Raw genomic sequence first — 54,257 nt, forward strand, 5'->3', positions numbered from 1 at the left:
CATCCGCCACCTGGTCGATGAAGGGGTCATCACCCAGCAAGGCAGCCGGGTTTGCGTGCTGAATGTCCAGCGCCTGGAACAATTCGAATAGCCACCACCATGCCCGATTGCTTGTACTGCTTACACACCATGCCGGCTGGCCACGCCCACTGCGGGCACTGCGGCATGCCGCTGCCCGCGGCCACCGAGCGCGCCCGCAAGCGGCGCTTGCGGCGTTTCCAGTGGTTCTGCCTGGCGCTGGCCCTGTTTTGCGCGGCCATGATCTACTGGCTGCCGCGCAGCCTGGCCTAGGGCAGGCCCGCCCTGAAACCAACCTGCCCCGCGATGGCGGGGTCAAGGCTGCGTAAGCTGGCGGTACAGCTGGGGCAGGCGCAGCGGCAACTGCCGTGGCTGGCGGATTAGTGTGTACCCATGCGCCCCGAACATATACGGCAAATAGCTGCCCGCCTCGCGGTCTATGGTGATGCAGAACGGCAGCAAGCCCTGCCGGCGCGCCTCGATCACCGCCTGGCGTGTATCTTCGACGCCATAACGGCCTTCGTAGCGGTCTAGATCATTCGGCTTGCCGTCGGTAACCAGCAGCAGCAGCTTGCGGCGGCATGGCTGGCCGTCCAGCATCCGCGCGGCCTGGCGGATCGCCGCCCCCATGCGCGTGTAATAGCCGGGGCGCAGGGCCTGCAGGCTTCCACGCACCTCGTCTGTGTAGCGCTGCCGGAAGCTCTTGATTTCCAGCACGCGCACCTGCTGTCGGCGCAGCGACGAAAACCCGTACAACGCAAAAGGATCGCCCACGGCCGACAACGCCTCGGCGAACAGCATCAGGCTATCGCCAATGACGTCTATCACCCGGTACTGGTCGTCCAGATGCGCCTCGGTGGACATGGACAAGTCGGCCAGCAGCAGGCAGGCAAGGTCGCGGCGGGCGGGCCGGCGTTCCATGAACCAGCCCTGCTCGGCGCAAGGGCCATGGCGCCGCTCGGCCTGGAAATCTATCCAGGCCTGCATGTCCAGTTCGCTGCCCACCGGTTGCTGCCGCAGCCACTGGCGTTCGCTGCGCAGATGCTCGAACTGGCGGCGCAGGCGCGTGGCCAGCGGCGCCAGGCGCGAGGGCAGGCCCTGAGCGGCCGAGGGTCGAGGGGCCAGCATCTGTACCCACACGAAATGGTTCTGCAACCGTTGTTGGCGGTAATCCCATTCGGGCAAGGCCTGGGTTTCACCCAAGGGCAGGTCGTCGGCTTCGGCGGGCGGCAGGTCCAGGTCCAGCTTCAGCCCGCCGCCCTGGCGCATGCGCTTGCGCGAAATGGCCAGTTCGTCCAGGTCGTCCGCCGCCCGCGCGGCATCGGCGTTCTCGCCATCGTCGCCCTGCCGGTCCAGGTCGATGTGCTCGGACCAACTGAACAGGTTCTCCAGGCGGATCAACAACAGCCCGCCCTTGCTGGTGGAATCGGCCACCCGCGAGGCCCGCTTGCGCCCCGCCTTCCGTTGCTGCGGGGCGGCAGGGACGACACCGGCGTCATCTTCCGGTTCGGCGCATTGCGCGGCCCCCAAACGCCGGGCCGGATACAGCCACAAGGGGACAGGACACGGCGCGTATTCGCAACGTGGGAACTCGGCGACACTGCCTGGTTCGCGCAGCGCTTGCCGCAGAGCGCGCTCCAGCTCGGCTTCGGCGGGCCGCAGCCTGGCCGGATCGGGCCGCCACGGCAGGTGAGCGTCGACCAGCCGGCGATACCTGCCGCGCAATGCCGGATAGCGCCGCAACAAGACGCCGACCCAGCGTTGGTTGTCGCGTCCCCAATGCAGCATGGGGCCCGCATGGGCGGCCAGCAGGGCCAGCCAGCGATACAGTTCCGCATTCAGCGCCGGTTGGGGATACGCTGCCAGCCGTTCGGGCAAGCGCAGGGTATCGGTGTCACGCCAGGCAACCGGGCTATACCGCCCCGCGCCCGCAACCTGCTGCAACAACTTGCGGCGCAATACCAGGCGTCGGCTGTCGGTTGTTTCCAGGGCGATGCCGCCATCGCCACCCATGGCGCGAAACAGGATACCTAGCGATTGCCGCAAGTCTTCCAGCGCCGCACCCGCATCCGGAAAATCCAGGCGAGCCCGGCGCATGATGAACCGGTGCCACCAGCCCCCGACCCACTCTTCTACCTCGAATCCCAAGTCGATACCCTTGTAAGGCCGCGCAAACGGCAGCGGCCCGCAGTACATGCCGGGCCGCTACAGGCGCGGATTGCCGCCCGCTTCAGGCCGAATGGGCTGCGGCGTGCGGGCCCGTAGAATGGCCACGCTGCCGGAAGCTCAACAGATAGCAGACCAGGCCTATCAGGAAGAACACGCCAGCCCCCAGGCGCAGCCAGAAGAACACCGACAGTTGTTCCATGGTGTTCATGAACGACATGGCGGCGGCATCCGCCGGCAGGCGTTGCAGCCATACCTGCACCATGCCGGCCGCAGTCAGCAGCAAGGTAATGGCCAGCATGGAGATGGTCATCAGCCAGAAGGCCCAGAGTTCCATGCGTTGCGCCGCCGCGCCGGGGGCTTCGCCCAGGCCGCGCAGGCGCGGCATGGCATACGAGATGATGGTCAGCACGATCATGACGTAGGCGCCGTAGAACGCCAGGTGGCCGTGCGCGGCGGTCAGTTGGGTGCCGTGGGTATAGTAGTTGACAGGAGCCAGGGTATGGATGAAACCCCACACCCCCGCGCCCAGGAACGCGGTTACCGTGGTGCCGATGGCCCAGTACGAAGCGGCGCGGTTCGGGTGCTGCCTGCGGCGCTTGCCCACCATGTTCCAGGCGAACAGCACCATGGCTAAGAACGGCAACGGTTCCAGCGCCGAGAATATCGACCCCAACCACAGCCAGACCCCTGGCGCGCCTATCCAGAAATAGTGGTGCCCCGTGCCGATGATACCGGTGATCAGCGCCATGCCGATGATGACGTACAGCCACTTCTCGACGACTTCGCGGTCGACGCCGGTGATCTTGATGAGCACGAAAGCCAGGATGGACCCCATGATGAGTTCCCACACGCCTTCGACCCACAGGTGAACCACCCACCACCAGTAATACTTGTCGCGAGCAAGGTTTTCGGGGTTGTAGAACGAGAACAGGAACAGCACCGCCAGGCCGATGAGGCCTGTCATCATCACCATGCTGACCGCGGTTTTACGACCCTTGAGCAGGGTCATGCCGATGTTATACAGGAAGCCCAGTGCCACCACGACAATACCGGCCTTGGTGATGGTGGGCTGTTCCAGGAATTCGCGTCCCATGGTGGGCAGGACATCGTTGTGCGTCAGGGCCGCCAACCCGGCGTAAGGCACCAGCAGGTAGCCCAGGATGGTCAGTACGCCGGCTATGGCGAACACCCAGAACAAGACCAATGCCAGCCTGGGGCTGTGCAGTTCGCGTTCGGCCTCTTCGGGTATCAGGTAGTACGCGGCGCCCATGAACCCGAACAACAGCCAGACGATGAGCAGGTTGGTATGGACCATGCGGGCCACGTTGAACGGGATCAGGGGGAACAGGAAGTCTCCCACCACGTACTGCAAGCCCATGATGAGCCCGAACAGCACCTGCCCCACGAAAAGAATCAAGGCAAACACGAAGTACGGCTTCGCAACGGCCTGGGAAGCAAACTTCAAATGCGGATTGGGGGTAGTCATGGATCAGCCCTCGCGGTTGGGAGGCCAGTTGTAGTTGTTGATCTTGGAAGTCCATTCCAGGAACTCGGCCATGTCGTCCACTTCCTGGTCGGAAAGGTGGAATTGAGGCATGGTGCGGCGACCCGGCACCCCGAGGGGTTGGGCGCTCATCCAGGCGCGCAGGAACGACTTGAAATCTTGTTCGCCGCCGCGGCGCTCGTACACGTTGCCCAGCTCGGGCGCAAAATAAGCCCCCTCGCCCAGCAGGGTGTGGCAGCCCACGCAGTTGTTCTGTTCCCAGACCAGCTTGCCGCGCACGACGGCCTGGGTCATTTCGGATTCGTTGGTACTTTCCGGGAAGTGTTTTTCGGTGTGGAAGGTAAGAGCCAGGAATATCAGGATGAAGAAAACACTTCCCCCGAAATAGATGTTCCTGGCCATGCCTTTGGTAAAGGTTTCCGGCATGATCGCCCCTGTGGCTATAGGTGGGCACCATTCTAGGAACCGACTTCGCCAGACCAGCTTGACTGCAATCAATTCAGGAAAAATGTTGGCCCGGACATGCCGCCGCGCAAACTCGCTAGGGCCCAAGCGCGGCCGCCAACCCTATCCCCAGGGCTATCGCAACAGGCCAGGCCAGCAGCAACAGGTACCACCCGCGTGGCGCGTGCCGCAACTCCATGAACCCGTCGATGATCAGCCACGCTTTCACCACGGCCAGCACGGCGATGACCGCACGCGCCGGTTCACCCCCGGCGCCGCCCGCCACCGCCACGGTAGCCGCCGTCAGCAGAACCAGGCCCACCCAGCACCAGAACAATCGTGTCATGGCAGCAGCCTCAGTCCAGCAAATACACCAGAGGGAACAGCACCACCCACACCAGGTCCACCATGTGCCAGTACAAAGTGCCGGACTCCATGCCCGCATGCTGTGCAGGCCCGTAGCAGCCCTGCCGGCTGCGCCAGGCCATCCAGCCCAGTATCACCATGCCCAGCAGCACGTGCAGGAAGTGGAAGCCCGTCAGGATCCAGTAAAGCGTGAAGAACGTGTCGCGCTCCAGGCCCAGGCCCGATCGCGCCAGGTGGGCATATTCGCCAAACTTCAACACCACATAGCCGCCGGCGGCCGCCAGCGCCGCACCCAATAGCCTGGCCGTGCCGGAACGCCCCTGACGGGTGCGCGCCAATGCCAGCGCGGCGAACAGGCCAGCCGTCAGCAGGCTTAGTGTCAGCGTCCAACCCAATGATGTGTCCAGCAGCCGGCGGCCCGCGCGGAACACGGCTGGCTGCATGGCCTGGGCCACGGCGAAGGCCAGGATCAGGATGCCGAACACGGTGAGCTCGGCCAGGATAAAGAACCACATCGCCAAGTCGCCTGGCAGGCGCCGGCTGGCAGGTATCGCCGCCTTACCCGAAATGGACATCCACCACGTCCATCAGGGCACCCACGGTTTGCGGGTCATCGGTAAGGGGCTCGGCCAGGCAGGCCAGGCACGCCTGCCGCGGCGACATGCCGCCAGCCATCATGCGTGCCGCGAAGATCAGCAGCCGTGTGGATGCCACCTCTTCGAGATCGTGATTCTCCAGGCGCCGCAATCCCTGGCCCAGCGCCACCACGCGGGCCGCGAGGCCGGCGTCGACTTTCGCCTCGGCGGCTACGATGCGGCACTCTTGTTCGGTGGACGGGTACGCAAAGCGTAATGCCACGAAACGTTGGCGCGTGCTGGGTTTCATCCCCTTGAGCAGGTTCTGGTAGCCCGGGTTGTATGACACCACCAGCATGAAACCCGGCGGCGCGCGCAGGGTTTCGCCGGTGCGTTCGATATAAAGTTCGCGCCTGTCGTCCGCCAGCGGGTGCAATACCACGGCGGTGTCCTGCCTTGCCTCGACAATCTCATCCAGGTAGCAAATGCCGCCTTCGCGCACCGCCCGCGTCAGCGGCCCGTCCTGCCACCATGTGCCCGCCTCGCCTAACAAGTGCCGTCCCACCAAGTCGGTGGCGCTGAGGTCGTCATGGCAGGCCACGGTGTACAGCGGCAGGCCCAGCCTGTGGGCCATGTACTGCACGAAACGGGTCTTGCCGCAGCCGGTAGGCCCCTTGATAAGCACCGGCATCCCGTACCGCCAAGCCTGTTCGAACAGCGGCACTTCGTTGTCCGATGGGTGGTAATAGGGCGCATTCGAGGCATCGACCGGTGCCTTGATCGCCGCGCCTGCAGTCATGACGGTTCCTTTTCATCGAGAAGACCCGGGCACGTTACCTGCAAGCATCCGGGCTCCTCAAGGCGATCCGCCCCTTACGCTTGACCGCGATCAACGTTGCAACATCGCGATTGACCGCAGTCAAGCACAACCGCAGGGGCCTTTCAGTAGCATCCGGCCACAGAGTGCAGTTGCGCAATCGTCCCAGTGCCTTGAACCGGAATCGCGGCATGCGATACCTAAGGAGAAGTCCATGAGCAGTCTTCAAAAAACCCTGCTGGCAAGCCTGACGGCCAGCCTATGGCTGGCCGGCGTGGCAAGCGCCCAGCCCGGCGCGCCCGCCATGACCGACGCCGAAAGAGACACGGCCAAGCAGATCTACTTCGAACGCTGCGCCGGCTGTCACGGCGTGCTGCGCAAGGGGGCCACAGGCAAGAACCTCGAGCCGCACTGGACGCGCACCCAGGCCGACGGCGCCAAGCTCGAAGGCGGCACGCTGCAGTTGGGTACCAAGCGGCTGGAAAACATCATCGCCTACGGTACCGAGGGCGGCATGGTCAACTACGACGACATCCTCAGCGACGCCGAAATCAACCTGATGGCGCGCTATATCCAGCAAACCCCCGACGTGCCGCCCGAGTTCTCGCTGCAAGACATGAAAGACAGCTGGAAACTCATCGTTCCGGTTGCCGATCGGCCAACCAAGCAACTAAACAAAATCAACCTGAAGAATGTGTTCGCCATCACGCTGCGCGACGCAGGCAAGCTGGCCCTGGTAGACGGCGACACCCACAAGATCTGGAAAATCCTCGACACCGGCTATGCGGTGCATATCTCGCGCCTGTCGGCCTCGGGCCGGTATGTATACACCGTGGGGCGCGACGGCCTGACCACTGTCATCGACATGTGGTTCGAAGAACCCACCACCGTAGCCACCGTGCGCCTGGGCTCAGACGCCCGCTCGGTGGACGTGTCCAAGTTCAAGGGCTACGAAGACAAATACCTGGTCGGCGGCACCTACTGGCCTCCTCAGTATTCCATCATGGACGGCGAAACCCTGGAACCGATCAAGATCGTCTCCACGCGGGGCCAGACAGTCGATGGCGAATACCATCCGGAACCGCGCGTGGCCTCCATCGTGGCCTCGCTGCAGAAACCCGAATGGGTGGTCAACGTGAAGGAAACCGGCCAAATCCTGCTGGTGGACTACTCCGACCTTAAAAACCTGAAAACGACCACCATCGAATCCGCCAAGTTCCTGCACGATGGCGGCTGGGATGCCTCGGGACGCTATTTCATGGTTGCCGCCAACGCGTCCAACAAGGTCGCCGCGGTGGACACCAAGACGGGCAAGCTGGCCGCGCTGGTCGACACCGCCAAGATTCCCCATCCGGGGCGCGGCGCCAACTTCCAGCACAAGCAGTTCGGCCCGGTCTGGGCAACCGGCCACTTGGGCGACGACGTGGTTTCCCTGATTTCCACCGCATCCGACAAACCCGGAAACGCCCAGTACAAGCAACACAACTGGAAGGTGGTTCAAGAACTCAAGATGCCGGGCGCGGGCAACCTGTTCGTCAAAACTCACCCCAAGTCCAAACACTTCTGGGCCGACGCCCCCATGAACCCCGAGCGTGAAATCGCCGAGTCGGTTTACGTGTTCCAGCTGGACGACCTGGCCAAGCCTCCAACCCGGCTCGACGTCGCCAAAGACTCCGGCCTGCCGCAAGGCAAAGCCATACGCCGGGCCGTGCAGCCGGAATACAACCACGCTGGCGATGAGGTCTGGATCTCGTTGTGGGGCGGCAAGACAGACCAATCCGCCATCGTGATCTACGACGACAAGACCCTGAAGCTCAAGCGCGTCATTACCGATCCGGCTGTGGTCACACCCACCGGCAAGTTCAACGTCTACAACACCATGCACGACGTTTACTGAGCCCTACTCCTCATCACCGGAAGGCGGTTCCCACGGGAACCGCCCATTTGAATCATGACACTACACCATGGCAAGAAGGGTATCTGGGCCTGGTTGCGCCGCCCCAGCGCAAGCATCTCGCTGGGCGGGTTGCTGCTTGCCGGCATCGCCCTGGGCATATTCTTCTGGGGTGGTTTCAATACCGCGCTTGAGGCCACCAACACCGAGGCTTTCTGTATTTCGTGCCATGAAATGCGCGACAACGTCTATCCCGAATACAAGGAAACCGTTCATTACAGCAACCGCACCGGTGTCAGGGCCACCTGCCCCGACTGCCACGTTCCCAAAGACTGGACTTACAAAATGATCCGCAAGGTCCAGGCGTCGAAAGAGCTCTGGGGAAAACTGGCAGGAACCATCGATACCCGCGAGAAGTTCGAGGCCAAGCGCCTGGAGCTGGCCCGCCATGAATGGCAGCGCATGAAGGCGTCCGATTCCCGCGAATGCCGCAACTGCCATGGCCTGGAAAGCATGAATCCGGAACTGCAGAAACAACGAGCCCGCAAGCAGCACCAAATGGCAACCGAAGACGGCATGACCTGCATCGATTGCCACAAGGGCATTGCCCACCACAAGCCCGAAGGCATGACCGACGACGACGAATAGCCGCCCCGCCGCTCGCACCATCCCAAAGAAAGGAATCCGGCATGAAGAAAACCCAGTTGGCTGGCGTCGCCAGTATCTTATTCACCCTGTCGGCCGCTGCCGTCCATGCGGCGCCACCCGCCGACTGGAACAAGGTCAAGGCTGTCGACCTGGTTCTGTTCTACCCCGGAGTTTCTCCCGTTGAATGGATCACCAAGGGCACCGAGCATGGCGGCGCCCGGGCCTTGAAAAAGGGCGAAACCTGCGCCGATTGCCACTCTGAAGAAGTCGCCAACATGGGCCAGTTGATCGCCAGCGGAAAGAAGCTCGAGCCGGCGCCCATATCGGGAAAGGCCCCGGCCATCACCGTCAAAGTACAGGCGGCGCACGACACAGAAAACCTGTACCTGCGCTTCAGTTGGACACAACCCAAGGCCTCGGGGGCGCCAAAAATGGACGCCGACAACCCCGTCAAGATCGCCTACATGCTGGAAGCCGGAGGCAAGGTTGAACTGGCCCAGCCGGGCGGCTGCTGGGGAGCCTGCCATGGCGACGCACGCACCATGCCGGGTGCCGACGCCAACAAAACCAAGTACGTCAAGAACGGCTCGCTGGATCAAGGCGTCTTCTACGACTTGAACCAGTGGCGCAGCGGTAGCGGCAACGCCTATGACGGCTACGTGGCCGACCAGCGCGTCATGGAGGGCGGTACGGCACTGCTGGGCGCAAGCGGCAAGCGCGACGGCGACACCTGGACAGTCGATTTCACCCGCAAGCTGCAAGGTGGCAGCGGAGACGTCACCCTGGAATCCGGCCACACCTACCCCTTTGGCCTGGCTATCCACGATGACCACGCTACAGGCCGCTACCACCATGTTTCGCTGGGCTACCAGTTGGGCATAGACACGGTTGCCGACATTACCGCGGCCCGCCAGTAGGCCCGGCCAGAGCACACCGGGGCAAACATGGCAGGCATCTGGCAAGGCATCGTACTGGCCGGGCTGTTGGCGGCGGGCCCAGGCGCGCCGTCCGCGCAGGCCGACCCTACCCCCAGGCGGCAGGCTCAGCTCGACCACCTGCTGCGGCAAGACTGCGGCTCTTGCCACGGTCTGCGCATGACGGGCGGCCTGGGGCCGCCCCTGACACGCCAGGCCCTGGCCACCCGGCCGCGCGAACTGCTGATATCCACCATTGCGCTGGGGCGGCCGGGCACAGCCATGCCCGGCTGGGAAGCATTGCTCAGCCCGCAAGACATCGCCTGGCTGGCCGACCGGCTACTGCAAGGATTCCCTCCATGATGCGTACCCTGCTGGCCTGCCTGACTTGCCTGGCGCTGCTCGGCTGCACTCCGTTGCCCATGCGCGGCACCGGAGACCTCGGCCTCGTGATCGAACGCGATGCCGGCAGCATACAGATCATTGAAAGCACTGGCCGCACCAGCCTGGGCCGTGTGCATGGGCTGGGCGATTTGTCGCACGCATCGGTGGTGTTCTCGCGCGACCAGCGCCATGCCTATGTCTTCGGGCGCGACGGGGGCCTGACCAAAGTCGATCTACTGGCGCGCCGCGTAGCCAAGCGCATCATGCAGGGCGGCAACAGCATCGGCGGCGCCATCAGCCAGGACGGCACGTTGATCGCAGTGGGCAACTATGATCCCGGTGGCATCAAGGTGTTCGATGCCGCCACCCTGGAGCAAGTGGCCGACATTCCCGCCACGCCGCTGCCCACCGGCCGCCGCTCGCGCGTCGTCGGAGTGGTCGATGCACCGGGCCGGCGCTTCGTATACAGCCTGTTCGACACCGGCGAAATCTGGGTGGCCGACTTCAGCCAGGGCAACACCCCCTTTGTCAGCCGCCATACGGACATAGGCATTCAGCCCTACGATGCCCTGCTTACCCCCGACGGGCGCTACTACCTGGCCGGTCTGTTCGGCGAAGACGGCATGGCGCGCCTCGACCTTTGGCACCCCGAACGCGGTGTGCAACGGGTGTTGCAACATTATGGCCGGGGTGAGCGCAAACTGCCGGTGTACAAGATGCCGCATCTGGAAGGCTGGGCCGTTGCCGGCACCCAGACTTTCGTGCCCGCGGTAGGCCGCCACCAGGTGCTTGTGATGTCCACCGGAACCTGGCAACAGACAGGGGCCATCAATGTCGCCGGGCAGCCGGTGTTCGTCATGGCACGCCCCGATGGCCGACAGGTGTGGGTGAACTTCGCCTACCCCGACAACCAGTTGGTACAGGTCATCGACACCGAAACCCTGCAAGTCGTCGCCACCCTTGAACCGGGGCCCGCGGTGCTGCACATGGAATTCACCTCGCGCGGCGACCAATTGTGGCTGTCGGTACGCGACGGCGGCGAAATCCAGGTCTGGAATCCCTATCGCCTGCAACGCATCGGCAGCCTGCCCGCCAGCAGCCCCAGCGGCATATTCTTCAGCAGCAGGGCCCATGCCACCGGACTCTGACCTGAATCCCCTGGCCTTGCGGGTGGCGAATACCTATCAGCACGGCATGCCCATCTGCGCACGGCCTTACCAGGTCATGGCGCGCACGCTGGGCTGCCAAGAGCACGAACTGCTGGACTGCCTGCGGCACATGCATGAAACCGGCATATTGGGGCGCATCGGCCCCGTGTTCGAGCACCGCCTCGCGGGTGCCAGCACCCTGGCGGCCCTGTCGGTGCCCGCGCACCGGATCGATTCGGTTGCGCTGCACATCAGCCAGTACCCCGAGGTCAATCACAATTATCTGCGTGATCACCCCTACAACCTGTGGTTTGTGCTGACGGCCGCGCATCGCAGCCGCATCGACGACATCCTGGCCGAGATCGTCGCCCATACGGGCCTGGATCCCCTGGATCTTCCCATGGTGCGCGGCTATCGCATCGACCTGGGCTTTCCCCTGGAGTCAACATGAGCACAAGCCGCGGGCTGTCGCCATCCCAGGCGCTGCACCTGCGCCGCCTGCTCGAAAGCGGCCTGCCTCTGGCCGAACAGCCCTACGCGCTACTGGCACGGCAAATCGGCGTCCACCAGGAAGTCGTGCTGGCGCAGATGCAGCGCTGGAATCGCGAAAACCTGTTCCGCCGCATTGGGTTGGTGCTCAATCATCGGGCCTTGGGGTACCAGGCCAATGCCATGCTGGTGCTGGACGTGCCCGATGTCCAGGTGGACCTGGCCGGCCGGCAGCTGGGGCAGTCGCAAGGGATCAGCCTCTGCTACCAGCGGCCGCGGCGCCCCCCGCATTGGCCTTACAACCTGTTCTGCATGATGCACGGCCGCCAGCGCGACGCGGTGCGCCTGCGGGCGGAAACGCTGCTGCGCGAACTTGAACTCGCGCATCTGCCCCACCAATTGCTGTTCAGCACGCATGCATTCAAGCAATGCGGCGGCCGCTATACCCAGGGAAGCCCACATGGATGAGCTCGACCGTCGCTTGCTGAACTTGCTGCAGCATGGCCTGCCGCTGGAGCCCCGGCCATGGGAAACCCTGGCGGCGCAACTGCACGCCTCGCCACGCGAGCTGCGCAGGCGGGTTCGGGCATGGCTGGAAGACGGCACCCTGACGCGCTTCGGCCCCATGTTCGACGTAGAGCCACTGGGCGGATCCTTTACCCTGGCGGCGCTGTGCGTACCGCACGCGCGTATCGAGCAGGTGGCCGGCATACTCGCCGCCATGCCCGAAGTGGCTCACAACTACGAACGCAATCACACCTGGAACATGTGGTTCGTGCTGGCATGCACGTCACCACGCAAAGTAGCCGTGGCCATCGAACACATCGAACAGCTCACCGGGCTGGCTGTCCTCAACCTGCCCAGAGAACGGACTTACCATGTCGGACTCCATTTCGCCGTCTGACGCGCTGTTGGCCGACAGGCTGATCCGCCTGACCGAAGCCGGCCTTCCCCTGGTGGCCGACCCCTGGGCCTGGGTGGGCGACCAGCTCGGCCTGAGCCCGGGCGCCGCCCTGGCCTTGTTGCAACGCCTGCAGAGCCAAGGCGTTATCCGCCGCGTGGCGGCCGTGCCCAATCATTATCGGCTAGGCTATCAGCACAACGGCATGACGGTATGGGATGTCGATGACGACAAGATCGATGCGCTCGGCCCGCTGGTGGGCGCGCTGCCGTTCGTCAGCCATTGCTACCGCCGGCCCCGCAGGCGGCGCTGGCGCTACAACCTGTTTGCCATGATCCACGGCCGCCACGCCGAAGAAATCGAACGCTACCGCGCACAGATTCGCCTTGTACTGGGACGTTGGTCGTTGGCCGACGACATGCTCATCAGCACGCGCATCCTGAAGAAAACCGGCCTGCGCTTGCCGCCATCCCGGTAACACTGCGCTTCATCAAATCTTATTGTTTGCCGTCAAGGCGTGCGCGGCCAGCCTCGGGAATGCTGGCGGTCATGCTCCCGCCGGGCCGATTGCCGGCGGGTTACGCCGAGAGAACCCCATGTTGAGAATCAGCCATTACCTGCGCGCCCTGGTCCAATCGGATAGCGCACCAGTTCCCAGGGCCCGCGGCACTTCAAGTCAGCGCCCGCCCGTGGTGATCTGGAACCTGCTGCGGCGCTGCAACCTCACCTGCAAGCATTGCTATGCCACCTCGGCCGACAGCACCTTCCGCGACGAACTCAGCACTACCGAAGCCTTGCGCGTCATCGACGACCTGCACGCCGCCGGTGTACGCGTACTGATCCTGTCGGGCGGCGAACCGCTGCTGCGGCCCGACATCTTCCAACTGGCGGGCTACGCGCGGCAACAAGGCTTCTACGTCGCGCTTTCCACCAACGGCACCCTCATTACCGAACACAATATCGACCACATCGCCGCCGCCGAATTCGATTATGTGGGCATCAGTATCGACGGCATGCGGGAAGTGCACGATACCTGGCGCCAGAAACCGGGCAGCTACGCGGCTGCGCTGCACGCGGTCGACCTGTGCCAACGGCAGGGCATCCGCGTGGGGTTGCGCACCACGCTCACGCAGCAGAATGCCTCGCAGCTGCCGGCCATTCTGGCCTTGATGCGTCATCACGGGGTGCAGAAGTTCTACCTTTCCCACCTGAACTACAGCGGCCGCGGCAAGCGCAGCAGCAGGTTCGATGCGCACCACTCCATGACGCGTGATGCCGTGCTTCAGCTGTTCGAGCGCGCCTGGGCCGATATCGGCGCCGGGCTGGACACCGATTTCGTCACGGGCAACAACGATGCCGACGCCATTCTGCTGCTGCAATGGGTGCGCCGCCACATGCCGCAGCATGGAAAAAAGCTCGAATACCTGTTGCGCGACTGGGGCGGAAATTCGTCGGGCGACGGCATCGCCAATGTCGACAACACAGGCGACGTGCATCCCGACACCTATTGGTGGCAGCACCAGGTCGGAAATGTGCGACGCCAGGCATTTCGCGACATCTGGTTCGACCAGCCCCAACCCTTGCTGGCGCAATTGCGCCACCACCCTCGAGCCATTGGCGGGCGCTGCGCCTCCTGTCGGTGGCTGTCCATCTGCAACGGCAACACGCGCACACGCGCCTGGGCACGGGGCGATCTTTGGGGCGAAGATCCAGGCTGCTATCTGACTGACGAAGAAATCAGCCGGCCGCCGCGGCAGTTCTCTACCCCCGCGCTGCCCCTGCGCAGCCTCCCCGAAGCAGGAGCCGAATGCTCCCCCGACCATGAACCTGCCTGATCACTCTCTAAACCAACCCATCACACTGCCCGCCAGGCTGCGGCGCCTTTTCCGGCCAGGCGAAGTCGCCCTGATCGGCGCGGGGCCGGGCGACCCCGGCCTGCTTACCGTGGCAGCCTGGAGCCTGTTGCTGCAAGCCGACGCGTTGGTCTACGACAGGCTCGTCAGCCCGTCTCTACTGGACCTTCTCCCCACTGCGTGCCGCCAGTATTACGTTGGCAAGTCCAGCGGACGCCACAGCCTGCCGCAGGACGAAATCAATCAGCTGCTATTACTGCTGGCCCGGCAAGGCATGCGCGTGGCCCGCCTGAAAGGTGGCGACCCGTTCATTTTCGGGCGCGGCGGCGAAGAGCTCGAGTTCCTGCTTCACCATGGTGTCGACTGCCAGGTGGCGCCGGGCATCACGGCGGCGTCCGGCTGCACCGCCTACGCCGGCATCCCCCTCACCCACCGCGACCTGGCTCACTCATGCCGGTTCATTACCGGTCATCTGCAGCACAATGGCGCGCTCGACCTGCCTTGGCACACCATGGCCGACCCCGGCTGTACCCTGGTGTTCTACATGGGGCAGGCCAGCCTGGAGGAAATATCCAGCAACCTGATATCTGCCGGACTGCCCCCCGACACCCCGGCCATGCTGGTGGGCAACGGCACGCGACACGACCAATACATTGTCCGATCAACACTTTCCGGTCTGGAAGGCCTGGTCCGCCAGCACCATCAGGGCGTCCCCACGCTGATCGTCATCGGCAGGGTGGTCGGCCTGCTGGACGACCGCGTAGCCGAGCATCCCGCCAGGTTCCACGCCGGCCGCATACCCATGGCCGAGCCTGCGCCCCGGGAGCAATTATGCGGCTGACGGCCTGGTGGTGCGCTCTGGCCCTGTTGCTGTCCGCCGGGGCCTCCGCCGCGAACTCCACGCAGCAGCTGTACGAACAGCATTGCCAAAGCTGCCATGGTGCAGGCCGCCTGGGTGGAACCGGCCCTGCCCTGTTGCCGGAAAGCCTGGCCCGCATCAAGCGCGCGGAGGTCCGTGAAGCCATCAGCCAGGGCCGCCCCGCCACCCAGATGGCGGGCTTTTCCGGCACACTGGACGAACCACAGATCGACGCGCTGCTCGATTTCCTGTATCAGCCACCAACCGTTCCACCAACATGGGCCGAAGACGACATCCGCGCCAGTCACCGGCAACTGGCGAACCTGACCCGCTTGCCGGCCACCCCCCAGCACGGCGCCGATCCGCTCAACCTGTTCGTGGTGGTCGAGGCGGGCAATCATCACGTCGTCATCCTGGACGGTGACAGGTTCACCCAGCTGGCACGCTTTCCCTCGCATTTCGCCCTGCATGGCGGGCCGAAGTTCTCGCCCGACGGGCGGTTCGTATACTTTGCATCGCGCGATGGCTGGGTAAGCCTTTACGACCTGCACAACCTGACCATGGTGGCCGAGATCCGCGCGGGCCTGAACACCCGCAACCTCGCGGTCAGCGGCGATGGCCGGTGGGTCATGGTGGGCAACTACTTGCCCGGTGGGCTGGTGCTGCTGAACGCGCGCGACCTTACGCTGGTGGGCACCATCCGCACGCCCAGGGCACAGGGGTCGCCTTCGCGCGTCAGCGCAGTCTATACCGCGCCATCCCGCCACAGCTTCATCGTGGCGTTGAAAGACGTACCCGAAGTCTGGGAATTTTCCTACCAAGGCCAGCCCGATTTCGTACCCCGGGTCATCCCGGCCACCGACCTGCTCGACGATTTCTCCTTCACGCCAGACCACCGCTATTTGCTGGCCACATCCCGCAAGGCGCAGGGCGGCCAGGTCATCGATCTGGACCAGGGTGTGTCTATCCGTGATATTGCCCTGCCGGGCATGCCGCACCTGGGGTCAGGTATTTACTGGAAACGCGGACGCCATTGGGTATTCGCTACACCCAACATCAGCCAGGGGTTGATATCCGTGCTGGACGTGCACACTTGGCGCCCCATCAAAGAAATCGCCACCGAAGGCCCGGGGTTCTTCATGCGCAGCCATCGGCATTCCCGCTATGCCTGGACAGATGTGTTCTTCGGGCCGAACAACGACGCCGTACACCTGATCGACAAGCAGACACTGGAAATTGCCCATACGCTGCGCCCCATGCCAGGCAAGAACGCGGCCCATGTCGAGTTCACGCGCGACGGCCGACACCTGCTGCTGAGCGTCTGGGACACCGACGGCGCGCTGATCGTCTACGACAGCAACACGCTGCAAGAGATCAAGCGCATTCCCATGAACAAGCCCTCAGGCAAGTACAACGTGGGCAACAAGATCGAGTACGCCGAGGGTACCTCGCACTGATCCGGCACCATGACTGACACTTCCTGCGCGCTGCTGGCGCATGGCTTCCCAGCCCCGCCGCTGCTGCGGACGGTGGCGCTGGGGTGCGAGCGCGACGAACGCACACTGTTCCGCCAGTTGTATTTTTCGTTGGGCGCCGGCGGCATGCTGCATGTCAAGGGGCCCAATGGTTGCGGCAAGACCAGCCTGCTGCGCCTGCTGGCGGGGTTGGCGCAACCCACGCAGGGGCGCGTCGAGCGGTATCCCCCGCCCTCGCCCGGCGCATCCCGGCCTCCCCTATGGATAGGCCATGCGCCCGGCATCAAAAACCTGCTGACTCCCTTCGAGAACCTGTCCTGGCTGGGTACCCTGCACACGCCGGTATCCGACGCCTGCGTGCGGCGGGCGCTGGCGGCGGTTGGCCTGCGCGGCACCGAAGATGTGCCCTGCCATGCACTGTCGGCCGGCCAGCAGCGGCGGGTGGCGCTGGCCCGCCTGCACCTGCCGGGCACGCCCCTGTTGTGGATACTGGACGAACCCTATACGGCACTGGACCAGCAGGGCATCAACGATCTGGAACACCATCTGGCCCGCCATTGCGCGCACGGGGGGGCCGTGGTGCTAACGAGCCATCACAAGATACTGCTCCGTGCATCAGAGTATCGCGAACTTGATCTGGGACAGTGCTTGCCATGATCAAGGTGCTTATCCTGTTGCTCATTCGTGAGTTGAAATTGCTATGCCGCCGTCCTGCGGAACTTGCCACCCCCCTGCTGTTCTTCTGCCTGGTCATTGCCTTGTTTCCGCTGGCTGTGGGCCCGCAGTCGCAATTGCTGCAAAGCGTCGCGCCGGGCCTGGTCTGGGTGGCAGCCCTGCTGGCGGTGCTGCTCTCCCTCGACGGCCTGTTCCGCAGCGACCTGGAAGATGGGTCCCTGGAACAATGGCTGCTTTCCCCCCACCCCCTTGCAGTGCTGGCCTTGGCCAAAGTGCTGGCACACTGGGCATGCAGCGGGCTGGCGCTAGTTGCCATGGCACCCGTGCTGGCGCTGGTGCTGGGCCTGCCGGCGCATTGCGTTCCGGTACTGATGCTGTCGCTGCTGTTGGGCACCCCGGTGCTGAGCCTGCTGGGCGCGGTAGGCGCTTCGCTGACTGTCGGCCTGCGGCGCAGCGGCCTGTTGCTGGCCCTGCTGATCCTGCCGCTGTACATCCCTGTGCTCATACTGGGCGGCGGCGCCGTGCAGGCCGCCCAGCAAGGCTTGCCCGCCGCTGCTCATTTGCTGTGGCTGGCGTCGCTGGCGGTGCTGGCGCTTACGCTGGCCCCATTTTCCATCGCGGCAGGGGTATCCCTCAGTGTGGGCGACTGACTACCGGTGCCCCCTTGGCCCCAGGCGAGCGTACGGCATGAACTGGACCCGGCTGCACCGATGGGCATCCCCCAGGTGGTTCTATGAAATGAGCGGCCGCTGCCTGCCCTGGCTGGCAGCGGCCAGCTTGTTGCTCATCGCCGCGGGCCTGGGCTGGGGCCTGGCGTTCGCGCCGGCCGATTACCAGCAAGGCCACAGCTTCCGCATCATTTACGTTCACGTGCCGGCGGCCATGCTGGCCCAGTCCATCTACATCATGCTGGCCGTGGCGGGCGCCATTGGCCTGGTCTGGAAAATAAAGCTGGCCGACGTAGCCCTGCAGCAGGCCGCGCCCATCGGGGCCTGGATGACGCTTATCGCGCTGGTCTCCGGCGCGCTGTGGGGCAAGCCCACCTGGGGCACGTACTGGATATGGGACGCACGCCTGACATCCATGCTTATCCTGCTGTTCCTGTACCTGGGCATCATCGCGCTGGGCCAGGCCATTGCGCGGCGCCAGGCAGCGGCCAAGGCCTGCGCGGTGCTGGCCATCGTGGGAGTGGTGAACATTCCCATCATCAAATACTCGGTCGACTGGTGGAACACGCTACACCAGCCCGCCACCTTCTCCCTGGCCCAGAAGCCGGCCATGCCTGCGCAAATGTGGCTGCCCCTGCTGCTGGCGGCGGCAGGTTTCTACGCCTTCTTCGGCGCCGTGCTGCTTGCGCGCATGCGGCTGGAAGTACTGAAGCGGGAAGCCGCCACTCGCTGGGCCAGCAACGAAATCGCCAGGCTGCTCAAGATCCCCTCATGAACCGCTTTTCCTCGTTTGCCGAATTCCTGGCCATGGGCAGCCATGGTGTCTATGTCTGGACCGCCTACGCATTCAGCCTGGCGCTGCTGTGCTGGATGGCTCTGGCGCCGCTGCTGGCCCGCCGCCTGTGCCTGAAGGCGATGGCGCGCCGTACGGGCCGCCAGGTGCGGCCATGACCCCGCAGCGCAAGAAGCGCCTGGCCGTGGTCCTGGCCCTGGCCTGCGGCGCCAGCCTGGCCGCGGCGCTGGCATTGGCCGCCCTGCGGCAGAACATCAACCTTTTCTACACGCCCAGCCAGATCGCCGCTGGCGAGGCACCCGCGCACACGCGTATCCGCGCGGGAGGCTTGGTACAAGAAGGTTCGCTGCAGCGTTCTCCAGACAGCCTGGTCGTGCAGTTCTCGGTTACCGATGGGGCGCGGCGCGTGGCCGTGCAGTACCGGGGCATCCTGCCCGACCTGTTCCGCGAAGGCCAGGGCATCGTCGCCCTGGGCAAGCTCGATTCCCAGGGCATATTGCAGGCCGACGAAGTATTGGCCAAGCACGACCAGAACTACATGCCGCCGGAGGCCATGCACGCGTTGGAGCAAGCCGGCGCCTCGCCCCCGCGCACGGCTGGGCCTGGGGCCGCCCCATGATTCCCGAACTGGGCCTGCTGTCGTTGATCCTGGCCTTGTGCCTGGCCATGGTGCAAGCCAGTCTGCCGCTGGCGGGCGCCCGGCACGGCAACGTTACCTGGATGCGGCTGGCCAGGCCCGCGGCCTGGGGGCAGCTGGGCTTTCTGGCCCTGGCATTCACATGCCTGGCGCACGCGTTCCTGGCCGATGATTTCTCGGTGGCATACGTGGCGCACCACTCCAACAGCGCCCTGCCCTGGTACTACAAGCTCAGCGCCGTCTGGGGGGCGCATGAAGGCTCTCTGCTGCTGTGGGCATTGATGCTGGCGGGTTGGACGTGCGCCGTCTCGCTCGCCTCCAGGCAATTGCCCGCCCCCATGATGGCCCGCGTACTGGCAGTCATGGGCCTGGTCAGTATCGGATTCCTGCTCTTCCTGATATCCACCTCGAACCCCTTTGACCGCCTGCTGCTGGATACGCCCGCCGACGGCCGCGATCTGAATCCCCTGCTGCAAGACCTGGGCCTGATTCTGCACCCCCCCTTGCTTTATATGGGCTACGTGGGGTTCTCGGTGGTGTTTGCCTTCGCCATTGCCGCGTTGCTCGAGGGCAGGCTCGATGCCGCCTGGGCACGGTGGGCCCGGCCCTGGACGGCAGCAGCCTGGGGGTTCTTGGGCCTGGGAATTGCCTTGGGGTCGTGGTGGGCCTACTACGAACTGGGCTGGGGCGGCTGGTGGTTCTGGGATCCGGTGGAAAACGCGTCGCTCATGCCGTGGCTGGTGGGCACCGCCCTGATGCACACGCTGGCGGCCACCGAAAAACGCGGGGTATTCAAAAGCTGGACCTTGCTGCTGGCGATCGCGGCATTCTCGCTCAGCCTGCTGGGCACGTTCCTGGTGCGCTCGGGCGTGCTCACTTCCGTGCACGCGTTTGCCACTGACCCGGCACGCGGCATATTCATCCTGTGCTTCCTGCTGCTGGTGGTGGGCGGGTCGCTGACGCTGTTCGCCTTGCGCGCACCCGGATCCGCGCCGCCCGTGCGGTTCGGCGCCTGGTCGCGCGAGGCCCTGCTGCTGGTGAACAACCTGCTGCTTTCCGTGGCTGCAGCCACCATACTGCTGGGCACGCTATACCCCTTGGTCCTGGATGCCCTGACGGGCGCCAAGCTGTCGGTGGGGCCGCCTTATTTCAATGCCCTGTTCGCTCCCTTGATGGCGCTGCTGATGGCGGCCACCGCGCTGGGCGTGGCGGCGCGCTGGAAAAACTCGCCATGGCGCTGGCTGTTGCGCATGCTGGGCCCGGTGCTGGCGGCCAGCATCACCCTGGCATTGCTGGCCGCCGCATGGCGCGGCGAACTGCGCTGGCAACAAATGGCAGTGTGGCTGCTGGCCGGCTGGATCATACTGGGCGGCCTGCGCGACATACTCGACAAAACCCGCCACCGGGGCATGGCGCAAGGGCTGGCGGCCATGGGGCGCAGCTACTGGGGCATGCATCTGGGACACCTGGGCTTCGCGCTGTGCGCGCTGGGCGCGGTGTTGACCAGCACCGGCAGCCTGGAACGCGACCTGCGCATGGCCCCCGGCGATGCGGTCGAACTGGGCGGATACCGCCTGGTCTTCGAAGGCACGATACCTTACCAAGGGCCCAACTTTGCGTCGGAACGCGGCACCGTCCGGATACTGCGCAATGGCCGCCCGGCCGGCACCCTTTACCCGGAAAAGCGCTACTACCCTGTGCAGCAGGCCAGCATGACCGAAGCGGGCATCGACGCGGGCCTGACGCGCGACCTGTTCGTGGCCCTGGGCGAACCCCTGGAAGGGGGGGCGTGGGCGCTGCGGGTGCATATCAAGCCCTTCGTGCGCTGGATCTGGCTGGGCGCGTTGCTGATGGCGCTGGGGGCTTTCCTGGCCGCGTCCGACCGCCGCTATCGCACCTGGGCGAAGCTGCCATCGCGCGTGCGCCCAAGGCCGCCAGTCAAGGAACCCGCATGAGACGCTTGCTGTTGCTGTTGCCGCTGGCCTTGTTCCTGGGAATTGCCGGCTTTCTGTACCGCGGGCTGTTCCTGGACCCCGCCCGCCTGCCATCGGCCCTGGTAGGCCAGCCGTTCCCCGCTTTTGCGCTGCCGGCACTGGACGACCCGCAGCGCAACCTGACACAGCGGGACATCCTGGGCCGGCCCGCGCTGGTGAATGTATGGGCCACCTGGTGCCCCTCGTGCCGGCAGGAACATCCTGTGCTGAATCGGCTGGCGGAAAGCGGAGTGCTGATCTACGGCATCAACTACAAAGACGACCGGGCCCAGGCCCGGCACTGGTTGCGCACCTTGCATAACCCCTACCGCCTGAACATCGAAGACGCCGCCGGCACCCTGGGCCTGGACCTGGGCGTATACGGCGCCCCCGAAACCTTCTTCATCGACGCGCGGGGCGTGATTCGCAACAAATTCGTCGGGGTCATCGACGAGGCCACCTGGCGCGACAAGCTGGCTCCCATTTACCAGCAACTGCTCAACGAGGCCGGCCCATGAAACGCGTACTGGCTGCCGCCCTGCTTTGGGCCCTGTTGGGCAGCGGCCTGGCGGCCATAGATACTTTCGAATTCTCCGACGATGCGCAACGAGCACGATATCGCCACCTGGCCGAAACCTTGCGATGCCCGAAGTGCCAGAACCAGAACATCGCCGACTCCAACTCGCCCATCGCCAACGACCTGCGCAACGAGGTCCATCGGTTGCTGGATGCCGGACACACTGATCAACAGATCATCGAGTTCATGGTGGCCCGCTACGGTGAATTCGTGCTTTACCAGCCGCCACTGAACAACCGGACCCTGCTGCTGTGGTATGGCCCTCCGCTATTGTTGCTGGCGGGCGCCGCCGTACTAGCGGGCATCATCCTGCGCAGGCGCCGGGCTGGCCAGGCAAGCGGCCCGCTGTCCGCTTCCGAACAGCAGCGCCTGAGCCGATTGCTCGAAGGCACGCCGCGGCGTGAAGACGCCTCATGATGGAATTCTGGTTGCCCGCCACCGTGCTGCTGGCCGTGGCCCTGGCATGCGTACTGGTGCCGCTGCTGCGCAGGCCTGCCGCAGATGCCGCTGGCGATGCCGACCGCGCCGCTGTCAACGCGGCGCTTTATCACGAGCGCCTGCGCGATCTTGAAACACAGTATGGCGCCAGGACACTCACGGCCAGCCAGTTGGCGGCGGGGCGAACGGAAGCCGCCCGCGAACTGCTGGAAAACACTGGCCGCGCCACGCAGCCTGCTTCAACCGGCAAGCGCGGCGTCGGTCTTGGCCTGGTTGCCGCGCTGTCGGTACCCATTGTGGGCGCGGTCCTGTATATGCATTGGGGTTCGCTGGACGAAATACTGCTGTCGCGTAGCCAGGGCGGCGGCGCCGGACACGGCATCCCGCAAATGACGGCGCGACTGGAAGCGTCGTTGGAATCCGCCCCCGATTCAGTGGAGGGCTGGATTCTGCTGGGCCGCACCTACCAGGCGCAAGATCGCCATGCCGATGCGGCAAAGGCTTTCGAACGCGCCTCCATGCTGGCGGGGCGCGCGCCAGCACTGCTGGGGCTGTGGGCGCAAGCCCTGTACTTCGCCCACCAGCAGCAATGGACGCCGCAAGTGCAATCGTTGATAGAAGAAGCGCTGGCGGCCGACCCTGCAGAGGCATCCAGCCTGACGCTGGCGGGCCTGGCCGCGTTCGAGACCGGCCGCTACCAGGCCGCGGCCGATTACTGGCAGCGCCTGGCAGCCGCCCTGCCCGACCAGGATCCCGCCCGCGCCACGTTGGCCCAAGGCATCGCCCGTGCCCGCGACCTGGCGCGGGCGCCCGAGTCCGCCGCGACCGTCAAGCCCTGAACATCAGGCATATGCCTCGATCGGCAGGCACGCGCACACCAGGTTGCGATCCCCGTAGGCATTGTCGACCCGCGCAACCGGCGGCCAATACTTGGCATCGCGCAGCGTAGCCACCGGATAGGCGGCCTGCTGGCGCGGGTAGTCGTGCAACCAGTCTTCGGCCAGCAGCATTTGCGCGGTGTGCGGCGCGTTTTTCAGCACGTTGTCGTCGCGGTCGCGCTCGCCGTTCTCGACCTGGGCGATTTCGGCGCGGATGGCGATCATGGCATCGACGAAACGGTCGAGTTCGGCCAGGCCTTCGGACTCGGTGGGCTCGACCATCAGCGTACCCGCCACGGGGAAGCTCATGGTGGGGGCATGGAAACCGTAGTCCATCAGGCGCTTGGCGATGTCTTCGGCGGTAATGCCGCTGGTTTCCTTCAGCGGGCGCACGTCCAGGATGCACTCATGGGCCACGCGGCCATTGCGTCCGGCATACAGCACCGGATAATGGCCGCGCAGGCGCGCGGCGATGTAGTTGGCATTCAGGATGGCCACTTCCGTGGCGCGGCGCAATCCGTCCGCCCCCATCAGGGCGATGTAGGCATACGAAATCGGCAGAATGCCGGCCGAGCCGTACGGGGCCGCCGACACCGGGCCCACATTGGCTTCCACACCTAACCGGCCCTGCGCATTGAGCACGCCCGGCAGGTAGGGCGCCAGGTGCGCGCGCACCGCCACCGGGCCCACGCCCGGGCCGCCGCCACCGTGCGGAATGCAGAAGGTCTTGTGCAAATTCAGGTGCGACACGTCGGAACCGAACTTGCCCGGCTGGGCCACGCCCACCATGGCATTCATGTTGGCGCCATCCAGGTATACCTGCCCGCCGGCCTGGTGCACCAAGTCGCAGATTTCGGTAATGGCTTCCTCGAACACGCCGTGCGTGGAGGGATAGGTGATCATCAATGCCGACAAGCGGTCGCCCACCTGTTCGAGCTTGGCGCGCAGGTCGGCGATGTCGACATTGCCCTGTCCATCGGACGCAACCACCACTACTTCCATGCCGGCCAGTTGGGCCGACGCCGGATTGGTGCCGTGCGCGGATGCGGGAATCAGGCAGACATCGCGCTGCGCCTGGCCGTTGGCGCGGTGATAGCCGCGAATGGCCAGCAGCCCGGCGTATTCGCCTTGCGCGCCGGAATTGGGCTGCAGGCTGATGTTGTCGTAGCCGGTGATCTCGCACAGGGCGGCCGACAGCCGCTCGATCAGGTCGCGATAACCCGCGCTTTGATCGGCAGGCGCGAACGGGTGCATCTGGGCGAACTCGGGCCAGGTGATGGGGATCATCTCGGCCGTGGCGTTCAGCTTCATGGTGCACGAACCCAGCGGAATCATGGTGCGATCCAGCGCGAGGTCTTTGTCGGACAGCTTGCGCAGGTAGCGCAGCATATCGGTTTCGGACTGGATGCTGGAAAACACCGGATGGGACAGGATTTCGCCTTGTCGCTGCAGCGCCTGCGGAATTCCGCCCACGGCCGCCGCATCCTGCGCCTCGATATCCAGCGCCACATTGTCTTTGTGCAAGCCCGCGGCAAACACATTGATCAGCGCTTCCAGGTCGGCGGCCGTCACGGTTTCGTCCAGCGACACCGCCAGCCGGGCGCCATCGACACGGCGCAAGTTGATGCGTTCGCAGTCGGCCGCCACGGCAATGGCGGGCGTAACCGATCCGGTTTCCAGCAGCAGCGTATCGAAGAAAGTGTGGTTCACCACCTTGACGCCCAACTGGCCCAGCGCGGCCCGCAGGATCGCCGTGTAGCGCTGCACACGCGTGGCGATGCGGCGTATGCCGTCGGGACCATGCCACACTGCGTACAGGCCGGCCATGACGGCCAGCAACACCTGCGCCGTGCAGATATTGGACGTGGCCTTCTCGCGCCGGATGTGCTGCTCACGTGTCTGCAGCGCCAGGCGCAGCGCAGGATTGCCCTGGGCGTCTTTCGAGACGCCCACCAGGCGGCCGGGCATGTTGCGTTTGTAGGCGTCTTTGCAGGCCATGAAGCCGGCATGGGGACCGCCGAAGCCGAACGGCACGCCAAAACGCTGCGACGACCCCACGGCGATATCGGCCCCCCACTCGCCTGGGGGAACCAGCAGCGCCAGCGCCAGCAGGTCGGTGGCGCAGGCCACGACCGCGCCCTGGGCATGGGCGGCATCGGCCAGGGCCCGATAATTGGAGACTGAACCCAGGCTGTTGGGATATTGCAGCAGCACCCCGAAGCAGTCCGGCAGGCCCCGGGCCTCGTCGCCCACGACAACCTCGATATCCAGGCCTTCCGCGCGCGTACGCACGACTTCGATCGTTTGCGGATGGCAGTGCTCGGACACGAAAAACACCGCGCTGCCCGATTTCGAGCCGCGCCGCGCCAGCGTCATGGCTTCGGCTGCCGCCGTGCCTTCGTCCAGCAGCGACGCGTTGGAGATATCCAGGCCGGTAAGATCGGCCACCATGGTCTGGTAGTTGAGCAGCGCTTCCAGGCGCCCTTGCGAGATCTCGGGCTGGTACGGCGTGTAGGCCGTGTACCACGCCGGGTTTTCCAGCACGTTGCGCAGCACCACGTTGGGTGTGTGCGTGCCGTAATACCCCTGGCCAATGTAGTTGCGGTAGACACGGTTGCGCCCCGCGATGGCTTTCAGTTCAGCCAGCACGTCGGGTTCGCTGCGCGATTCGGGCAGGGCCAGGGGCCCCTGACTGCGAATGGCGGGCGGCACCACTTCTTGCAACAGGGTATCCAGGCTGCCGCAGCCGACGGCGGCCAGCATTTTTTCCTGGTCGGCTGCGGTAGGGCCGATGTGGCGGGGAACGAAATCAGTGTGGGGGTCTAGGGCGCGCGACATGGATAGTAGATATCTGGGGTGCAAATGAATGGCTGCGCGGCGGCGGCGAGCCGCCCGCGCAGCATCGGCCTGCTTCAGTCCTTGGCCACGGCCTCGTAGCCGGCGGCGTCCAGCAGCTTGTCGAGGTCGGCAGCGTTATCGGGCTTGATCTTGTAGATCCAGGCGGTGTAGGCGGATTCGTTGATCAGATTGGGCGTGCTTTCGAGTTCGTCGTTGAACGCCACGATTTCTCCCGACACAGGAGCGTAGATGTCGGAAGCGGCCTTGACCGATTCGACCACGCCCGCGGTGGCGCCGGCCTTCAATTTGGCGCCGACGTTGACGTCGCCGACAAAGACGAGGTCGCCCAGCTGTTCCTGGGCGTTGTCGGTGATGCCGACGACGAATACGTCGCCTTCGGCTTTGACCCATTCATGGGACTCGGTGTACTTGCGATCGGTGGGCAGGCTCATGGAAGCTCCTAATAGGGTTGCGCGCGGACGCCGGCACCCCTGCCGGCGCATGGTGGCAGTTTACGGGTGTTCGACCGCCTTGCCATGGCGCACGAACGGCAATTTGCATACCTGGGCAGGCACCCGCTTGCCACGGATATCCACCTCGACGAGCTGGCCGGGCTGGACACCCGGCGGCAGCCGGGCAAACGCGATGGAAACGCCCAGCGTGGGCGACATGGTGCCGCTGGTGATTTCACCCAGGCCATTGGGGGTGTGCACGGCCATGTGGGCGCGCATCACGCCGCGGTCTTGCAGTTTCAGGCCGACAAAGCCGCAGGGCTGGGCGAACTGCTCCAGGGCGTCACGGCCAACGAACCGGCGGCCGGCGTTTTTGAGCGACACCGTCCAAGTCAGGCCGGCCTGGTCCGGATGGGTAAGCTCGTCCATGTCCTGGCCGTACAGGTTCATGCCGGCTTCCAGGCGCAGGGTGTCGCGCGCTCCTAGTCCGCAGGGACGCACCCCCTGGGCGACCAGGTCGTTCCATAGTTGCACGACCTGCACGGCCGGCAGCACGATCTCGAAACCGTCTTCCCCGGTATAACCCGTGCGCGCCACCAGGGTGTCGTCTTCCAGCAGGGCCGCCACGAAGGGGGGCAGGGGCTCGGTGGCGGCCTGCCAGGCAGGCCGCGCGGCCCACACCTTGGCGCGGGCATTGGGGCCTTGCACGGCCACCATGGCCAGGTCGCGCCGGGGCGTGATGGCAACGTCGAAACCGCCGGCGCCGGCCACCCGTTGCATCCAGGCCATGTCTTTGTCGGCGGTGGCGGCGTTGACCACCACGCGCCATTGGTCGGCCGCGAAGAAATAGACGATCAGGTCGTCGATGATGCCGCCCTGCGGGTTGAGCATGCAGGTATACAGCGCCTTGCCTGGCACCGTGAGCTTGGCTACGTCGTTAGCCACCAGGCGCTGCAGGAACGCCATGGCGTCCGGCCCGGCGACATCGGCGTTGAGCATGTGGGATACATCGAACATGCCGGCGTCGCGGCGTACGGCATGGTGCTCTTCGAGCTGCGACCCGTAGGCCAGCGGCATTTCCCAGCCGCCGAAATCGACCATGCGGGCGCCGGAGGCCACGTGGGCTTCGGCCAGCGGGGTGCGTTTGAGGGTGGAGGACATGACAGGCTCCGGAGCGGCGGCATCGCCAGGGTTACGGAATGCCGGCCTGGAAGCGGAAAGCGCCAGGAGCCAGCTGGAATTTCCGCCCCTCTGTCCTTTTGCCTGAGAGTTGCCCCGCGGTTTGTGCGGGTTTGCACCTTCGGCGCCTGGGCTGCGCACGGCAAGGCCGGGGCGCCAGGTCTCTCCAGAGTGCTGTTTCAGCCGTGCTCGCCGGCACGACACCGGGGCAACAGGCTGACGCAGCGCGGTATGGGTTACCTGAGCGATTCTGGGCGAATTGCGCCTTCGGCGGCGGCCCGGATGTACCTGGACCGCTCTCTCCCGCGACTTGCATGACAGCGGAGTGAAGCATACATCGAAAGGCTGGCCGGGCAAAGCGGATACGCCCCCCTGCCGTCCGGCGCCGCCGCCGGGAAGACCAGCCCCGCCATTGAGCCCAGTCAATCGCACCAAACCCCGATTGACGGCAGTCAAGGCCACGGCCTGGGCCCGATACCCATAATCCCGCACAGGTTATAGGGAATTGAAACATGGCATTCACACGACGGCAATTGCTCACCGGCCGACGGCCCCGCCCCGGCGCCATGGCGCTGGACGCGCTGCGCAGCCGCCCCTGGCGCGCCCGCATTCTTGCCGCCTGCCTGGCCGGCCAGGGTATCGAATGCCGGGTCTGCGGCACCGCCTGTACCGCGAACGCCATCCAGTTCCCGCTGACGCGGGGCGGGGCGGCACGGCCCCGGGTGGATGCCGCCCGCTGCAATGGCTGCGGACAGTGCCTGCCAGGCTGCCCTTCCTCCGCCATCGTGCCGGAGGCCGCATGAGAATCGCCAGCCTGGTCCTGCGCATCCCCCCCGAACAGATTTCCGCCACCCGGCAGGTTCTGGCCACCATCGCGGGCGTGCAAGTGCACGCCCACGACTCCGCCACCGGCAAGGTCATCGTCACGATCGAAGACGGCCCCGGCTACAGCACAGCCGACTCCATCCTGGCCGTGCACAAGGTGCCCTGCGTACTGTCGGCCACGCTGGCCTACGAATACGGCGACCCCGACACGCCGCTCGCCGGCGAATCCTCACTCCACTTTCGACCCCCGGCATTGGGAGCCTCACCATGTCATTGAACAGACGCGAATTCATCAAGAGCCATGCCATTGCCGCCGCGGCCGCAACCGCCGGCATGTCCCTGCCGAGATCCGCCTTGGCGCAGGCCGCCGCTCCATCCCCCAGCGTACGCTGGGACAAGGCGCCCTGCCGCTTCTGCGGCACCGGCTGTTCCGTGTTGGTGGGGGTACAGAACGACCGCGTGGTCGCCACCCAGGGTGACCCGGAAGCCCCCGTGAACCGGGGGCTGAACTGCATCAAGGGCTACTTCCTGTCCAAGATCATGTACGGCGCCGACCGCCTTACCCGGCCCATGCTGCGCAAAACCAATGGCGCCTACGACAAGAACGGCGAGTTCACCCCCGTCAGCTGGGACGAGGCGTTCGACATCATGGAACAAAAATGGAAACAGGCGCTCGCGCAAGGCGGCCCTGAATCGGTAGCCATGTTCGGATCCGGCCAATGGACCATCTGGGAAGGCTACGCCGCCGCCAAGCTGTTCAAGGCGGGATTCCGCAGCAACAACCTCGACCCCAATGCGCGCCACTGCATGGCCAGCGCCGTGGTGGGCTTCATGCGCACCTTCGGCATCGACGAACCCATGGGCTGCTACGACGACATCGAGCACGCCGACGCCTTCGTGCTGTGGGGCTCGAACATGGCCGAGATGCATCCCATTCTCTGGAGCCGCATCACCGACCGCCGCCTGACCCACCCCGGCAGCGAAGTGCACGTGCTGTCCACCTTCGAGCACCGCAGCTTCGAACTGGCCGACAACGGCATGATTTTCACACCGCAAACCGACCTGGCCATCCTGAACTACCTGTGCAACAGCCTCATCCAGAATGGCAAGGTCGACCGCCAGTTCATCGACCAGCACGTCAATTTCAAGAAAGGCGCCACCGATATCGGATACGGCCTGCGGCCCAACCATCCCCTGGAACAGCAGGCCGGCGCCAATGGGTATCCCTCTGCCGATGGTTCTCCCAAGGGCGACCCGGGCGCGGCCACGCCCTGCACGTACGAAGAATTTGCCGAATTCGTGTCCACCTATACGCTGGACTACACGGCCCGGCTGTCCGGCGTGCCGCCGGAAAAACTGCAGCGGCTGGCTGAACTGTACGCCGACCCCGGCAAGAAGATCGTGTCGTTCTGGACCATGGGTTTCAACCAGCATACGCGCGGCACCTGGGTCAACAACATGATCTACAACGTGCACTTGCTGACAGGCAAGATCTCGCAACCCGGTTGCGGCCCATTCTCGCTGACGGGGCAGCCCTCGGCCTGTGGCACCGCCCGCGAAGTGGGCACTTTTGCCCACCGCCTGCCTGCCGACATGGTGGTGGGCAATCCGGCGCACCGCAAGGTGGCCGAGCAACTGTGGCAATTGCCCGACGGCACCATTCCCGCCAAGGTCGGCCTGCATGCGGTGGCGCAAAGCCGCGCCCTGAAAGACGGCAAGCTGAAGTGCTACTGGACGTCCACCACCAATAACATGCAGGCCGGGCCGAACATCAACGACGAAATCTACCCTGGCTGGCGCAATCCCGAGGCATTCGTGGTGGTGTCCGACCCCTACCCCACCGTGTCGGCACTGTCGGCCGACCTGATCCTGCCCACGGCCATGTGGGTGGAAAAGGAAGGCGCCTACGGCAACGCCGAACGGCGTACCCAGTTCTGGCGCCAGCAGGTGAAAGCACCGGGCGAATCGCGGTCCGACCTGTGGCAGTACCTGGAATTTTCCAAGCGCTTCCTGGTTGACGAGGTGTGGCCGGAGGAACTGCTGGCCAAGAAACCGGAATACCGCGGCAAGACCCTGTACGACGTGCTGTACGCCAATGGCGTGGCCAACCGGTATCCGCTGCCAGACGTTGCGGCAGTCAACCAGCATGCCATCGACGGCTACATGAACGACGAGTCGCAGCACTTCGGCTTCTACGTGCAGAAGGGCCTGTTCGAAGAATACGCCCAGTTCGGCCGCGGCCACGCCCACGACCTGGCCGACTTCGACCTGTATCACCGGTCGCGCGGCTTGCGCTGGCCCGTGGTCGACGGCAAGGAAACCCTATGGCGCTTTCGCGAAGGCTACGACCCCTACGTCAAGCAGGGCGAGGGCATCCGCTTTTACGGCCACAAGGACGGCCGCGCCAACATCTTCGCCCTGCCCTACCAGCCCCCGGCCGAAGCACCCGACCAAGACTACGACCTGTGGTTCTGCACGGGCCGCGTGCTGGAGCACTGGCATACCGGGTCGATGACGCGGCGCGTGCCGGAATTGCACCGCGCCGTGCCGGAGGCCGTGCTGTTCATGCATCCCGACGACGCCAAGTCGCGCGGCTTGCAGCGCGGCATGCAGTGCAAGGTAATGTCGCGCCGCGGCGAGGTGCTGGCCAGCGTGGAAACGCGCGGCCGCAACCGGCCGCCTCGCGGCCTGGTGTACATGCCGTTCTTCGACGAAGGGCGGCTGATCAACAAACTGACCCTGGACGCCACCTGCCCGCTGTCGAAGGAAACCGACTTCAAGAAATGCGCAGTCAAGGTACTGAAGGCCTGACCTGCCCCTACCCGCTACCCGCCCCGCCATGACGGACCCCACGCCCATCCACTCGCCCGCGCGCCGCCAGTTCCTGCAGCAATCGGCGGCTGCCGCCGGGGGAGCTTGCGCCCTGGCGCTGGGCTTGGCTCTGTACGCGCGGCAGGCCGGGTCGCTGCCCGCCTCCGCGCTGCGCCCGCCCGGCGCACTGGCTGAAGGCGACTTCCTGGCGGCTTGCATTCGTTGCGGGCTGTGCGTGCGTGCCTGCCCGTACGACACTCTGAAACTGGCGCCGCTGGGTGTGCCGGTTCCCACGGGCACGCCATACTTCGACGCGCGCAGCGTACCCTGCGAAATGTGCGACGACATTCCCTGTGTGCCAGCCTGCCCCACCGGAGCGCTGGACCACGGGCTGACACACATCGAAAACGCACGCATGGGCCTGGCCGTGCTCATCGACCAGGAAAGCTGCCTGAACTTCCAGGGACTGCGCTGCGACGTGTGCTATCGCGTGTGCCCGCTCATCGATGAAGCCATCACGCTGGAACACCAGCACAATCCGCGGTCCGATCGCCACGCCATGCTGCTGCCCACAGTGCATTCCGAGCACTGCACCGGCTGCGGCAAATGCGAGCAAAGCTGCGTGCTGCCCGGCGCCGCCGCCATCAAGGTGCTGCCGCACGCGCTGGCGCAGGGGTCGAAAGCCGATCACTACCGCAAGGGCTGGGAAGAAGCCGAGAAAGCCGGTGGCTCCCTGATTGGCGACCAGGTCCAACTGCCAGTGCGCGGGCTGGACAACCCGCCCGCCATTGCCCCGGGAAGCCGCCCATGACCCCCACGGCTCACGACCCGAAACCCAAGCGCCCCAGCGTCGCAGGCCGAGACCCCACCGCAGCCGCCATTGCCGGCAAGGGCTGGCTGCAAGCGCACCGCTGGTTGTTATGTAGGCGCGCGGTGCAGACGGCCCTGCTGGCCGTTTTCCTGGTAGGGCCGGCCACCGTCTGGCTGGCCCGGCACGGCCACCTGGGCCAGACCTGGTGGCCTGTGAAGGGCAACCTGGCGTCCAGCCTTACGCTGGACTGGCTGCCGCTCAGCGACCCATATGTGCTGCTGCAAAGCCTGCTGGGCGGGCATGCGCCATTGGGCACGGCCCTGCTGGGCGGCGCCATCGTGCTGGCGTTCTACCTGTTGCTGGGCGGGCGCCTGTATTGCGCCTGGGTATGCCCCATCAACCCTGTCACCGACGCCGCCGCGTGGTTGCGCCGCAAGCTGAAGCTGCGCCCGCCGGGCCGCATGCCGTCCAAGGCATTGCGCCTGTGGCTATTGGCGGCCACGCTGCTGGCCTCGGCGGCCACTGGCACCATCGCGTGGGAATGGGTCAACCCTGTGTCCATGCTGCACCGGGCCCTGGTGTTCGGCTTCGGCGCAGCATGGGCGTTGGTGCTGGCGGTATTTCTTTACGACCTGCTGGTGGCGCCGCGTGGCTGGTGCGGCCATGTCTGCCCGGTCGGTGCGTTCTATGGCCTGCTGGGCAAGCGCGCGCTGCTGCGTGTCAACGCCGCCGGCCGCGCCGCGTGCGACGACTGCATGGACTGCTACGCCGTCTGCCCCGAACCCCAGGTGATCCGCCCCGCCCTGAAGCAGGCAGGCCAGACCCACCCCGTCATTCTTGCATCCGACTGCACCACCTGCGGCCGCTGCATCGACGTCTGCCCCCAACACGTATTTCGAATGAGCCACCGGTTCCGTCACAGGAGTGAACCATGAAACGCGCCCTGCAAAACATCGCCCTCTGCCTGTTCGCGGGCCTGCTGGCCGGCATGCCACCGGCACTGGCCAGCGACGCCTCTGTCAAGAGCCTGCGCCAGAACCCCGTGAGCGGCGTCGAACAAGACACCAGCCACTATCGGCAGGAACTCGACGTGGGCGCCACGCTGCCGCGGGATTTCGTGCAGCAGCCGCCGCTGGTGCCCCACGCCAGCAGCAACTATCCCGTTACGCTGAAATTCAACAAATGCCTGGACTGCCATTCCTGGGGCCGCGCCCAGGCCACCCAGTCGCCCAAGATATCCATTACGCATTTCCGCGATGCCCAGGGCCGCGAGCTATCCACCGTCAGCCCGGGCAGGTACTTCTGCATGCAGTGCCATGTCACCCAAAGCGATGCGAAGCCGCTGGTGGAAAACATCTTCCAGCGTGTCCCCGGCCTGAACTGAGCGAGCGTGCAGCATGAAACCCATCAAATGGATAAGTACCCTGCCGCGGCGCGCATGGGCCCTGGCATTCAGCGGGCTGGGCCTGGCATTCGCGGCGGGCGTGGTGTTCTGGGGCGGCTTCAACACGGTAATGGAATGGACCAACACTGAAGCCTTCTGCATCTCGTGCCATGAAATGAAGCAGAACGTCTACCAGGAATACCGCAATACGGTGCACTACTCGAACCGCACAGGGGTACGCGCCGTATGCTCTGACTGCCACGTACCCAAAGAATGGGGGCCCAAGATGCTGCGCAAGCTGTATGCGTCCAACGAGCTGCTGCATCACTTCCTGGGCACCATCGATACCCCCGAAAAATTCGAGGCAAAGCGTGCCACGCTGGCACAGAACGAATGGCGCCGCATGAAAGCCAACAACTCGCAGGAATGCCGCAACTGCCACGACTACAGCTACTTCGACTACACCGGCCAAGGCGCCCGGTCTGCCCGCATGCACCAGCAAGGGCTGGAATCCGGCCAAACCTGCATCGACTGCCACAAAGGCGTGGCGCACAGCCTGCCGGCCATCGAGCAATCAATCGGCCAGCCCAAGCCCGGCGGTGTTCCCGCCCAGGCGCTGCACCCCCGGTAACCCCCCCCGTGATCAGCCCAGCGCGGTATCCAGCAGCATCATCAGGACAAAACCTATCATCAAGCCGCAGGTGGCAAATACTTCATGCCCCTTGCGGTGCGATTCAGGAATGATCTCGTGGCTGATCACGAACAGCATGGCACCTGCCGCGAAGCCCAGGCCCCAGGGCAACAACGCTACCGACCACCCCACGACCAGTGCGCCCACGACGGCGCCCAGGGGTTCGACCAGGCCTGACAACATGCCCAGCGCCACCGCGAAGCTGCGGCGGTAGCCCGCGCCCAGCAAAGCCAGCGCCACTACCAGGCCTTCGGGCACGTCCTGGATGGCGATACCGGTGGCCAGCGCGCTACCGCGCATGGGGTCCGTGCCGACATAGCCCACGCCGATGGCCAACCCCTCGGGCAGGTTATGCAGCGCAATCGCAAACACGAACAGCCAAGTTCGGCGCAAGCGGCTGGCCTCGGGGCCCTCTTTACCCTTGATGAAATGCTCGTGCGGCAGCACGCGATCCATCATCAACAGCACCGCGGCCCCCAGCAACAAGGCGCCGCCCACGATCAGGCCCGCCCCCCAGGGGCCGTGGCCCAGGTCTTCGGCTGCCGCGATGCCTGGCGCCACCAGCGAGAACGCGCAAGCCGCCAGCATGACGCCGGCCCCGAAGCCGAACATGGTGTCCTGGGTTTTCTGGGACAAGGTCTGCGAGAACATCACCGGCACGGTGCCTAGGGCGGTGGCGGCGGCGGCCATCATGCCGCCGGCCAGCGCGTCGGCCACATGCGGCGCGCGCGGCACCAGGAACGACCACAGGGCATGCGCCCCCAGGCAGGCCACCAGCAAGGCCAGCGTCCAGACGCTGATGCTGGTGAGCTGCGGACGGACGCGATGTCGGCTGAAAGTGTTCATACCGGCCTTGTGCAGTGAGTGCCGCGCCTACGGGTCAGGCCAGGGCGGCTTCGTAGCGGCGCGCCACTTCGGCCCAGTCGATCACATTGAAAAATGCGCCGATGTATTCGGGGCGGCGGTTCTGGTACTTCAGATAATACGCGTGTTCCCACACGTCCAGCCCCAGGACGGGAGTATTGCCGTCCATCAGCGGGCTGTCCTGGTTGGCGGAGCTTTCCACCTTCAGCTTGCCTTGCGGGGTCACACTCAGCCAGGCCCAGCCGCTGCCAAAGCGCGTCAGCGCAGCCTTGGTAAAGGCTTCGCGAAAAGCTTCCATGCCGCCCAGTTCGGCGTCAATGGCGGCCGCCAGGCGGCCTTCGGGCTGGCCACCGCCCTTGGGCGACATCACGGTCCAGAACAGGCTGTGGTTGGCGTGGCCGCCGCCATTGTTGCGCACCGGCCCACGCACCGATTCCGGCAAGGTGTCGATGCGAGCCACCAGCGCTTCCACCGGCTCGTCCGAAGGCAGGCCGGCACCTTCCAGCGCGGCATTCAGGTTGTTGATGTATGTCTGGTGATGCTTGGTGTAGTGGATTTCCATCGTCTGCGCATCGATGTGCGGCTCCAGCGCGTCGTAGGCATAAGGCAGATCGGGCAAGGTATAGGGCATGCGACTCTCCTGGTTCTGGCGCTCCGGCGGGAGCGATTCAAGGGATATAAGGGCGGCGGTCAATGCCACGGTTCGGTGCTGTCGTGCCATGGCAGCGCGGCCGCGCGGCGCGCGCGCTCATGGCCGGGATGGTGCCGCAGGAACTGCAGCAGCTCGGCATACGTGACACGACCGTGGCGCAATGCCGCATCGCGCCAGCGGGCATCTAGCGTGGCGTCGACCGCCATCTCATGCAGCAACTCATGTGCCTGGCATACATGCGCCCCGGCCAGGTCATCGCGCTGGCCGCGCCCGTGCAGTTCGGCCAGGTTATGGTGCGACACCACCAGCGCGGCCACGGCGGCGTCCGCATCGGTGGACCGCCCCGGCAGCGCATCCGCCAGGCTCAGCGCCACCCGGTACTGCGCAAGCGCCCCGTCTGCATCACCGCGCTCCAGCGCGCGATTACCGCGCAGCGTAGCCCGCTGCCACGCGCTCAGGCAGGGTTCGGTAACAGGCCGCAGCACGGCCGCGGAACGGGATTGGATCTGGACCATCGTGCTTCCCCCGGGAAAGCATGGTGCTGCTCATTAAAGAGAATTCAAATGATAGTCATTTTTATTTGATATCACAAATAGCAGCGATCCAGGCTGGTCCCGCCCTTGTCTTTCGGCCGCGATATGCGCTATAGCGCGCGGCCGCAAGCCATGGCCGATGCCCAGGCCCACTGGAAGTTGTAGCCGCCCAGCCAGCCGGTGACATCCACCGCTTCGCCGATGAAATACAGCCCCGGCACCTGGCGCGCCTGCATGGATTTCTGGTCGAGCCCGCGCGTGTCGACTCCGCCGCGCATCACCTCGGCCTTCTTGTAGCCGGCCGTGCCGCTGGGAACCAGCGACCACTGATGAATGCCCTGGGCCAGGGCGCGCAAGGTCTTGTCCGGCGTATCCGCCAGACGCACGGTGGCCAGGCCGGCCTGGCCGCCCTGTTCGGCCGCCTCCAGCCATTGGTCGGCCAGCCGACGCGGCCACAGGCCGGCGAGCACAGTGTGCAGTTGCTGGCGGCTGCCCGGCTTGGCCGCGATCAGCTCGCCGGCCAGGTCGCGCCCCGCGGCCAGGTCGATCACGATGGGCTGGCCTGGCTGCCAATAGCTGGATATCTGCAGGATCGCCGGGCCCGACAGGCCGCGGTGCGTGAACAGGAGATCTTCCAGGAACTCGCCGCCGCTGCGGCCCGAACCGGTGCGCAGCGACACTTCCAGCGCCACACCGGAAAGCTCGGCAAAGGGTCGCCACTGCGCGGCGTCGAAAGTCAGCGGCACCAGGGCGGGCCGGGGCTCGACCACTTTCAGGCCGAACTGCCGGGCGACTTTCAGGCCGAAGTCGGTGGCGCCCAACTGGGGAATGGCCATGCCCCCGGTGGCGATCACCAGCTTGGCGGCACGGATCTCGCCCTGGCTGGTGCGCAAGGCATAACCGGCATCGGCCGGGGCGATTTCGTCCACCTGGCAAGGCATGCGCCAATGGACGTTGCCGGCCTGGCATTCGGCGCGCAGCATCTCGATGATGGATTCGCTGCTGTCGTCGCAGAACAGCTGGCCGCGGTGTTTCTCGTGCCAGGCAATGCGATGGCTGCGCACCAGGCCCAGGAAGTCCTGCGGCGTGTAGCCGGCCAGCGCCGAGCGGCAGAAATGCGGGTTCTCTGACAGGAAGTTGGCCGGGCCGGCACCGATATTGGTGAAGTTGCAGCGGCCGCCACCCGAAATGCGGATTTTCTCGGCCAGGCGCTTGGCGTGGTCGATCAGCACGACCTTCAGGCCACGTTGGCCGGCCACCGCGGCGCACATCATGCCGGCCGCGCCGGCGCCGACTACGGCGACGTCATAGGCGGGCAAAGTCATGGCGCGGGCACGGGTGCTGGCAAACAGGAAGAAACCGGCCGCACGGGCGTGCACCCGGGAGCGACGGGCGGGACAGGCGCGTAACGAAAAGGTGGGGACGGCGGCATAGCCCGCTATTTGACCAGATTGCCGACTCGGGCGGGACGCCCCCGGCCGCAGGCTAGGACTCCGGTTCCGCGGCAGCCCATTGGTAGAGCGGCGACTGCTTTTCCATGAAACGGGCCGCGGCCGCGCGATGGTATTCGGTCGAACGCGCGATGCCCTGGCCGGCGGCTTCCATGTCCAGCATGGTATTCATGTCGCTGTTCAGCGATGCGTTGAACAATCGCTTGGTCAGGCTCAGGGCGGCCAGGGGCAATTGACTCATGCTGGCCGCCAGCGACCGGGCTCGCTGATGGACGCGCGACTCGGGGTGGATCTCGAACACGATGCCCATGTCGCGTGCCTCTTCGGCGCCGAACTCGCGTGTCGAGAAAGCCAGTTCTTTTGCGCGCTGCAGGCCGACGATACGCGGCAGCGTATAGAACACGCCGCAATCTGGCACCGCCCCCAGCCGCAAGAACGACAAACAGAAACGCGCGCGCGGCGACGCCAGGACCAGGTCGGCCGTCAAGGCCAGGCCCACGCCCGCCCCGTATGCCGGGCCATCCACGACGGCAATGACCGGGCGGTCCAGGTTGAGCAGGTCGGAAATCACCACCTGTAGATTCAGCATGCGGTCGCGCGCGGCATCGGCGGCGGTGTCCGCGGTCATGGTGCGAATATCGCCACCCGCGCAAAAGGCGCCACCCGCACCTTGTATGACCAGCACCTTGATATCGCGATCGCGGCGCACGGCGGCCACGATGTCACCGAGTTCCTCGCGCATGGCCTGGTCCAGCGCGTTGCGCTGGGCAGGCCGGTTCAGCGTCAACGTGGCGACGTGGTCGACGACTTCGTACTGCACGGCCCGGTAGGCCAGGCTGGCTTGCTGCATGTCTACTCCTTGTATATGGCATGGAGTGCCATCAGGCAATGGTGCCCGTTTTCCTCAGGTTGGCAATGTCTTCGGCGGATCGTCCCAGCTCTTGCAGCAATGCGTCGGTGTGCTGGCCCGGCGGGGAAACCGGCCCCGGCGCGCCCTGCGTCCGGCTGAAACGCGGCGCGGGCGCGGGATGCGTAATGCCGCCAGTCTCGACAAAGCCGTTCCTGGCCCGGTAGTGCGGATGGACGCGGGCCTCGTCGAAGTCGAGCACCGGCGCGAAGCAGGCGTCGGTGCCTTCGAGCAGGTCGCACCATTGATCGCGGGTTTTCATGGAAAACATCTGCTCGAGTTTGATCCGCAAGGCAGGCCACTGGGCGCGGTCCCATTGCTGTTGGAAATCGGGATCACGAATATCGCAGCGTTCCAGCAGCAAGGCATAGAATTGAGGTTCGATCGCGCCGATGGAAATGAACTTGCCGTCGGCGCATGCGTAGCATCCATAGAATGGCGCACCGCCGTCGAGCATGTTCGCCTGCCGGTGCGTGCTCCACTTCCCGCTGGCAAGCATTCCGTGATAGGCCGTGGCCAAAGTGGAAACGCCGTCGCAAATCGCGGCGTCCACGATTTGGCCCTTGCCGCCTTGGCGGGCTTCGAGCAGCGCCGACACAATTCCCAGCGCCAGCATCATGCCGCCGCCGCCGATATCGCCAAGCAAATGCAGGGGCGGCGTCGGAGGCCGATCGGCATGGCCCATGGCGTGCAGGGCGCCCGTGATGGCGATGTAGTTCAGGTCATGCCCCGCCGCATGCGCCAACGGCCCGGTCTGCCCCCATCCCGTCATACGCCCATACACCAGGCGAGGATTGCGTTTCAGGCATACCTCGGGCCCCAGCCCCAGCCTTTCCATGACGCCGGGGCGAAAACCCTCGATCAAGGCATCGGCCGAATCAGCCAGGTCAAGCACGATGTCGATGGCGCCGGGTTGCTTGATGTCCAGGGCGATCGAGCGACGCCCGCGGTCCACGATGGTGCCGCCGCCCCCGAGGAACCCCGCGGCCTTGCGGTCGACGCGGATCACCTCGGCGCCCAGGTCCGCCAGCATCATGGCGCAGAACGGGCCCGGCCCGATTCCCGCCAGTTCCAGTATCCGCACGCCATTCAGTGGCCCTGGCATCTTTCCCCCTGGTATCCGGTTGCGACTACGATTCGAAAAATTCGACGCGGGCCTTGAGCAGAATATCGACATTGGCGTCGAAGTTCTTTTCCATGCGCGAAGTGGGCCCAACCAGTGACATCGCGGTCAGCTGCCCCCCCACGAGCCCGGCAATGCCGATGGCGAACACGCCCTCGTTTCCTTCGTCTTTGGTGTAGAAGTATTTTTTCTCGCGCCCTTCCAGTATCTGCGCGCGCAGCAAGGCCTTGTCGACGATGCTCTTGGCCGTGACGGGCGTCATGGCCAGGCTGTCGATCAGGGCATCGCGCCGCTTGTCGTCCAGCGTGCCCAGCAGCGCCTTGCCCAGCGCCGAGGTGTGCACGTCCACCATCGTGCCGGGCTTGAGCACGTACCGAAGCGCGCGCGGGCTTTCCTGGCAGGCGAATATCTGCACGCGGTTTCCGTCCAGATGCGCACACATCGACGATTCGCCCGATTGCCGGCTAAGGATCTCCAATGCTTCGGAGGCGAAGATCTGCATGGGATCGGCCGCGGCGATGCCCTTGGCCACGTCCAGCAATCGCGCGGTAGGGTGGAAGAATCGAGTCTTGGGAGCCCGCAGCAGATAACCGGCCTGGCGCAGCGTATAAAGCAGGTCGGAACAGCTGCTGTCCGCCAACCCGAGCAAGCGGGCCATCTCCGAATTGCTCAATGGCCGACGCTCTCTTGCGTAGACCTCGAACACTTGAAGCACACGTTGCGCAGTCGGAAGAATCTGAGGCATAGAAATAAATGATTGGCGGTGAAATTCACAGTTTGAATGGCAGCTTTCGCGAGCTGCCGCCGGCTACTTCAGGGCCGATACACCCAAGATTTCCTGTGCAATCAATAGCGACTGGATCTGGTTGGTGCCCTCGGCAATACTCAGGTGCCGTGCGTCGCGATAATAACGCTCGACCGGGAACAAGGCCGTGTAGCCGGCCCCTCCGTGCACCTGCATGGATTGCTCTGCCACGCGCAGAACCGCGTCGGTCGCGTAGCGCTTTGCCATCGAGCACAACATCTGGCTGTCGGCGGCATCCTGATCGAGCGCGGCCGCGGCCCGGTAGCAGAGCAGCCGGGAGGTTTCCACGAGGGTCAGCATGTCCGCAATCATATGCTGCACCAACTGGAAACTGGCAATCGGCCGGCCGAACTGGACCCGCTCGCCGGCATAGCGCACCGCGGCCTGGCAGGCCGCCTCGGCGATGCCCAGGGCCGAGAAAGCCACGACACAACGGCCGATATTCAAGTACTTCTTGGCCAGCGAGAAGCCGCCGCCTTCCTGGCCTATAAGATTGCCTCGGGGAATTTCCACTTCGTCGAATAACAGCTCACCCAGCGGGCAACTATGCATGCCCATCTTCGGAATCGAACTGGCGGAGAATCCCGGCATATTCCGCTCGAACAGCAGGCATGACACCTGCCGCTTGCCGGAATCGCCCGTCCTGACGAATACCACGCCCAGTTCGCACACCGGCCCGAGGCTGATGTAGAGCTTGCGTCCGCTGACTTTCCAGCCTTGCGGGTGGGCCACGGCGCGGGTTTCGATATTGGCGGCGTCCGACCCGATGTTGGGCTCGCTCAAGGCGAAACTGGCGATAGCCTCGCCGCTGAGGATGCGCGGCAGGTGCTTTTCCTTGAGCGCCGGCGATCCGCCGTCGGCAATCACCGAAGCGGCCAGATTGCTGGTGCTGACAATGCTGCGCAACGACGGCCACACCCGCGCCACTTCGGTGATCAGCATGCCGTAAGTGGTCATGGGCAGCGAGAATCCGCCGCTGTCCTCGGGCAGCAGCCCGCCCAGCAGGCCGAAATCCCGCATGGCACGGATGACATCGCCAGGCACCATGCGCGATTCGGCCTCGTGCGCATCGACAAGCGGAGCCACTTCGGCCCGCAAGTAGCGGCGCAAGGCATCCTGCAATTCGACCTGTTCCGCAGACAGCGAAAAATTCATGGGCCATTCCCGCGGATTATTCATTTTTTGCTTGCTCCGCATCCAGTACCAGTTTCCACATGTCGGGCGCTACCGGCGTGCCGGCCTCTTCGATGATATGCGCGATCAGGCCCGCCGTGCGGCCTACCAGCGCCAGGCCACGGGCTGCCTTGGGATCCAGCCCCATTTCAGCCGCGATGGCGCCCATTGCCCCGGCGCCATTGATCGGCAGGAACTTGCCGAATTCGGCATGGTTGACCTGGGCAATGGCATCCAACAGCTTCCAATGCTTGCCGTAGTAGCCATTATCTTGCGACACGCCACGCAACGCCTCGACCCGCGGGTCGCCGTCGACGTGGATCGGATGCCCGACTCCGGCAATGCGCTTCTTCTGCGCCGCGTAGCGGGCCAGCAAGTCGCGCGCGCGTACCGCGAAAGCGTCCGCCGGGCTGTCATCGGCCAGGCCGCGGGCCTCGTCGGACAACATCTGCGCCACATTCTGCGTCACGCCCAGGTACCTGTCGCCCGCTCCCAGCAAGCCCGCCGCCACCGCGCCTTGCAGCGATTCCGGGGCGCCCAGGAAAGTCAGCCGCCCGGCCATCGAAATGGGAGTGAAGCCGTGGTCGCACGAGGTCACCAGGATGACGTTCATCATGCGCTTGAAACGCGGCTCGGGATAACGGCCCAGGATGCAGAGGCACATCATGTCGACGAAGTCGGCGCCGGGAATAATGTCGGTTGACAGATTCTTGCCCCGCACGAAGATGTCCTGCCTGGTGGCATAGCCAATTCTGGTGCGTATCGTCATGATGTTGCTTCCTTGGGCATTGTGGCGAACCGCAAGGGTTCGCCGGTTGTCACGATCAGTGCGTCCAGCGGCATGACACCCTGGCCCGCGGCCCCCAGCCAGACGGGATTGAGTTCCAGTTCCAGCAGCGTATCGGCATGGTGTTCGGCGAATGCGGACACCTTCAGGATCAAGTCCTCCAATGCCGCCAGGTCGCCGGGCGGCTGGCCCCGAACTCCGGCAAGGATGGCGGCGTTGCGGATTTCCGCCAGCAGGTTGCTGGCATCCTGGCGCCGCAGGGGAATCATCCGATGCGCAGTATCGCGCAGCGTTTCCACGAAAATTCCGCCCAGCCCGAAGGTCAGGACCAACCCAAAGGCCGGATCCCGGTGCACGCCCAGCAAGACTTCGTGCCCGCCGGCGGGCAGCATGGCCTCGACCAGCACGCCGTCGATACGGGCCGTGGGCGCGGCGCGCGCCACGGCCTTGCAGATATCTTCGTACGCCTGGACGGCGTCGGTTTCGGAGCGGATATTCAAACGCACACCACCGCATTCGGTCTTGTGCGCGATATCGGCGCTGACGATTTTCATCACGACGGGAAAACCGATATGCGCCGCGATCGAGGCGGCCTGCTCCGGGCTGGCGGCGATTTCGTGACGGGGCATCGGCAAGCCCGCCTGTCGCAGCAGGGCCTTGGCTTGTGCCTCGCTCAGTTGATGCCTTGCAGTCGCCGGCTCGGCAGAAGCAGCGGTAGGCGCAAGGGAATTACCGGGCTGGGCAACGGCACCCGACGGCCAGATGCGCGACAGGGCGGCGATGGCCCCCGACACCGACAAGAATGGCTGCAGCCCATGCTCTTCCAGCAGCTGAAACCCGTCTCCCATGCGGCGGCTCATCCATACCGGAATGATGGGGGTCCGGGTCAAGCGCGATACATCAATGATGGAGCGGGCGATGCTGTCGGTAACCGCTCCGTAATCCATGGGAATGGGGAACAGCACAGCACCAACGTTGGGATCGTCGCAAACCACCCTCAGGCATTCGCTGGCGGCAGCCTGGTCGCGCAGGATATCGGCGGTTGTATCGACCGGGTTGGCGATATTGGCGAAGCCGGGAAGCAACGACTGGAGACTGGCACGGGTGTGCTCCGCGAACGCCGCCATGGGCAGGCCAGCCGTGCCTGCGATGTCGGTTGCCAACGCGGCCGTTCCGCCCGAAAAGGTATAGATGCACAAGCCGCTGCCAGGCTTGGGCGCCCCCACCGCCAGCAGCCGCGTCACCGCCAGCAGCTGGTCCAGGTCGTCGACCTCGATCGCGCCGAACTGCCGGAACACCGCGCTGTTGATCGCGGCGCTACCGGCGATTGAGGCGGTATGCGACTGAGCGGCGCGAACCCCAGCCTCGGAGTGGCCGATCTTCAGCACCACTACGGGTTTGCCGCGCTCGCGGGCCAGTTTCAGCGCCGCGACTAGGCGGCGGCCATCTTTGATACCTTCCATCAGCAGCCCGATGACACGGATCTGTGGGTCCTGGGCCATGCATGCGACGAAATCCGGGATTTCGAGATCGACTTCGTTGCCCGCGGAGAACCACAACCCCACCCCCTGTCCGTGGCTGAGCCCCTGCAGCAGGTTTCGCCCGAGCCCTCCGCCCTGCGTGGCGAGGCCGATAGCGCCGGCATTCAGGTCATGCTTGAAAGCCGGCGAGAATGTCATGCCGATGCAATCGCGGACATTGACGAAACCGGGACAATTGGGCCCGTAGACATGCAGCCCGGTGTCACGGCAAAGTTGCGCGATGTCCTGCTCCAGGGCGCGGCCCGCCTCGCCGGCCTCGGAAAAGCCGGATGACATGACAATGGCGTAAGGGATCCGGCGTTGCGCGCATTGGCGCAAGGTATCCAGCACGCGCGCGGCATTGACGATTACCAACGCGACGTCGATATCCCCTTCGGGAAGCGCTTCGATCGATGGCCAGCAGGGCTGGCCGTCGATTTCGCCGTACGCCGGATTGACGGCATACACATGGCCCGGAATACGCGAATGATGCCGTAGATTCTCGTACAGGCGGCCGCCCTGGCTGGTAGGACGCGGCGACGCCCCCACCACCGCCACATTGGCGGGCTTGATAAAACGCGAAAGGTCGGCGAAGGGCTTCATACGGCGGCTCCGGCATCGCGCATCAGCATGGCGAAATCGGCCTGCACCACCACTTCGCCGCGCTGGTTGACCGCCTCGCGCCGGAAGACCACTTTGACCCTCCCGGGTTTGGCATCGTCCGCGCGGTCGATCACAGTGATCCTCGCATGTACCGTATCGCCGATAAAAGTGGGCTTGGGAAAGCGGCAATTCAGGTCGATCAGCGCAAGTACCAGGGGCTCCAGGCCCCGATAGGCCACGGCCTGGGTCGTCAGGCCGGACAGCACCGACAAGACCAGCAAGCCATGGGCAATACGCTGGCCGAAGCGTGTGGACTTCGCATATTCGGCATCCACATGCAGGCGGTTGAAATCGCCCGACAGGCAGGCAAACTGGACGATGTCGGCCTCGGAAATCGTGCGCCCGGCCGATTCGAACGCATAGCCTACATCGGGCAGCGTCGGCGCGGCGACCGGGGTCGAGGAAGAAGGCATGGTGGTTGTCTCCGGTTCTTGATATGGATTGCTGATAGCGCTTCAGCTCGAATAGCGCCCGCCCGTAACGTGCAGGGTTTCGCCGGTGATGAACCCGGCGCGCTCTGAAGCCAGGAACGCGACCGCATCGGCAATGTCTTCCACTGCGCCCAGCCGCTGCACCGGCTGGCGGGCCAGGGCGTTGGCCTTGAGTGTTTCGTACGTGGACAACGCACGGATCAGGTCGGTTTCCACGAACCCGGGCGCGATCGCGTTCGCCGTGACATTGAACTTGCCCTGTTCATAGGCCAGGGCGCGCGTAAAGCCGATCAGCCCCGCCTTGGCGGCCGAGTAGTTGGTCTGGCCGGGGTTGCCCAGATGTGCCCGGGACGCGATATTGATCACCCTGCCCCAGCGCTTTTCCATCATGGAAGGCAGCGCGGCCTTGGTGCAGTAATAAGCCCCTTTCAGGATCGTATCCACCACGGCGTCCCAATCCGTTTCGGGCATTTTGGCCAGGTATTTGTCGCGCGTGAAGCCCGCATTGTTCACCAGGATGTCGATTGAACCGAACTCCGCCACGGCCTGGTCGGCCAGGGCTTGCACCTGCCCCTGGTCGCAGACATCGGCCACCACGCCCAGCGCCTGGCAGCCGGCTTGCCTGAGTTGGGCGGTGGCCGATTCGACCGCCTGCGGATTGATATCGGTGATGACCACCCGCGCGCCTTCGCGCGCCATGGCCAGCGCCGACGCGTAGCCAATGCCGCGCCCCGACCCCGTGACCAAAGCGACTTTTCCCGTAAGTTGCAAATCCATTTTTTCCCCTTGAAAGCCTGACTGTCATGGCCCTGCGGCCCGTGCCGGACCATCCGGCACTCAATTACGATATACGGAAGAAGTATACGTATTGCCGGATTTCATTGCAATGAAATTCGGTGTGTCGTTATAATCTCCGACATGTCGTATTTATTGCGGCATGACACTTATAAAAAACAGGAGGTGACACATGTCAGTCGGGAAGTTGTTGTCCATGGCTGCAATCAGCCTGGCAATGGCGGGCACCCTGCCCGCCCATGCCCAGTACCCGGACAAGCCAGTCAAGGTCTACGTGGGATTCGCCCCCGGAGGCGCCACCGACCTGCTTGCCCGTTTCTATGCCGAACAGCTCTCGCGCAAGCTGGGTCAACCCTTCATCGTGGAAAATCGCCCCGGCGCCGGTGGCAACGTGGCCATCCAATCGCTGGCGCAGGCCAAGCCCGATGGCTACACCATTGCCATGGGGGCCAACTACATTGCCTCCAATGCGGCGCTCAAGCGCAATTCCTACGATTGGGACAAGGATCTCGCCCCAATCGCCCTGATCGCCTCCACACCCAACATGCTGGTGGTGCCACCGGACTCGCCCTTCAAGAGCGTGGACGACATCATCCGGGCAGCCACCCAGCCGGATTCTTTCCTGACCTTCGGTTCCGCGGGAGTAGGTTCGTCCATCCACCTGTCCGGCGAGCTGTTCAAGGCCATGACCGGCGCCAAGCTGACACATGTGCCCTACAAGGGGGTATCGCCAGCCGAAGTCGCATTGATGGGCGGGGATATCGACATGATGTTCGGCAGCGTGTCCACCGAAGTGCCCTTGGTGCAGGCCGGAAAACTCAGGATCCTGGCCGTGACCGGCCTGGAAAGGATGAAGGTCTTTCCGGACGTGCCCACCCTGGACGAGTCCGGGCTGAAGGGGTTCAACGTGGGCGCCTCGTACATGCTGGTGGCGCCCGCCAATGTGCCGGATGACGCCGTGCAGCGGCTGAGCCGGGCAGTGGCGGACATCAACGCGGGCGCCGAAGCCCCTGCTTATACCGAGCGCCTGTATGCATCGCCCATGCGTGGCGGGCCAGTGGAAGCAAAAGCCTTCCTGCGTTCGGAATTCGAGAAATGGAACAAGCTCGTCGCCGACAACGCCTTGAAGCTGGACTAGCCGCCGTGAAGGAGAACGACATGAGACTTCTGAAGAAAACCATCCTGGCCATGGGCATCTGCATGACGGCACTGCTGGCGGCACCGGCACCGGCCGCCCCGGATTTCCCGTCCAAGCCGATACGCATCATCGCCCCCAGTTCCGCGGGGGGCATCCTGGACCTGACCAGCCGGCTGGTGGGCGAGCGGCTGTCCCGGCAACTGGGCAAACCCGTCGTGGTGGAGAACATGCCCGGCGGAGGCGGCATCATCGGCATGCAGGGCATGCTGAACGCAGCTCCGGACGGCCATACCCTGGTGATGGGCAGCCTGGGCCCGAACGCCGCCAATTATTCGCTGTACAGCAAGTTGCCCTACAAGATGGACGACTTCGCCCCCGTGATCGGCGTCATTTCCATGCCCAGCGTGCTGGTCGTCAATCCCGCCCTGCCCGTGAAGGACCTGGACACGCTGCAGGCTTACGCCAAATCCCGGGACGGCGATATCGCGATGGCCATCTCCACCATGGGTGCTTCCAGCCACCTGATCGGCGAGGTGCTCAAGAGAGAGCTGGGCATATCCGCCATCAACGTGGTCTATAAGGGCGCGGCGCCTGCCATTACCGACCTGGTCGGCGGCCAGGTGGATTTCATGGTCGACAACATGATCACGGCCAAGCCCATGATCGAGTCCGGTCGACTGCGGGCGCTGGCGGTGTTCAGCAAGGAGCGCAGCCCGCTGATGCCCGACGTTCCCACCGTGGCCGAACTGGGCTATCCCCAATTGGCCGGCGGCACATGGCTGGGGTTGTTCGTGTCGGCCAAGACTCCCCCGGAACGCGTACAGCGCCTGAACGCAGCGTTGGAACAGGTACTGGCCGACCCCGGCGTGCGCGAGGCGCTGACCAAGCAAGGCGGGGACCCCATGGGCGGAACCAGCCAGGAATTCGACCGTTACGTGCACCAGGAAACCGAACGCTGGCGCGACGTCATCCAGACTGCCGGCATCAAAGTGCAATAACCCGCGGCCCGCCGCAAGCCCTTGCAAAGGATCACGACTGTATGGCCATTCAATACGAACGTTTGCGGAACTGGCGTTTCGATGACCGCACCGACCACTACAGCGCGCGGGACAGCATCCTGTATGCCCTGACACTGGGCTATGGCAGCCAGCCCACGGACGAAGACGACCTGCGCTTCGTGCACGAGCAGGATACCCTGGCGGTTCCCACCCGCCTGGCGGTAGTGGGAGCGCCTGGCGCATGGGCCACCCACCCCGATACCGGCATCGACTGGGTGCGGCTGCTGCACGGCGAGCATCGCATGACGTTTCATGCGCCGGTACGGGCCGAGGCGGCGATCGTCAGCAAGACACGCGTCACGCACGTGGTCGACAAAGGCGCCGACAAGGGTGCCCTGGTCGTCACCGCTCGCGAGATCTCCGATGCAGCCGGCGGCCAACCGCTGGCCACGATCGAGCATGTGTCGTTCTGCCGGGCCGATGGAGGATTCGGCCCCGGCGACGAACCGCTACCCGCCCTTCCGGCCACCCCGGACGGACCGCCCGACCATGTCGTGCCGGTGCCCAGCCTGCCGCAGGCCGCGCTGCTTTACCGCTTGAACGGCGACCTGAATCCCATTCACGCCCTACCGGCGATGGCGGCCAAAGCCGGATTCGATCGCCCCATCCTGCATGGACTGTGCACATACGGCATGGCGGCCCGGGCGCTTATCAAGACCTGGTGCCCGGTCGAGCCCGCCCGGATGCGCAGCTTCGCCGTCCGTTTCTCGGCGCCCATGTATCCCGGCGAGACCCTGCGGGTCGAAACCTGGCGCCGAGGCGCGTCGGTGCATTTCCGGGCGGTGGCGCACGAGCGCGGCGCAGTGGTGCTGAACAACGGCGTCGCCATCATCGATTGAACACTGGGGGGAAACCTGCATGACACCTATCGAACGCCATGCGCTCGACATGCCCGAACGCATCGCCTATCGCCTCACTCCATCGGGATACGCCGTGACATGGGCCGAGCTGGAACGGCGCACCCGCCAATGCGCCGCCGCGCTGCTCGCCGCCGGGCTCAAGACGGGCGATTCCATCGCGGTATTCATGGAGAACCATCCCTATTACTTCGAGATCCTGTGCGCGGCGCATCGCATCGGCCTTTACTATGTGACGGTGAGCCGGCATCTCAAGCGGGACGAAGTGCAATACATCGTGGACGACTCCGATGCCAGGGTACTGTTCTGCTCGCGCTATACCCTGCAGGAAGTCTCGTATGACGCCTTCCGCGAACGGGGCACGGCATGCGTCATCATGGATGACGAGCGAGCAGGATTCGAGCACTACCCCGACTGGATCGGCCGCTTTCCTGCCGACGCGCCCCTGCCCGAAACGCCCGAGGGCACGGATTTCTGCTATTCGTCCGGCACCACGGGTGTGCCCAAGGGCATCAGGCGTCCGCTGGCGACCGCCAATGGTTTCTTTCGCGCCGACACATCGGCCCGCAGCGCCTGGAAGGCGTTCGACCAGGATACTGTCTACCTGTCCACGGCGCCGTTCTACCACACCGCGCCGGTGCGCTGGAACATGGCGGTGCTGCGCGCCGGCGGCATGTGCGTCATGATGGAAAAGTTCGATCCGGAACAGGCCTTGCGCGCCATCCAGGAGCATCGCATTACGCATTCGCAATGGGTGCCGACCATGTTCATCCGCCTGCTGCGGTTGCCCGAGGCCTTGCGCCATGCCTACGACTTGGGCTCGCTGCGCTACGCGGTGCATGCCGCCGCGCCCTGCCCGGTCGAGGCCAAGGAAGCCATGATCGCCTGGTGGGGCCCCATCCTGTATGAGTACTACAGCGGCACCGAACTGGTGGGCCGGACTTCCCTGGATTCGCACGAATGGCTGCGGCACAAAGGCTCCGTGGGCATTCCCGAATTCGGCAAAGTGCATATCGTGGACGAAAACGGCCAGGAACTCGGGCCACGCCAACCGGGCATCATCTACTTTTCCGGGGGCGGCAGCTTCCAGTATCACAACGATCCCGAGAAAACCCGCAACGCCTACAACGGGCGCGGATGGGCCACCTACGGAGACGTCGGCTACCTGGACGAAGAAGGCTTCCTGTACCTGACCGACCGCCTGTCCAACACCATCGTGTCCGGCGGAGTGAACATCTACCCGCAAGAAGCCGAAAACCGCCTGGCGCTGCACCCGGCGGTACACGACGTCGCGGTCATCGGTGTGCCCAATGAAGAATTCGGCGAAGAAGTCAAGGCAGTGGTGCAACTGGTCGACCCGACACGGGCCAGTGATGCGTTGGCCAATGAATTGATTGCCCATTGCCGGGCACAGCTGTCGCATATCAAGTGCCCGCGCAGCATCAATTTCGTTACCGACATGCCGCGCACCGAATCGGGCAAGTTGCTCAAGCGCCTGGTCAAGCAACGGTACTGGCCCCAAGACATCGGCATCGCGCATTGATTCGCCACGATCGAAAGGAACAACCATGGTGGACACACAAGCCGACACGCATCGGCGGCAAGGGTTTTCGGCCGAGCACGAGCAGTTTCGCGCGACCATCGCGCGCTTCATCCAGGACGAGATCGCGCCTTCGCATGCGCAGTGGGAGGCCGATGGGCAAGTGCCCCGCGACCTGTGGCGCAAGGCAGGCCGGATAGGCATGCTGCTTACCAATATCCCCGACGAATATGGCGGCGGCGGCGGGGACTTCCTATACACCGTGGTCGTGCTGGAAGAAATAGCCACTTCCCTGTCCAGCGGCATCACCGGCTTCACGACGCACTCTGATATCGTGGCCCCGTATCTGCTCAACTTCGGCACTGAAGCGCAGAAACATGCATTTCTGCCGGGCATGGCGCAGGGCGAGATCGTCGGCGCCATCGCCATGACCGAACCGGGCGCGGGCAGCGACCTGAAGGCCATCCGCAGCACGGCACGGAAAACCGCCCATGGGTACCTGATCAACGGCCAGAAGACCTTCATCACCAACGGCCTGCATGCGGACCGCGTGATGGTCGTGGCCAAGACCGACCCCGCGGCGGGCGCGCGCGGCATCAGCCTGTTCTGGGTGGATACCGCCACACCGGGTTTCAAGCGCGGACGCCTGCTGGACAAGGTGGGGCAAAAGGCGCAGGACACTTGCGAGTTGTTTTTCGAAGACATGGAAGTGCCCGCAGACACCTTGCTGGGCGAAGCGGGACGGGGCTTCGGTTACCTGATGAAGGAACTCGTCCGGGAACGGCTGATGATCGCGGTGCGCTGCGCCGCCGCGCTGGAGGCGGCATTGGACTGGACCATCGCCTATACCAAGGAAAGGCGCGCGTTCGACAAGGCGCTGATCGACAACCAGCACATCCGCTTCAAGCTGGCCGACATCAAGGCACTGGCGGCCGCCACCCGCGCCTTTGTCGACAGTTGCATCCAGCGCTACATGGAAAGCACGCTGGACGCCGCGAGCGCGGCAATGGCCAAGCTCTGGGCCACCGAAGCCACCCGGGCCATCGACGATCTTCTGCAATTCCACGGCGGCTACGGCTACATGCGCGAATACCCCATCGGCCGCGCCTACACCGACGTGCGGCCCAACCGGATCTACGGCGGTTCTTCCGAGATCATGCGCGAGCTGATCGCCCGGTCGCTGTAAACACCGCCCCCTTTCATCAACTCGGAAAGCTACACATGGCTAATGACTTATCCGGATCCGTTGCCATCGTCGGCGCGGCCGAATCCGATCTCGGCAAGGTGCCCGGCCTGAGCGCCCTGGAACTGCAGGGCCAGGCGGCCCACCGCGCCCTGCGCGATGCCGGGCTGACACTGCAAGACGTGGACGGCATCTTCGCGCACACCGATGACCGCTTTTCAGGCTTGCAAGTCGCGGAGTACCTGGGCATCCGCCCCCGCTATGTCGATTCGACCAACGTGGGGGGCATGTCCAACGTGCTGCATATCCGCCACGCCATGGCCGCGATCCACGCCGGCATGTGCGACGTGGCGCTGATCACTTACGGCAGTACGCAACTGTCGGATGGCTCGCGCAAGCTCGGCATCACCGCGGAAGACGCCCGCAGCCCGCGCGGACAGTTCATCACCCCCTACGGACAACTGAGCCCCATCGGCTATTACGCGATGGTGGCCCGCCTGCACATGCACCGCTACGGCACGACTTCACAGGCCTTGGCCGAGGTGGCGGTGGCCGCCCGCCAATGGGCCATGCTCAATCCCAAGGCCTACAAGCGCGACCCGCTTTCCATCGACGACGTGCTGGCCTCGGCCTTCATCGCCGAGCCGCTGCGCCAGCGAGATTGCTGCCTGGTCACCGACGCGGGCGGCGCGCTGGTAGTAACCGCGGCCGAACGGGCGCGCGACCTGGCGCGGCCGCCGATATACGTGCGCGGCATCGCGGAAACCTTTGCCCACCACTACACACCCTTCAACACCGCGGACTGGCTCGACACCGGCGTAGCCGAAACGGCCGACCAGGCATTAGCCATGGCGGGAGTAACGCGCGACGACATCGATGTCGTGCAGATCTATGACCATTTCACGATCGGCGTCATCCAGTCGCTCGAAGAGCTGGGCTTCTGCAAGCGCGGCGAAGGCAAGGACTTCGTGGCGGGGGGAAGACTGGCGCCAGGAGGCCCATTCCCCATCAACACGTCGGGCGGCGGGCTGTCGTACAACCACCCAGGGATGTTCGGCATGCTGCTGGTGATCGAGGCCGTGCAGCAATTGCGCGGCGACTGCGGGCAACGTCAGCTTCCCGACGCCAGGCTAGCCCTGGTGCACGCGCCGGGCCTGGTGTTTTCGGCCAATACCACCATGATTCTTGGAGTGTAAGTATGACGTCCGCACCACGCCCCGCCCCCCTGCCCACCGACCTTACCCGTCCCTACTGGGAAGCCGCGGCCAGGCAAGAATTGGTCATCCAGGAATGCCAGGCTTGCGGCGCGCGCCAGTTCTACCCGCGCGGATACTGCATCGCCTGCATGTCGGAGCAACTGCGCTGGCTGGCTTGCAGCGGCAAGGGAACGGTGTACACCTACACCGTCAATCATCGCGCGCCCCACCCTTCCCTGCAGGCGCGCCTGCCTTACATCGTGGCGGCGATCGACCTGGACGAGGGTACCCGGATGATCGCCAACATCATCGAGTCGCCACACGAAGCCGTGCGTATCGGCGCCCGCGTGCAGGTCGTGTTCGAACCGCTGGCCGGCGGCATGGCCTTGCCGCAGTTCCGCATCGACACCGAGGGCCTGTCACCGCCCCCCGGACACTAGGCCAGCTCGCGCCGGATGGCGCGGGCGCAATCGAGCACCTGGGGCACCAGTTCTTCGCGCGCCTGGGCCAGGCTCCAGCGGGGCGAAGGCACGGCGATATTGACCGCACCCAGGACATCGCCGTCGGCGTTCACGATGGGGGCCGCCACGGAAATGTCGCCGATGAAGGCTTCCTGGTTGTTGATGACGTAACCATCGCGCCGCGCCTGGCCCAGCAGGTCGTGCAACGCATCCAGGCCGGTGACGGTATGCTGGGTCATGGCCTGGCGCGGGCCGTTCAGTATGGACTGGACCTGGCCCGCCGGCAGGAAAGCCAGGATGGCCCGGCCGGCGGCGGTGCAGAATGCCGGCAGCCGCGAACCCACGTGCAGGTTGACACTGACCGGGTGTTCACTGGGGTAGCGCGACACGTACACGATCTCGCGGCCCTCCAGTTCCATCAGGTTCACGGTTTCGCGGCACTGCTGGTTCAGCCGCAGCAAGTGCCGGTCGGCCACTTCCTTCACCGAGTCGGTCGCCAGTACCGTGTGCCCGAATTCCAGCATGCGGCTTGATAGTGAATAGGCACGGGACTCCGCGTGCTGGCGCAGGTAGCCCAATTCGCGCAATGTGTGCGCAAAGCGCTGGACCGCGCTTTTCTCCAGGCCGGACAACTGGATCAGTTCCGTGAGGGTCAGCGGCCGCTTGGCCGCATTCAGGCATTCCAGCAACTGGAAGCACTTGCCGACCGACAGCACGAACAGCCGGTCGGCGCCCGGCCCGCCCGTGGCGGCCTCGCCTTTGTGGGATGCGGAGGATTTCATAGCCCGCTATTTGACCAGATCGCCATACAGGTCGGGACGGCGGTCGCGCCACCATGGGAAAGCGGCCCGGGCGCGGCCTATCTCGTCCAGATCGGCCTTGTGCATGACCAGCTCGTCATCCCGTTCGCCCGCGCGCGCGGCGATCATGCCATAGGGGTCGACCACCATGCTATGCCCCAGATGATGACGCGGCCCCTCGGTGCCGGCACGATTGGAAGCCAGCACGTATGCGCCGTTTTCATAAGCGCGG

59 protein-coding genes and 2 riboswitches (1 of these 61 running past the window's edge) are annotated in these 54,257 nt (G+C 64.9%); of the genes, 36 read left to right on the forward strand and 23 right to left on the reverse strand.

Annotated features, from left to right (window positions below; all coding sequences use genetic code 11):
- The first annotated feature begins 165 nt into the window (after positions 1 to 165).
- A complete protein-coding gene (locus LPZ50_RS25280; protein ID WP_268903107.1) occupies positions 166 to 291 on the forward strand; it encodes a hypothetical protein in 126 nt (41 codons plus the stop codon).
- A gap of 42 nt (positions 292 to 333) precedes the next feature.
- Here the strand turns inward: LPZ50_RS25280 and LPZ50_RS00005 are convergent, their stop codons facing one another.
- The 6 genes from LPZ50_RS00005 to LPZ50_RS00030 form a co-directional block, all read right to left on the reverse strand.
- On the reverse strand, positions 334 to 2,166 hold the full coding sequence (locus tag LPZ50_RS00005; protein ID WP_230656081.1) for a nitric oxide reductase activation protein NorD: 1,833 nt from the start codon (positions 2,164 to 2,166) through the stop codon (positions 334 to 336).
- Between the two features lie 82 nt (positions 2,167 to 2,248).
- Positions 2,249 to 3,673: a cbb3-type cytochrome c oxidase subunit I gene (locus LPZ50_RS00010; RefSeq protein ID WP_230656083.1), complete on the reverse strand. Its 1,425-nt coding sequence runs from the start codon at positions 3,671 to 3,673 to the stop codon at positions 2,249 to 2,251.
- Between the two features lie 3 nt (positions 3,674 to 3,676).
- Complete coding sequence (locus LPZ50_RS00015) at positions 3,677 to 4,117, reverse strand: c-type cytochrome (protein ID WP_230656086.1); 441 nt, start codon at positions 4,115 to 4,117, stop codon at positions 3,677 to 3,679.
- 115 nt (positions 4,118 to 4,232) lie between these two features.
- A complete protein-coding gene (locus LPZ50_RS00020; RefSeq protein WP_230656089.1) occupies positions 4,233 to 4,481 on the reverse strand; it encodes a cytochrome C oxidase subunit IV family protein in 249 nt (82 codons plus the stop codon).
- A 10-nt stretch (positions 4,482 to 4,491) separates the two neighbouring features.
- Entirely contained in the window at positions 4,492 to 5,016 is a 525-nt protein-coding gene (locus LPZ50_RS00025) for a cytochrome c oxidase subunit 3 (RefSeq protein ID WP_230656092.1), read from the reverse strand.
- A 43-nt stretch (positions 5,017 to 5,059) separates the two neighbouring features.
- A complete protein-coding gene (locus LPZ50_RS00030; protein WP_230656095.1) occupies positions 5,060 to 5,875 on the reverse strand; it encodes a CbbQ/NirQ/NorQ/GpvN family protein in 816 nt (271 codons plus the stop codon).
- Between the two features lie 232 nt (positions 5,876 to 6,107).
- Here LPZ50_RS00030 and LPZ50_RS00035 point away from each other — a divergent pair, with 232 nt between their 5' ends.
- The 21 genes from LPZ50_RS00035 to ccmI all read left to right on the forward strand — a co-directional run bounded on the left by LPZ50_RS00035 (position 6,108) and on the right by ccmI (position 23,058).
- Complete coding sequence (locus LPZ50_RS00035) at positions 6,108 to 7,790, forward strand: cytochrome D1 domain-containing protein (RefSeq protein ID WP_230656098.1); 1,683 nt, start codon at positions 6,108 to 6,110, stop codon at positions 7,788 to 7,790.
- A gap of 54 nt (positions 7,791 to 7,844) precedes the next feature.
- The gene (locus LPZ50_RS00040) at positions 7,845 to 8,435 is read left to right on the forward strand and encodes a NapC/NirT family cytochrome c (RefSeq protein ID WP_230656101.1); all 591 of its coding nucleotides are present in this window, start codon (positions 7,845 to 7,847) and stop codon (positions 8,433 to 8,435) included.
- Positions 8,436 to 8,476: 41 nt separating this feature from the next.
- On the forward strand, positions 8,477 to 9,352 hold the full coding sequence (locus LPZ50_RS00045) for an ethylbenzene dehydrogenase-related protein (protein WP_230656104.1): 876 nt from the start codon (positions 8,477 to 8,479) through the stop codon (positions 9,350 to 9,352).
- A gap of 27 nt (positions 9,353 to 9,379) precedes the next feature.
- Positions 9,380 to 9,712: a c-type cytochrome gene (locus tag LPZ50_RS00050; protein ID WP_230656107.1), complete on the forward strand. Its 333-nt coding sequence runs from the start codon at positions 9,380 to 9,382 to the stop codon at positions 9,710 to 9,712.
- Positions 9,712 to 10,881, forward strand: a complete 1,170-nt coding sequence (locus LPZ50_RS00055; RefSeq protein WP_230656272.1) for a cytochrome D1 domain-containing protein — start codon at positions 9,712 to 9,714, stop codon at positions 10,879 to 10,881. Before LPZ50_RS00050 ends, LPZ50_RS00055 begins: the two co-directional genes overlap by 1 nt.
- A complete protein-coding gene (locus tag LPZ50_RS00060; RefSeq protein WP_230656110.1) occupies positions 10,865 to 11,332 on the forward strand; it encodes an Lrp/AsnC family transcriptional regulator in 468 nt (155 codons plus the stop codon). Before LPZ50_RS00055 ends, LPZ50_RS00060 begins: the two co-directional genes overlap by 17 nt.
- Positions 11,329 to 11,838, forward strand: coding sequence for an AsnC family protein (locus LPZ50_RS00065; RefSeq protein ID WP_230656112.1), 510 nt, complete (start codon positions 11,329 to 11,331; stop codon positions 11,836 to 11,838). Before LPZ50_RS00060 ends, LPZ50_RS00065 begins: the two co-directional genes overlap by 4 nt.
- The gene (locus LPZ50_RS00070; protein ID WP_230656115.1) at positions 11,831 to 12,274 is read left to right on the forward strand and encodes an Lrp/AsnC family transcriptional regulator; all 444 of its coding nucleotides are present in this window, start codon (positions 11,831 to 11,833) and stop codon (positions 12,272 to 12,274) included. Before LPZ50_RS00065 ends, LPZ50_RS00070 begins: the two co-directional genes overlap by 8 nt.
- A complete protein-coding gene (locus tag LPZ50_RS00075) occupies positions 12,249 to 12,749 on the forward strand; it encodes an Lrp/AsnC family transcriptional regulator (RefSeq protein ID WP_230656117.1) in 501 nt (166 codons plus the stop codon). Before LPZ50_RS00070 ends, LPZ50_RS00075 begins: the two co-directional genes overlap by 26 nt.
- A 118-nt stretch (positions 12,750 to 12,867) precedes the next feature.
- Positions 12,868 to 14,106 carry a heme d1 biosynthesis radical SAM protein NirJ gene (gene nirJ / locus LPZ50_RS00080; protein ID WP_230656120.1) on the forward strand — a complete coding sequence of 413 codons (1,239 nt, stop codon included), beginning with the start codon at positions 12,868 to 12,870 and terminating at the stop codon, positions 14,104 to 14,106.
- On the forward strand, positions 14,093 to 14,965 hold the full coding sequence (cobA, locus tag LPZ50_RS00085) for a uroporphyrinogen-III C-methyltransferase (RefSeq protein ID WP_230656123.1): 873 nt from the start codon (positions 14,093 to 14,095) through the stop codon (positions 14,963 to 14,965). Before nirJ ends, cobA begins: the two co-directional genes overlap by 14 nt.
- The gene (locus LPZ50_RS00090; protein WP_230656126.1) at positions 14,956 to 16,440 is read left to right on the forward strand and encodes a cytochrome D1 domain-containing protein; all 1,485 of its coding nucleotides are present in this window, start codon (positions 14,956 to 14,958) and stop codon (positions 16,438 to 16,440) included. Before cobA ends, LPZ50_RS00090 begins: the two co-directional genes overlap by 10 nt.
- A 9-nt stretch (positions 16,441 to 16,449) precedes the next feature.
- Entirely contained in the window at positions 16,450 to 17,115 is a 666-nt protein-coding gene (gene ccmA / locus LPZ50_RS00095) for a cytochrome c biogenesis heme-transporting ATPase CcmA (RefSeq protein ID WP_230656129.1), read from the forward strand.
- Positions 17,112 to 17,783: a heme exporter protein CcmB gene (gene ccmB, locus LPZ50_RS00100; protein ID WP_230656132.1), complete on the forward strand. Its 672-nt coding sequence runs from the start codon at positions 17,112 to 17,114 to the stop codon at positions 17,781 to 17,783. Before ccmA ends, ccmB begins: the two co-directional genes overlap by 4 nt.
- A 37-nt stretch (positions 17,784 to 17,820) precedes the next feature.
- Positions 17,821 to 18,576 carry a heme ABC transporter permease gene (locus tag LPZ50_RS00105; protein WP_230656135.1) on the forward strand — a complete coding sequence of 252 codons (756 nt, stop codon included), beginning with the start codon at positions 17,821 to 17,823 and terminating at the stop codon, positions 18,574 to 18,576.
- On the forward strand, positions 18,573 to 18,752 hold the full coding sequence (gene ccmD / locus LPZ50_RS00110) for a heme exporter protein CcmD (protein ID WP_230656138.1): 180 nt from the start codon (positions 18,573 to 18,575) through the stop codon (positions 18,750 to 18,752). Before LPZ50_RS00105 ends, ccmD begins: the two co-directional genes overlap by 4 nt.
- Positions 18,749 to 19,213, forward strand: coding sequence for a cytochrome c maturation protein CcmE (gene ccmE, locus LPZ50_RS00115; RefSeq protein WP_230656141.1), 465 nt, complete (start codon positions 18,749 to 18,751; stop codon positions 19,211 to 19,213). Before ccmD ends, ccmE begins: the two co-directional genes overlap by 4 nt.
- Positions 19,210 to 21,186 (forward strand): heme lyase CcmF/NrfE family subunit, encoded by a 1,977-nt coding sequence (locus LPZ50_RS00120; RefSeq protein WP_230656144.1) that lies wholly within the window; start codon positions 19,210 to 19,212, stop codon positions 21,184 to 21,186. The genes ccmE and LPZ50_RS00120 overlap by 4 nt, the downstream gene beginning before the upstream one ends.
- Entirely contained in the window at positions 21,183 to 21,722 is a 540-nt protein-coding gene (locus LPZ50_RS00125) for a DsbE family thiol:disulfide interchange protein (RefSeq protein WP_230656147.1), read from the forward strand. Before LPZ50_RS00120 ends, LPZ50_RS00125 begins: the two co-directional genes overlap by 4 nt.
- Positions 21,719 to 22,198 carry a cytochrome c-type biogenesis protein gene (locus tag LPZ50_RS00130; RefSeq protein WP_230656150.1) on the forward strand — a complete coding sequence of 160 codons (480 nt, stop codon included), beginning with the start codon at positions 21,719 to 21,721 and terminating at the stop codon, positions 22,196 to 22,198. Before LPZ50_RS00125 ends, LPZ50_RS00130 begins: the two co-directional genes overlap by 4 nt.
- Entirely contained in the window at positions 22,195 to 23,058 is an 864-nt protein-coding gene (gene ccmI / locus LPZ50_RS00135) for a c-type cytochrome biogenesis protein CcmI (RefSeq protein WP_230656153.1), read from the forward strand. The genes LPZ50_RS00130 and ccmI overlap by 4 nt, the downstream gene beginning before the upstream one ends.
- Before the next feature lie 3 nt (positions 23,059 to 23,061).
- Here the strand turns inward: ccmI and gcvP are convergent, their stop codons facing one another.
- From gcvP to gcvT, 3 genes are all read right to left on the reverse strand, one after another.
- On the reverse strand, positions 23,062 to 25,935 hold the full coding sequence (gcvP, locus tag LPZ50_RS00140; protein ID WP_230656156.1) for an aminomethyl-transferring glycine dehydrogenase: 2,874 nt from the start codon (positions 25,933 to 25,935) through the stop codon (positions 23,062 to 23,064).
- Positions 25,936 to 26,009: 74 nt separating this feature from the next.
- On the reverse strand, positions 26,010 to 26,387 hold the full coding sequence (gcvH, locus tag LPZ50_RS00145) for a glycine cleavage system protein GcvH (protein WP_230656159.1): 378 nt from the start codon (positions 26,385 to 26,387) through the stop codon (positions 26,010 to 26,012).
- 60 nt (positions 26,388 to 26,447) lie between these two features.
- Positions 26,448 to 27,548 carry a glycine cleavage system aminomethyltransferase GcvT gene (gene gcvT / locus LPZ50_RS00150; protein ID WP_230656162.1) on the reverse strand — a complete coding sequence of 367 codons (1,101 nt, stop codon included), beginning with the start codon at positions 27,546 to 27,548 and terminating at the stop codon, positions 26,448 to 26,450.
- Positions 27,549 to 27,628: 80 nt separating this feature from the next.
- Positions 27,629 to 27,746, reverse strand: a riboswitch (glycine riboswitch).
- 37 nt (positions 27,747 to 27,783) lie between these two features.
- Positions 27,784 to 27,882: riboswitch (glycine riboswitch) on the reverse strand.
- A 196-nt stretch (positions 27,883 to 28,078) separates the two neighbouring features.
- Here gcvT and LPZ50_RS00155 point away from each other — a divergent pair.
- Genes LPZ50_RS00155 through LPZ50_RS00185 form a run of 7 tightly spaced genes read left to right on the forward strand, consistent with a single transcriptional unit; the run spans position 28,079 to position 34,028 of the window.
- On the forward strand, positions 28,079 to 28,369 hold the full coding sequence (locus tag LPZ50_RS00155) for a 4Fe-4S dicluster domain-containing protein (protein WP_230656164.1): 291 nt from the start codon (positions 28,079 to 28,081) through the stop codon (positions 28,367 to 28,369).
- The gene (locus LPZ50_RS00160) at positions 28,366 to 28,668 is read left to right on the forward strand and encodes a chaperone NapD (RefSeq protein ID WP_230656167.1); all 303 of its coding nucleotides are present in this window, start codon (positions 28,366 to 28,368) and stop codon (positions 28,666 to 28,668) included. The genes LPZ50_RS00155 and LPZ50_RS00160 overlap by 4 nt, the downstream gene beginning before the upstream one ends.
- Positions 28,659 to 31,202: a nitrate reductase catalytic subunit NapA gene (napA, locus tag LPZ50_RS00165; RefSeq protein WP_230656170.1), complete on the forward strand. Its 2,544-nt coding sequence runs from the start codon at positions 28,659 to 28,661 to the stop codon at positions 31,200 to 31,202. The genes LPZ50_RS00160 and napA overlap by 10 nt, the downstream gene beginning before the upstream one ends.
- Positions 31,203 to 31,230: 28 nt before the next feature.
- Entirely contained in the window at positions 31,231 to 32,013 is a 783-nt protein-coding gene (napG, locus tag LPZ50_RS00170) for a ferredoxin-type protein NapG (RefSeq protein ID WP_230656173.1), read from the forward strand.
- Positions 32,010 to 32,948 (forward strand): quinol dehydrogenase ferredoxin subunit NapH, encoded by a 939-nt coding sequence (gene napH / locus LPZ50_RS00175; protein ID WP_230656175.1) that lies wholly within the window; start codon positions 32,010 to 32,012, stop codon positions 32,946 to 32,948. The genes napG and napH overlap by 4 nt, the downstream gene beginning before the upstream one ends.
- A complete protein-coding gene (locus LPZ50_RS00180; protein WP_230656178.1) occupies positions 32,945 to 33,397 on the forward strand; it encodes a nitrate reductase cytochrome c-type subunit in 453 nt (150 codons plus the stop codon). The genes napH and LPZ50_RS00180 overlap by 4 nt, the downstream gene beginning before the upstream one ends.
- 13 nt (positions 33,398 to 33,410) lie before the next feature.
- Positions 33,411 to 34,028 carry a NapC/NirT family cytochrome c gene (locus tag LPZ50_RS00185; protein ID WP_230656181.1) on the forward strand — a complete coding sequence of 206 codons (618 nt, stop codon included), beginning with the start codon at positions 33,411 to 33,413 and terminating at the stop codon, positions 34,026 to 34,028.
- A gap of 12 nt (positions 34,029 to 34,040) precedes the next feature.
- Here the strand turns inward: LPZ50_RS00185 and LPZ50_RS00190 are convergent, their stop codons facing one another.
- The 12 genes from LPZ50_RS00190 to fabG form a co-directional block, all read right to left on the reverse strand.
- On the reverse strand, positions 34,041 to 34,934 hold the full coding sequence (locus LPZ50_RS00190) for a ZIP family metal transporter (protein WP_230656184.1): 894 nt from the start codon (positions 34,932 to 34,934) through the stop codon (positions 34,041 to 34,043).
- Between the two features lie 34 nt (positions 34,935 to 34,968).
- A complete protein-coding gene (locus LPZ50_RS00195; protein ID WP_230656187.1) occupies positions 34,969 to 35,583 on the reverse strand; it encodes a superoxide dismutase in 615 nt (204 codons plus the stop codon).
- A gap of 59 nt (positions 35,584 to 35,642) precedes the next feature.
- Positions 35,643 to 36,119 carry a hypothetical protein gene (locus LPZ50_RS00200; protein WP_230656190.1) on the reverse strand — a complete coding sequence of 159 codons (477 nt, stop codon included), beginning with the start codon at positions 36,117 to 36,119 and terminating at the stop codon, positions 35,643 to 35,645.
- Between the two features lie 128 nt (positions 36,120 to 36,247).
- Positions 36,248 to 37,462: an NAD(P)/FAD-dependent oxidoreductase gene (locus LPZ50_RS00205; protein ID WP_230656193.1), complete on the reverse strand. Its 1,215-nt coding sequence runs from the start codon at positions 37,460 to 37,462 to the stop codon at positions 36,248 to 36,250.
- Positions 37,463 to 37,622: 160 nt separating this feature from the next.
- A complete protein-coding gene (locus LPZ50_RS00210; protein WP_230656196.1) occupies positions 37,623 to 38,438 on the reverse strand; it encodes an enoyl-CoA hydratase/isomerase family protein in 816 nt (271 codons plus the stop codon).
- A 31-nt stretch (positions 38,439 to 38,469) separates the two neighbouring features.
- Positions 38,470 to 39,600, reverse strand: coding sequence for a CaiB/BaiF CoA transferase family protein (locus LPZ50_RS00215; protein WP_230656199.1), 1,131 nt, complete (start codon positions 39,598 to 39,600; stop codon positions 38,470 to 38,472).
- A 25-nt stretch (positions 39,601 to 39,625) separates the two neighbouring features.
- Positions 39,626 to 40,363, reverse strand: a complete 738-nt coding sequence (locus LPZ50_RS00220; RefSeq protein WP_230656202.1) for an IclR family transcriptional regulator — start codon at positions 40,361 to 40,363, stop codon at positions 39,626 to 39,628.
- Positions 40,364 to 40,426: 63 nt separating this feature from the next.
- Complete coding sequence (locus LPZ50_RS00225) at positions 40,427 to 41,578, reverse strand: acyl-CoA dehydrogenase family protein (protein ID WP_230656205.1); 1,152 nt, start codon at positions 41,576 to 41,578, stop codon at positions 40,427 to 40,429.
- Between the two features lie 16 nt (positions 41,579 to 41,594).
- Positions 41,595 to 42,365: a citryl-CoA lyase gene (locus LPZ50_RS00230; protein ID WP_230656208.1), complete on the reverse strand. Its 771-nt coding sequence runs from the start codon at positions 42,363 to 42,365 to the stop codon at positions 41,595 to 41,597.
- On the reverse strand, positions 42,362 to 44,506 hold the full coding sequence (locus LPZ50_RS00235) for an acetate--CoA ligase family protein (protein WP_230656211.1): 2,145 nt from the start codon (positions 44,504 to 44,506) through the stop codon (positions 42,362 to 42,364). The genes LPZ50_RS00230 and LPZ50_RS00235 overlap by 4 nt, the downstream gene beginning before the upstream one ends.
- Positions 44,503 to 44,979 (reverse strand): MaoC/PaaZ C-terminal domain-containing protein, encoded by a 477-nt coding sequence (locus LPZ50_RS00240; protein WP_230656214.1) that lies wholly within the window; start codon positions 44,977 to 44,979, stop codon positions 44,503 to 44,505. Before LPZ50_RS00240 ends, LPZ50_RS00235 begins: the two co-directional genes overlap by 4 nt.
- Positions 44,980 to 45,021: 42 nt before the next feature.
- Positions 45,022 to 45,774 carry a 3-oxoacyl-ACP reductase FabG gene (gene fabG, locus LPZ50_RS00245; protein WP_230656217.1) on the reverse strand — a complete coding sequence of 251 codons (753 nt, stop codon included), beginning with the start codon at positions 45,772 to 45,774 and terminating at the stop codon, positions 45,022 to 45,024.
- A 190-nt stretch (positions 45,775 to 45,964) separates the two neighbouring features.
- Between fabG and LPZ50_RS00250 the strand changes: the two genes are divergently transcribed.
- Genes LPZ50_RS00250 through LPZ50_RS00280 form a run of 7 tightly spaced genes read left to right on the forward strand, consistent with a single transcriptional unit; the run spans position 45,965 to position 53,204 of the window.
- A complete protein-coding gene (locus LPZ50_RS00250; protein ID WP_230656223.1) occupies positions 45,965 to 46,930 on the forward strand; it encodes a Bug family tripartite tricarboxylate transporter substrate binding protein in 966 nt (321 codons plus the stop codon).
- A 20-nt stretch (positions 46,931 to 46,950) separates the two neighbouring features.
- Complete coding sequence (locus LPZ50_RS00255; RefSeq protein WP_230656226.1) at positions 46,951 to 47,928, forward strand: Bug family tripartite tricarboxylate transporter substrate binding protein; 978 nt, start codon at positions 46,951 to 46,953, stop codon at positions 47,926 to 47,928.
- Positions 47,929 to 47,969: 41 nt separating this feature from the next.
- On the forward strand, positions 47,970 to 48,827 hold the full coding sequence (locus LPZ50_RS00260) for a MaoC family dehydratase (protein ID WP_230656229.1): 858 nt from the start codon (positions 47,970 to 47,972) through the stop codon (positions 48,825 to 48,827).
- A 19-nt stretch (positions 48,828 to 48,846) separates the two neighbouring features.
- Positions 48,847 to 50,388, forward strand: coding sequence for an AMP-binding protein (locus tag LPZ50_RS00265; protein WP_230656232.1), 1,542 nt, complete (start codon positions 48,847 to 48,849; stop codon positions 50,386 to 50,388).
- 25 nt (positions 50,389 to 50,413) lie between these two features.
- Positions 50,414 to 51,571 carry an acyl-CoA dehydrogenase family protein gene (locus tag LPZ50_RS00270; RefSeq protein WP_230656235.1) on the forward strand — a complete coding sequence of 386 codons (1,158 nt, stop codon included), beginning with the start codon at positions 50,414 to 50,416 and terminating at the stop codon, positions 51,569 to 51,571.
- Between the two features lie 35 nt (positions 51,572 to 51,606).
- Positions 51,607 to 52,764, forward strand: a complete 1,158-nt coding sequence (locus LPZ50_RS00275) for an acetyl-CoA acetyltransferase (protein ID WP_230656238.1) — start codon at positions 51,607 to 51,609, stop codon at positions 52,762 to 52,764.
- Positions 52,765 to 52,766: 2 nt separating this feature from the next.
- Positions 52,767 to 53,204, forward strand: coding sequence for a Zn-ribbon domain-containing OB-fold protein (locus LPZ50_RS00280; protein WP_230656241.1), 438 nt, complete (start codon positions 52,767 to 52,769; stop codon positions 53,202 to 53,204).
- Here LPZ50_RS00280 and LPZ50_RS00285 read toward each other — a convergent pair.
- Positions 53,201 to 54,007, reverse strand: a complete 807-nt coding sequence (locus LPZ50_RS00285) for an IclR family transcriptional regulator (RefSeq protein ID WP_230656244.1) — start codon at positions 54,005 to 54,007, stop codon at positions 53,201 to 53,203. The genes LPZ50_RS00280 and LPZ50_RS00285 overlap by 4 nt on opposite strands.
- A 6-nt stretch (positions 54,008 to 54,013) precedes the next feature.
- On the reverse strand, positions 54,014 to 54,257 hold the end of the coding sequence (locus LPZ50_RS00290) for a carbon-nitrogen hydrolase family protein (RefSeq protein WP_230656247.1). Its footprint extends 620 nt past the window's final position; 244 of the gene's 864 nt are visible here — the last part of the coding sequence; the start codon falls outside the window, past its right edge — the gene reads right to left on this strand; it ends in the stop codon at positions 54,014 to 54,016.

It is taken from the genome of Bordetella petrii, assembly GCF_020991325.1.
GTDB lineage: Bacteria > Pseudomonadota > Gammaproteobacteria > Burkholderiales > Burkholderiaceae_B > Bordetella_A > Bordetella_A petrii_E.

Bases quoted from the DNA above. Each gene is read 5' to 3' on its own strand.
- LPZ50_RS25280 (WP_268903107.1), top strand. From the start codon at position 166: ATGCCGCTGCCCGCGGCCACCGAGCGCGCCCGCAAGCGGCGCTTGCGG.
- LPZ50_RS00010 (WP_230656083.1), bottom strand. From the start codon at position 3,673: ATGACTACCCCCAATCCGCATTTGAAGTTTGCTTCCCAGGCCGTTGCG.
- LPZ50_RS00015 (WP_230656086.1), bottom strand. From the start codon at position 4,117: ATGCCGGAAACCTTTACCAAAGGCATGGCCAGGAACATCTATTTCGGG.
- LPZ50_RS00020 (WP_230656089.1), bottom strand. From the start codon at position 4,481: ATGACACGATTGTTCTGGTGCTGGGTGGGCCTGGTTCTGCTGACGGCG.
- LPZ50_RS00025 (WP_230656092.1), bottom strand. From the start codon at position 5,016: ATGTGGTTCTTTATCCTGGCCGAGCTCACCGTGTTCGGCATCCTGATC.
- LPZ50_RS00030 (WP_230656095.1), bottom strand. From the start codon at position 5,875: ATGACTGCAGGCGCGGCGATCAAGGCACCGGTCGATGCCTCGAATGCG.
- LPZ50_RS00035 (WP_230656098.1), top strand. From the start codon at position 6,108: ATGAGCAGTCTTCAAAAAACCCTGCTGGCAAGCCTGACGGCCAGCCTA.
- LPZ50_RS00040 (WP_230656101.1), top strand. From the start codon at position 7,845: ATGACACTACACCATGGCAAGAAGGGTATCTGGGCCTGGTTGCGCCGC.
- LPZ50_RS00045 (WP_230656104.1), top strand. From the start codon at position 8,477: ATGAAGAAAACCCAGTTGGCTGGCGTCGCCAGTATCTTATTCACCCTG.
- LPZ50_RS00050 (WP_230656107.1), top strand. From the start codon at position 9,380: ATGGCAGGCATCTGGCAAGGCATCGTACTGGCCGGGCTGTTGGCGGCG.
- LPZ50_RS00055 (WP_230656272.1), top strand. From the start codon at position 9,712: ATGCGTACCCTGCTGGCCTGCCTGACTTGCCTGGCGCTGCTCGGCTGC.
- LPZ50_RS00060 (WP_230656110.1), top strand. From the start codon at position 10,865: ATGCCACCGGACTCTGACCTGAATCCCCTGGCCTTGCGGGTGGCGAAT.
- LPZ50_RS00065 (WP_230656112.1), top strand. From the start codon at position 11,329: ATGAGCACAAGCCGCGGGCTGTCGCCATCCCAGGCGCTGCACCTGCGC.
- LPZ50_RS00070 (WP_230656115.1), top strand. From the start codon at position 11,831: ATGGATGAGCTCGACCGTCGCTTGCTGAACTTGCTGCAGCATGGCCTG.
- LPZ50_RS00075 (WP_230656117.1), top strand. From the start codon at position 12,249: ATGTCGGACTCCATTTCGCCGTCTGACGCGCTGTTGGCCGACAGGCTG.
- nirJ (WP_230656120.1), top strand. From the start codon at position 12,868: ATGTTGAGAATCAGCCATTACCTGCGCGCCCTGGTCCAATCGGATAGC.
- cobA (WP_230656123.1), top strand. From the start codon at position 14,093: ATGAACCTGCCTGATCACTCTCTAAACCAACCCATCACACTGCCCGCC.
- LPZ50_RS00090 (WP_230656126.1), top strand. From the start codon at position 14,956: ATGCGGCTGACGGCCTGGTGGTGCGCTCTGGCCCTGTTGCTGTCCGCC.
- ccmA (WP_230656129.1), top strand. From the start codon at position 16,450: ATGACTGACACTTCCTGCGCGCTGCTGGCGCATGGCTTCCCAGCCCCG.
- ccmB (WP_230656132.1), top strand. From the start codon at position 17,112: ATGATCAAGGTGCTTATCCTGTTGCTCATTCGTGAGTTGAAATTGCTA.
- LPZ50_RS00105 (WP_230656135.1), top strand. From the start codon at position 17,821: ATGAACTGGACCCGGCTGCACCGATGGGCATCCCCCAGGTGGTTCTAT.
- ccmD (WP_230656138.1), top strand. From the start codon at position 18,573: ATGAACCGCTTTTCCTCGTTTGCCGAATTCCTGGCCATGGGCAGCCAT.
- ccmE (WP_230656141.1), top strand. From the start codon at position 18,749: ATGACCCCGCAGCGCAAGAAGCGCCTGGCCGTGGTCCTGGCCCTGGCC.
- LPZ50_RS00120 (WP_230656144.1), top strand. From the start codon at position 19,210: ATGATTCCCGAACTGGGCCTGCTGTCGTTGATCCTGGCCTTGTGCCTG.
- LPZ50_RS00125 (WP_230656147.1), top strand. From the start codon at position 21,183: ATGAGACGCTTGCTGTTGCTGTTGCCGCTGGCCTTGTTCCTGGGAATT.
- LPZ50_RS00130 (WP_230656150.1), top strand. From the start codon at position 21,719: ATGAAACGCGTACTGGCTGCCGCCCTGCTTTGGGCCCTGTTGGGCAGC.
- ccmI (WP_230656153.1), top strand. From the start codon at position 22,195: ATGATGGAATTCTGGTTGCCCGCCACCGTGCTGCTGGCCGTGGCCCTG.
- gcvP (WP_230656156.1), bottom strand. From the start codon at position 25,935: ATGTCGCGCGCCCTAGACCCCCACACTGATTTCGTTCCCCGCCACATC.
- gcvH (WP_230656159.1), bottom strand. From the start codon at position 26,387: ATGAGCCTGCCCACCGATCGCAAGTACACCGAGTCCCATGAATGGGTC.
- gcvT (WP_230656162.1), bottom strand. From the start codon at position 27,548: ATGTCCTCCACCCTCAAACGCACCCCGCTGGCCGAAGCCCACGTGGCC.
- LPZ50_RS00155 (WP_230656164.1), top strand. From the start codon at position 28,079: ATGGCATTCACACGACGGCAATTGCTCACCGGCCGACGGCCCCGCCCC.
- LPZ50_RS00160 (WP_230656167.1), top strand. From the start codon at position 28,366: ATGAGAATCGCCAGCCTGGTCCTGCGCATCCCCCCCGAACAGATTTCC.
- napA (WP_230656170.1), top strand. From the start codon at position 28,659: ATGTCATTGAACAGACGCGAATTCATCAAGAGCCATGCCATTGCCGCC.
- napG (WP_230656173.1), top strand. From the start codon at position 31,231: ATGACGGACCCCACGCCCATCCACTCGCCCGCGCGCCGCCAGTTCCTG.
- napH (WP_230656175.1), top strand. From the start codon at position 32,010: ATGACCCCCACGGCTCACGACCCGAAACCCAAGCGCCCCAGCGTCGCA.
- LPZ50_RS00180 (WP_230656178.1), top strand. From the start codon at position 32,945: ATGAAACGCGCCCTGCAAAACATCGCCCTCTGCCTGTTCGCGGGCCTG.
- LPZ50_RS00185 (WP_230656181.1), top strand. From the start codon at position 33,411: ATGAAACCCATCAAATGGATAAGTACCCTGCCGCGGCGCGCATGGGCC.
- LPZ50_RS00190 (WP_230656184.1), bottom strand. From the start codon at position 34,934: ATGAACACTTTCAGCCGACATCGCGTCCGTCCGCAGCTCACCAGCATC.
- LPZ50_RS00195 (WP_230656187.1), bottom strand. From the start codon at position 35,583: ATGCCCTATACCTTGCCCGATCTGCCTTATGCCTACGACGCGCTGGAG.
- LPZ50_RS00200 (WP_230656190.1), bottom strand. From the start codon at position 36,119: ATGGTCCAGATCCAATCCCGTTCCGCGGCCGTGCTGCGGCCTGTTACC.
- LPZ50_RS00205 (WP_230656193.1), bottom strand. From the start codon at position 37,462: ATGACTTTGCCCGCCTATGACGTCGCCGTAGTCGGCGCCGGCGCGGCC.
- LPZ50_RS00210 (WP_230656196.1), bottom strand. From the start codon at position 38,438: ATGCAGCAAGCCAGCCTGGCCTACCGGGCCGTGCAGTACGAAGTCGTC.
- LPZ50_RS00215 (WP_230656199.1), bottom strand. From the start codon at position 39,600: ATGCCAGGGCCACTGAATGGCGTGCGGATACTGGAACTGGCGGGAATC.
- LPZ50_RS00220 (WP_230656202.1), bottom strand. From the start codon at position 40,363: ATGCCTCAGATTCTTCCGACTGCGCAACGTGTGCTTCAAGTGTTCGAG.
- LPZ50_RS00225 (WP_230656205.1), bottom strand. From the start codon at position 41,578: ATGAATTTTTCGCTGTCTGCGGAACAGGTCGAATTGCAGGATGCCTTG.
- LPZ50_RS00230 (WP_230656208.1), bottom strand. From the start codon at position 42,365: ATGACGATACGCACCAGAATTGGCTATGCCACCAGGCAGGACATCTTC.
- LPZ50_RS00235 (WP_230656211.1), bottom strand. From the start codon at position 44,506: ATGAAGCCCTTCGCCGACCTTTCGCGTTTTATCAAGCCCGCCAATGTG.
- LPZ50_RS00240 (WP_230656214.1), bottom strand. From the start codon at position 44,979: ATGCCTTCTTCCTCGACCCCGGTCGCCGCGCCGACGCTGCCCGATGTA.
- fabG (WP_230656217.1), bottom strand. From the start codon at position 45,774: ATGGATTTGCAACTTACGGGAAAAGTCGCTTTGGTCACGGGGTCGGGG.
- LPZ50_RS00250 (WP_230656223.1), top strand. From the start codon at position 45,965: ATGTCAGTCGGGAAGTTGTTGTCCATGGCTGCAATCAGCCTGGCAATG.
- LPZ50_RS00255 (WP_230656226.1), top strand. From the start codon at position 46,951: ATGAGACTTCTGAAGAAAACCATCCTGGCCATGGGCATCTGCATGACG.
- LPZ50_RS00260 (WP_230656229.1), top strand. From the start codon at position 47,970: ATGGCCATTCAATACGAACGTTTGCGGAACTGGCGTTTCGATGACCGC.
- LPZ50_RS00265 (WP_230656232.1), top strand. From the start codon at position 48,847: ATGACACCTATCGAACGCCATGCGCTCGACATGCCCGAACGCATCGCC.
- LPZ50_RS00270 (WP_230656235.1), top strand. From the start codon at position 50,414: ATGGTGGACACACAAGCCGACACGCATCGGCGGCAAGGGTTTTCGGCC.
- LPZ50_RS00275 (WP_230656238.1), top strand. From the start codon at position 51,607: ATGGCTAATGACTTATCCGGATCCGTTGCCATCGTCGGCGCGGCCGAA.
- LPZ50_RS00280 (WP_230656241.1), top strand. From the start codon at position 52,767: ATGACGTCCGCACCACGCCCCGCCCCCCTGCCCACCGACCTTACCCGT.
- LPZ50_RS00285 (WP_230656244.1), bottom strand. From the start codon at position 54,007: ATGAAATCCTCCGCATCCCACAAAGGCGAGGCCGCCACGGGCGGGCCG.